The following is a 56306-nucleotide window of genomic DNA, read 5'->3' as shown; positions in this document are numbered from 1 at the left end:
TGCCGCAGTCCGGCTCCGATACCGCTTCGGCAACAGTCTGAGGAACGGCGTCGTGCCGGACGGCATGCCCGCCCATCCGCGCTCATGAAGCCCGAAAATTTTCTCTATCGCCTGACAATCCGTTTCAATTGGACTTCCACCGGCCGCAATCGTTTCACTCTCCCCGAGTGAAACGACAAGACAGCCGGAGTGCACACATGATCGAGAAAATCCGCATGGCCGAACTGACCTCGGAGGAGGCGCGGCAGGAACTGACCGGGGATGCGGTCGTGCTGCTGCCGATGGGCTCGCTCGAGGATCAGGGGATCCATGCGCCGATGGGGGATTACATGGCGGCCGACCTTATGGCGGTGGAAATCGCCAGGATGGCGCGGGCGGATGGCGTGGCCTGCTTTGTCGCGCCGGTCATTCCCTTCGGCGGCAAGGATTATTTCGAATCCAGCCATGGCGGTATCTCGATCAGTCATACAACGCTTGCGGCGCTGCTTGACGACATGTTCGGCTGCCTGAACCGGCATGGCATCCGCAAGCTGATGATCATCAACGGCCATGGCGGCAATGTGCCCGCGATTACCGAGGTGGCGTTGCGCTGGCGGCAGAAGGCCGGCCTGTTCGTGCCTTCGATGTATCTGTGGCAGGTGGCCTATGGCCAGCTTCCGGCGCTGATCGGGGCCGAGACGGCGCAAAAGACCTCGGGCCATGGCGGCGATCCGCTGACCTCGGTCGGGTTGCATTTCTACCCCGATCTCCTGCGCCCCGACCTGCGCCGCCCGGCACCCGCCGGCAGCGAGATCAAGGGAATGAAAATCTCGGGTTTTTCCAGCATTTCCTATGACGGCGCGAATATCCAGGTGCCCATCGAGGCGCTGGAGGCGACGGAAACCGGTGCTTACGGCTGCGACCCGAGCCTGTGTTCGGCCGAAACCGGCGCGGCCCTGGTCGCTCGGCTGGCCAGCATCGGCGCGGGGCTGGTGCGCGATCACGTCGCCCGCGGATTGCATGACTGACCAGTGACCGGAGGATCAGGGATAATCGTGAAAGGACGCATAGGCCGGATGTTCTGCACACCACGCCCGGGCGGCCTCCCGTGCAAGCCCGAGCACGAGCCTTGCCTGCTGGCGGCGGGCGCGGTTGCTGTAGGTGCAGATCACCTCCAGCGGCGCGATGTCTTCGGTGACGGGAATCCGGATCAGCCGCCCGGCGGAAATATCCTCTTCCAGCGGAATCAGTGCGAGGGCAGAGGCGCCATATCCCCGCCGGACCATCTCGCAGATCGTGGCCAGCGAGTTGCCGTAATGCCGTGGCGCGGGCTGCGAAAGCATCTCGTCGATATACTCGGCCACCGGATTGAACAGCGGCGAGGTCTTGGGATAAAGCACCAGCGGCAGGTTCCTCAGCGCGTCGGGCGTCATTGGCAGCGCGTGATCCCCGACGATATCGGGTCTTGCGACCCAGCCCACCTCGTATCGTGTCACGAAATCCGCTTCCGGCGCGGGATCGCCGCTGGCGGTAAACGCCATGTCGAGCGTTCTGGATGCGACGAATCCTTGCAGCTGCGCATCCGCGCCGGAATAGAAATCGACCATCAGTTCGGGATGCCGGTCCCGCAGCATGTCGCGCAGCAGCGGCCCCCAGGTGATCGTCACCATTCCCGCAAGGCCCAGGGACAGGCGCTGCTTCTGCCTGTCCAGAAGCCGCGCGTTCATGGTTTCGCGCAGATTGAGGAATTGCAGCGCGAATTCGGCAACCTCGATACCCTGGTCGGTCAGCCTGAAGCCCGGTGCGTCCCGGTCGATCAAAAGCTTGCCGAGATCGTTTTCGAGCGAATGGATTCGCGCCGAAACCGCAGGCTGGGTCAGGCCGAGCCGTTCCGCCGTCAGCCGGTAGTTCTGGATCTGGCTGAGCCAGTAGAACGCTTCGAGTTGCTTGAAATTCATCGTTTCTCCGATAGACCGGATGACAGGAAGGAGATCACATGACCGTTGCCGTTTACCTTCCCCACGAGGACAAGACCGCCTGGTGGGTCGAGATGCTGCAGGACCTGCTTCCCGGTTGGGACGTGGCTGCCCTGGACGCGATCCGGGATCCGGCCTCGGTGCGCTATGCCGTCGTCTGGCGCCCGCGTCCGGGTGATCTGGCGCGTTTCCCGAACCTCCGGGCGATCCTGTCCATCGGGGCCGGGATCGATCATGTGCTGGCAGACACAGCCCTGCCGCAGGGAGTACCGATCATCCGCACCGTGGGCGATGACCTGACGCAACGGATGCGCGAATATGTTGCACTGCATGTGCTGCGTCATCACCGCGACATGCCGCGCCAGTTGCAGGCGCAGGCCGAACATGACTGGCACGCCATCGTGGTGCCTGTCGCGCCCCGGCGGATCGTCGGGGTGATGGGGCTTGGCAACCTGGGTGCGGCGGCGGCGCGGACGCTTGCGGGGCTGGGATTCGCGACAAGGGGCTGGTCCGCATCCCCCAAGTCCATCGACGGCGTCGAGACCTTCGCCGGCAACGATCAGTTCGACAGCTTTCTCTCGGGCTGCGAGATCCTCGTGAACCTGTTGCCGCTGACGGACCGGACACGGGGGATACTGGATGCCGGGCTGTTCTCGAAACTGGCCAAGGGGGCCTGCGTGATCAACTGCGCGCGGGGACCGCATCTGGTCGAGGAGGATCTGCTGGCAGCGCTTGACGGCGGCAGGATCAAGCAGGCGACGCTGGATGTCTTTCATCAGGAGCCGCTGCCTCCGGATCACCCTTTCTGGGACCACCCGGCGGTTACGGTAACTCCGCATGTGGCGTCGCAGATCGATGCGGTCACCGGCGGGCGGCTGATCGCGGCCAATCTGAAAACCTTCGATGAAACCGGAACCTGCGCCGATCTCGCGGACGTGACACGCGGGTATTAAGGCATTCTCATCGGGGCAGGATACCGGGGTCCCACTCGGAAACGCGCAGGAACAAGGGCTTGCAGTGCGGCGGTGTCCTGATGAAACAGCGCGGCATGGTCGCGTCATCCTGCTTTCTTCGGGCATCATTTCCGATATTGTCCCAACCCACCCCGTCCGCCGCGTCAGATATGGAAAGAAACCCCCTCTTCGGCCAGCCCCCCGCCGAGTGCGGAAACCGTTCCGTCCGCACGCCAGCATGCCGCGCCGGTCATCTCTCCATCGGGGGCAAAGGCGATGGCGTTCATGCCGCCCCCGATATGCGGGACAACGCGGATGTCATGGCCCATCTTTTCGAGTGCTGCCGCATGATGCGCGTAATCGGGTTCGAGTTCGACATGCGCGCCCTCGGTCCAGATCCTCGGGGCTTCCACGGCTTGCTGGAGCGTCATTCCGTGATCGATCAGGTTGACGATGGCCTGCATCGCCGAGGGAAAGATACGCAATGCACCTGGCAGGCCGAGTGCAAAGCACGGCCTGCCGCCTTTTAGCACGATCATCGGTGCCATCGAGGTCGGAACACGCTTGCCGGGCGCGATGGAAAGCGCTTTGCCCGGATGCGGGTCGAAATTATACATGTAGTTGTTGGGGATGATCCCGGTGCCGGGAACCATGAATCGCGCGCCGAACAACCCGTTGATCGTATGCGTGGCCGAGACAATCAGGCCGTCGCGGTCGGCCACGGTGACATGCGTGGTGTTCTGGCTTTCACGGTTGGGGGCAAGTTGATGCGCAGTGCCGGTTTCGCGAATCCGCATACGGCAGTCTGTGGCATAATCCTTCGATATGAACTTCTCCACCGGAATATCGACAAAATCCGGATCTCCCGAGGCCGCGCGGCGATCCTCGAAACCGATGCGGATCACTTCGGCCAGCAGATGCAGCCTTTCGGCACTGTCGAACCCCATCCCGGCCAGATCGTAGCCTTCGAGGATGTTGAGCATCTGCGTGACATGCACTCCCGAAGATGCCGGTGGCGGCGGTCCTGCAATCTCGTGCCCACGATACCGGCCAATGATCGCTTCTCGTTCGCGCGGACGATAGTTTTCCAGATCGGCAAGCGTGACCGAACCGGCATCCTCATCACCTGTCGCCAGCCGCTCGGCCAATGCCTGTCCAAGTGCGCCGCCATGTAACGCGGCGGCGGCCTGATCGGCGATGAGCGCCAAGCTTTCCGCGTAATCGGCCTGCACGAGGTGATGCCCCGGCTGCGCGGGCGCTCCATCGGGGAGGAAGATACGCGATATCTCCGGATCCGATGCCATGTCCTCGGCGTGGCGTTGAATGGTTCCGGTCAGGTATTGCGTCACCCGGAATCCCCCCGCCGCAAGCCGGATTGCCGGAGAGATGACGTCGGAAAATGGCAGTTTGCCGTACTGCGCCTGCATGGCGCACCAGCCGGCCAGGTTGCCGGGTACAGCAACCGATCCGGGGCCGAGCAGATTGCGTCGGCCCTCGGTTTCCATGTAGTCGGGCAACTCGTCCGCGACTGGCCGAAACATGTCGGGGCGTGCCGAGGCCGCGGCCTGTGACAGGCAGTCGAATACCACATGTGACCCGTTCCGCAGACGCAAATGCGCCACACCTCCGCCGGCGATGCCAACCATCATCGGCTCGACAACTGTCAGGGCCAGCAACGAGGCGACCGCGGCATCGACCGCATTTCCCCCGGCCGCCAGCATCTCGTGCCCTGCAGAAGAACCGAGCGGATGGTTGGTCACCACCACGCCCCCGGCCCCCCGCGCGGGGGCTTTTCGGCAGAGAAAGGGGAGGGCGGGTCTTGCTTCGATCATGTCTTGTTCTCTCCTGGACGGGCCATCATCGGAGACGGCGCGGAACAGAGATGTTGAAATCCGTGCGCGGGCCGCACAGGGGCTGCCGGGCCTCAGGATGCGATCTTCAAGCTTCCGGCCGGGATTGCCAAGCGGTTTTCCGGAACCGGGCAGGATATCATCATGCAGCGCCGTTGAAACCGACTGGCCAGCCGTGCGACGTCGGAGGAACAGCCATATGACCGGCCCTGCCGAAATCCCGAAAAATCGGGTGACGCCTTCATTCCGGGAATGCTCAGCGGGCGGCGCTGACTACCACTTCGATCAGCACATCCTTGCCCAGCTCCGCGACGCCGATCGTGGCGCGGGTCGGCAGATGCTCGGCCGGAAGCCATTCCAGCCAGGCTTCGTTCATGCCGTCTTTTTGCGAGAAATCCGTGATGTAGATCATCGCCGTGATCAATTGCTCCTTCGAGGAGCCGACCTCTTCCAGAAGCTTGTCGATCTTCTGGCAGATCTGCGCTGTCTGGCCTTTCATACCCAGAGACAGGTCATCGGCGATCAGTCCGCCGAAATGCAGGATACCTGCGGCTTCAACGACGCGATGATTGATTTTGGTCTGTATGTAGCGCTTGATCATGCCTGTCTCCTTATTGGCATTGGTTGGAGTGGAAACGGTCTATCGAGAATTTCGAGAGATCGGTCTGGGTAGAACCGGTGGCTGCAAGCTCGGCCATCAACTCGCCGACAGCCGGACCCAGTTGAAAACCGTGGGCGGAATAGCCGAAGGAATAGAAGATCCCCTCGTGCTTCCTCGATGCGCCGATCACCGGTATCTCGTCGGGCATGCAACCCTCGATGCCGGACCATGCCCGGATGATCGTGGCGCCGGCCATGATCGGAAACAGGCTGATCGCGGTGTCGGCGGTCAATCGAAGTTGCGAGAACAGGATCTCGGAACGGTTGCTGGCCGGTTCGGCGATGCCGCGCCGGCCACCGCCGATGACCACCGTGCCATTGGGCATCTGCTTGAAGGAGAGCGGGCGCCCCGTCGCGCCCACTACCGCGTTGCAGAAGGCCGGGAGCCGCGACGTGACCAGCATCAGCGGCGCAATGGCTTGGACCGGCACCGGCTCGTCCAGTTGTGCGGCCAGAATTCCCGACCAGGCGCCGCAGGAGATCAGCACCTTCGGGGCCCGATAGCTGTCAGTCAAGGTCGTTACCACCCAGTTGCCTGCCTCGCGCAGCAGGCGTTCGGCCCGGGTCCCCTCGACAAAGACCGCACCCAGCTGCTCTGCCTTTCGCCGAAAAGCGGTCGTGGTCCAGAAGGGTTGTGCGAAACCATCGTCCAGGCAGGCCAGCCCGCCCACAACATGATCGGCGACCGCCGGCAACAGCTCGCGCACGCGATGTCGGTCCAGCACGACCTCGTGTTCGAAGCCCAGCATCGCCAGTTCTTCCGCACGCTTGCGCAGGCCGGCAAGTTCTTCCTCGTTCTCGGCAAGCTTGATCTGCGGCGCGATCTGGAAGCCGCAATCCTCGCCCAGCAGATCCGGGATGTCGTGCCATATCTGCATGGAGCGCACGGAGATCGGAACTTCCGCGAAATCCCGTCCGAGACGGCGCACCCCTCCTGCATTCACGCCCGAAGCATGGCGCGCGACGGAATCTTTTTCGATGACGGTGACGGACATGCCGCGCTTTGCCGCAAAAAGGGCAGCCGCGCAGCCGTGGATGCCGCCGCCGATGACGAGCAGGTCAGGTGTCGTGTGCGGGGCCGGAACGATGGTCATGCCGGGTCCCGCGAATCCGGCATATCGGCCGAGTAATCGGCGAGTTCGGCAAGTGGCAGTGGCTTCAGCGGAGGGCGGATTCGATAGTAATCGACATCATCCGGTGATTTCCCGCTGCTTTCGGAGATGACTGAGGTGACAACGAGTCCGCAGATACGGCCCTGACAAGGTCCCATGCCTGTTCGCAGAAAGGATTTGACCTGGTTCGGTCCGGGTGCGCCTTGCGCGACGGTCTCCCTGACCGAACCGGCGGTGACCTCCTCGCAACGACAGATGACGGTGGCGTCGTCCGGATGCAGGATTTGCCGCGACGGGGTATACAGCTTTTCCAGAAAGGGCCTGACGCGGGCCTCCCGCTTCAGCGCCAGACGGAGTTCCGTGATGCGCGGGCCGGTTCCGCGCCCCTCCTTTTCGGCGATCGCGAGCCCGACGAGCCGTCCCTGCATCTCTGCCGATTTCGCACCCTCGATCCCGCCGCCATCGCCTGCGACATAAACATGCGCGCAGCTGGTTTCGCGATCCTCGGACAGCTCCGGGCGAAAGCATTTCTGGTTGTCGTCCCAGAAATGCCGGCAGCCCAGCAGCCGGGTTACTTGCTGATTTGGGACAACCCCCTGATGCAGCGCTACCGTATCGGTGGCAATTCGATGCTCGGTCCCTTTCGATCTGAACCGGATTGCGCTGACCGCTCCGCTACCCTCGATGGCAATATCCTCGGCGCCAAGATGAATCCTGACGCCGGACCGTTTTACCTTGCGGATCATCGACATCCCCTTGAGAAGATATTCCCGCGCGCCCAAGGCGGCTATCAGTTCGGGAAGCGTTCTGAACAAGCGCTCCCTTGGCACCGTTTCGACGATCGCCTTCGGAGGCGAGCCGGCATCGACCATCTGCGCCGCCAGCAACCAGAGCAACGGGCCGCTTCCGGTGAGAACAGCGCCCTCATAGGTGATGCCGGAGGTCTTCAGAAGGATTTGCAGTGCGCCGGCGGTGGTAACGCCGGGCAATGTCCAGCCGGGCAAGGGGCAGGGCCGTTCGATGGCGCCGGTCGCCACGACCAGATGACCGGCCCGGATGGCCGAGGATTTTCCATCCCGCGAGAATTCCACGAGCCGGTCGGGGCCGATATTCCAGACGGTGCTGCCCGGGCGGTAATCTACACCGTTCGCCTGCCGAAATTCCGAGGCGAGTTCCCGGCCGCGGGCATAATCCTGACCTAGAACACGTAGCCGGTTCTCGGTTGCGGATTCGATCGCGCGGTAAATCTGCCCACCTGGTTGCGGGTTCTCGTCCAGCACAACGGTCGAAAGACCCTTGGACGCCGCCTCGACTGCACAAGCCATGCCAGCGGGACCCGCACCTATGATCACAACATCCTTGAGCTGGGTCATATCTTTACCTCCACGCCGCCGCGTTGCCTGCTTACGGCCAGATCCTGCGAGACCGGGGTCATGCAGGCCTGCCGGTTCGGCTGACCGTTCACCTCGACCAGGCAGTCGAAACAGGCACCCATCATGCAGAATATTCCCCGCGGCTCCCCCGAAACCGCGCTGTCTCGCAGATGCCGGATACCCGATGCCGCAAGCGCCGATGCGACCGTGTCGCCGGGCCGTGCCCTGATGATCTGCCCCTCGAATGTGAAGGTGACGGTTTCGGTATCGGGGTCGATACGCTTAGGCATGATCGAATCTCCTGGGAGAGAACGCGGTGATTTCAGGCTCGAATTCGCCCTCGGCGATCATCCGGGCCAGCGGGCCGGCATGCGCCGCGGCCAGGGTCACACCCGAATGGCAGTTGATCGTATAGGCTCCGGAAAAATCGGTGGACTGTTGATAGACCGGAAAGCCGTCCGTGCTGAGGATGCGGACAGCGCCCCATGACCTGACAACGCGCAGGTTCCTCAGGGCCGGAAAGCAGCGGATCGCATATTGCGCGATGCCGGACATGACCGGGATCACGGAATCGGTCGAATAGCCCGTGTTTTCGTGGCTGTCACCGATCATGATCGTGCCTTCGTTGGTTTGTCTCAGGACATGTGTCGGCATCGGCAGCAGGGGCGCGACCCTTTCGGTCACGAGAATTTCCCCCTTTTCCGGGTGGATCGGAACATCCAGTCCGAGCATCGGGCCAAGCACCTTGTTGCCATGCCCCGCCGCAAGCACGATCCTGCCGCCCAGATAGCTGCCATGACTGGTAGTGGCCCTGAAGCCGTCGCCGTCCCGTTCGAGCGTTTCCACCCGCCCATCGGGGATATAGCGGCCGCCGCGGAGCCCGAGGCCCTTGTGCAATGCGTGCAGCAGTAACAGCGGATTGGCGTGGCCGTCATGCTTGCAGTAGGAACCCGAAATCACCTCTGGTCCCAAACCGGGCACCAGCTTGTCGAGTTGCTGCCGGTCCAACATCTCGGCGCCGTAGCCGCGCTCTCCGTTGACATCATGCATTCGCTGGTGCTGGGCGCGGACCCGCCTGTCCTCTTCTTCGGAAAGGATGAAATGCAGGCCGCCGGGTTTCTCGTAGTTGGGGGAAATACCGGTTTCCTCGGCGAGATGCTCGGCGAAATCGGGCCAGAGATCGGCGGATCGGCGTGTCCAGCGGGCATATTCATGCATCTTGTCGCCCTTGGACTGGACCCAGACCAGCCCGAAATTCCCGCGCGACGCCCGCAGCGCGATATCGCCTTCGTCAAGAACGGTTACCGTCAGCCCCCGATCCAGCAGCCCCCATGCGATCGCCGCCCCGACCAGACCACCTCCTACCACGAGCACATCGGAGGTGATGGAATTGTTATTCATCGTTTTCCCTCTCCAATCAGCAGACGGTCCAGACCATAGAGGCGGTCGACAAACAGCATCAGGACGACCGTGAAGAGAATGGCGACGGTGGAAATCGACGCCACGAGCGGGTCCGTGGTCTGCGAGATATGGGAAAAGAGCCGGACGGGCAGGGTGGTTGTCGAGGGATCGACGATGAATACCGTGACGGTGAGTTCGTCAAAACTGGTGATGAAGGCCAGCACCCAACCGCCGATCACACCCGGTATGATTGCCGGCAAGGTGATGCGGCGAAACACCGTCCAGCCGGAGGCGCCCAGTGAGGTCGCCGCCATCTCGACAGACCGGTCGAGCCCGATGACCGCGGCCAGCACCAATCGCAGGATAAAGGGAGTGATGATGATCGCATGACACAGCATCAACCCGAAAAAGGTGCCGTTCAGCCCGACTAGTGTCAGGAAACGCAGGAAGGCGATCCCCAGAACGACCGTCGGCACCATCAGCGGAGACAAGAACAGCGATTGCAGCGCCTCGCGCCCCCGGAACCTGCCGCGGCCGATGGCAAGCGCCGCCGGCAGCGACAGCACGGTCGCGACGCAGGCCGAGGCAAAGCCCAGCTTGAGGCTGACCCAACCGGCTGCGATGAAATCCGGATGGTTCAGGATCTCGCGGAACCAGCGGAGGGAGATACCGCTGGGCGGAAACTCCAGATAGCCGGTAGGGGTGAAGGAAACTCCCACGACGACGATGATCGGGGCCAGCATGAACAGCGCGAACAGCACAGAGAACAGCTTGGCGAAGGAGCCATTCGGTTTCATGCGAACACCTCGCTGTAGCGGCGCTCTACCAGGCGGTTCCAACTGACCATGATAACCAGCACGGCAAGCAGCAGCAGCATTGCGATGGCGGCTCCCAAAGGCCAGTTCAGCGTATTCATGAACTCGTCATAGACCGTGGTCGAGACCACCTTGATCCGCCGTCCGCCAAGGATGGCCGGTGTCGCGAAGGCACTGGCGGATAGCGAGAAAACGATCAGCGAGCCCGACAATATCCCGGGGATCACCTGCGGAAACACGACCCGGCGAAAGATCACCACCGGTCCGGCGCCAAGCGATTCAGCCGCTGCCTCGGTCGCGGGATCCTGTCGTTGAAGCGAAGCCCATACCGCCAGCACCATGAACGGGATCATCACATGCACCAATGCCAGAACGATGCCGCCCGAGGTATACATCATCTTGACCGGACGCTCGATCAGGCCGAAATCCGTCAGCGCCGTGTTGATGACCCCCTTGTTGCCCAGGAGAATCGCCCAACCCAACGTCCGGACCACGACCGAGATCAGCAAGGGCCCCAGCGTGACCAGAACCATCACCGAACGCCAGAACGGGGTCATCCGGTTCAGGAAATATGCCTGTGGCACGCCGATGATGGCGCAGATGACGGTTGTCGCCAGGGCGATGGCGAAGGTGCGGGCGAAGATTTCGTAGAAATAGGAGTCGCCCAGAACTTCCTTGTAGTTCGCCAGCGATATGTCGTTGCTGATGCCTTCATAGAAGTCGAAGCTGTTAAAGCTTAGCACGAAGGTCATGATCAGGGGCACGACGAGGAGAACACCGAACAGCGCCAGTGCCGGGGCGCTCAGCGACCACGATCTTTGTCCTGTCATGTCCGGGATACCTTTTGCTCGACGGGCAGGATGCGCAAATGCCTGCGATCCCAGTTCAGGAACACCTGGTCCCCCGGCGCGGCTTCCCGATGTCCGGTATTGCGGCGGGTCACGAGCAGCTCGCCCAGCCCGGTCTCGACCTTCAGCAACCACTGGCTGCCCAGAAAGACCCGCTCGGTAACCCTGCCGGGAATATCCGTGGCAGAGGAGGCGATCTCGATGCGTTCGGGACGAATGGCAACCACCACCGGGCCTTGCGGCAACGAGACGGGATCGCTTTCGAGCCTGATTCCGTTGCACTCGACGATTGCGCCGTCCGGCGTTTGCGAGATTAATTCTGCCCGCATGTTATTGCTTTTACCTAGGAAATTCGACACGAAGGGCGATGTCGGGGTCTCGTAGACGTCGAAGGGCGTGGCCTCCTGTCGGATTTTACCGTTTTCCATCACGACGACTGAATCGCTTAAGGCCATCGCCTCTGACTGATCATGCGTCACCATGACGGTCGTGACCCCCGCCTCTTGCTGAATGCGCCGCAATTCAAGCTGCATCTCCTCGCGCAGCTTGGCGTCGAGATTCGACAGTGGTTCGTCGAGCAGCAGCAATTCGGGTTCGATGACAAGTGCCCGGGCAAGGGCGACGCGTTGCCGTTGCCCGCCCGACATGGCGACGGGATAGCGGTCGGCGAGATGAGCCAGATGCACCAGTTCCAGAGTGTCGGCGACACGCCGGTCGCGTTCGCTCCTGTCGATCTTGCGCATCTCCAGTCCGAAGGCGACATTCTCGGCCACGGTCATGTGCATGAACAGTGCATAGCTTTGGAAGACGATCCCGAGGCCCCGCTTTCTTGCCGGGATGTTGGACAGATCCTTGCCGTTCAGGAAAATGCTTCCCGAACTCGGCTCGGTGAAGCCCGCGATCATTTGCAGGGTCGTGGTCTTTCCGCAACCCGAAGGGCCCAGAAGCGATACGAAACTTCCCTTGTCGACCTTGAGATCGAAGTTCGAGACAGCAACAAAATGGTTATAGAGCTTGGTCAGTCCCTGGAGTTCGAGGAACGCCATGAAGATCCCCCATTTTTCAATTTTCGAGGTAAGCGGACTGTGGGCGGCCCGAAGAGGGGCCGTCCAGCCAGCCGACAGCGTATTACCGTTCGACCTCACGCGCCCAGCGGGCAGTCCATTCCTGCCGCAGCGGGTTGATCTTGTCCCAGTCCACCGCCACGAGGTCATTGATCTTCTCGCCATAGGGCAATGTCTCGGCAAGCTCAGGCGGCAGTTCGGAGGTGGTATTCACCGGCCCCGCACCCATCGCATCGCCGATTTTCACCTGGATTTCCGGGTCGAGAAGATATTGCACGAAAGCCTGGGCCTTGTCGGGCACATCACTGTCGACTACCGGGCAGGAGGCCAGCATTAATGCCACAGCGCCTTCCTCGGGATACGCGAACTTGGCAGGAAAGCCGGTATCGGCAAGGGATTTGGTGCGACCCGAGCCCCAGATCGAGAGGGCGATTTCCTCGGACTGGAACAATTCCGACATCTTGCCCGATGACGGCTCGAACACCAGCACATTGGGCGCGACTTCATCGGCCAGCACCTCGAAACCGGGGTCGATATTGTCCTCACCGCCGCCGCTGAGACGGGCCATCATGACCAGCGTATGCAGCCCATAGGTGTTGGAGATCGGGGGAATCGACAGCAATTGTTCGTATTTGGGATCCTTAAGGTCTTCCCAGCTCTTGGGCGGTTCCCAACCCTCGCGCTCGAACCATTCGGCGTTATAGGTAAAACCGGTTGCCACGAAGCCGATCCCGACCGAGTTGTCGCCGAGTTTCGCGATGTCATAGACGTCGTCATAAACCGGCGCCTGCTCCAGCGGGGCGCAAAAACCAAGTGCATCGGCCTGGTACATCGGCCCGTCATCGAGGATGACCACGTCCAGTTCCTGCGCGGATTTCTGCGCCTGCAACCGGGCAAGATTCTCGGTCGAGTTCCCCGGCACGAAGGTGATCGAAACGTCGTTTTCGGCTTCGAACCGGGGGATAATCAATTCTTTCATCAGCGTCTCGAACGAGCCGCCATATCCCCCGACGGTTAGCGTATCCTGGGCTAATACCGCTCCTGCGGAAGCGGTCGTCACGAGCGCGGCTAGCGTCATCTGGCGCGTATTCATGGTACTTCCCTGTTTTATTGTTTCGATGGTGGGAAGCTGGCCTCTTTTGACAGTGAATTTCAATTGAATTAAGTTAAGGAGTCCATTCCAAAAAGTTATGAACTATCAATGGCCCGAACCAATATCCGCCAGATCGAGGCGTTTAACGCGGTGATGAAGGGCGGTTCGATTACCAAAGCGGCGGAAACGCTGTATGTCAGCCAGCCGGCGGTCAGCAAACTGATCCACGCCTTCGAGGATTCCTGCGGTTTCAAGTTGTTCATACGTGCAGCAGGTCGAATTCGCCCGACCGCCGAGGCAAGGCGGCTGTTTCTGGAGACAGAGAAATTGCAGGCCGGGGTTGCCCGCGTCGAGAACACTGCCAAGGCGATCCGAGGGCTGGAACGCGGCGAGGTCTCGGTTGTCGCTTTCCCGGCGCTCAGTTTCCGCGTGGTGCCGAAATATGCCGCAATCTTCATGCGTGGCCGCAGGGAGGTTTCGCTGCAACTGCTGACCCGGAATTCACCCAGCGTCGCGGACACAATGCTCAACGGCGCGGCGGATTTCGGGATCTCGCTACTGCCGTCGCATCATCCGGGAATTGCCTGCAAACCCTTTGCCGATATCTCGATGGTTTGCGCACTACCGCCCTCGCATCGGCTTGCCGGGCGCGGCCATGTCGAACTCGGCGACCTTGCCGAGGACCGCCTGATCTCGCTCGGCCGGGCCGATACCTCGCATCAGCAGGTTATGGCTGCCTTTTCCGAGGTCGGGGTGAAGGTGCGGTTGGGCATCGAGGCGCAGATGGCGGATGCGGCCTGCACACTTGTCAGCGAGGGGCTGGGGGTGGCCCTGGTGCCGTCGCTGATCAGTGTCGGCTGGCCTCGGGAGAAGGTGGTCTTCAAGCCGATACGGCCGAAGGTCAGTATGAAGACGTGGCTGTATTCCTCGGCCTTCGAACCGGTGCAGCAATTGGCCCTGATGTTGATGGAAGAGATCCGCAAGGGCATAGAGGAAATCGAGAACGGCTACAGCTTGCCGTGAAGCCGGGCAAGCGCACCGGGATCGAGGCCGGGATGATCCAACCCCGGCGAGCGGAAATCGGCATTTCGTTCAGGCCGCCTACATGCATGCATCATAAAGGGCGCGGGTGTTTTTCTTCGTCATCTCGACCGGGTTTCCGCCGCAGGACGGATCTTCGAGCGCCATTTCCGTCAATTCGTCCAGCCGTTCCGGCTCCACCCCCAGCTCGGTCAGGTTTGAGGGAATGGCCAGTTCCGTGCGCAACTCCATCACGCGGGCGCGCAAGCCGTCAAATCCGCCAGAGATACCCAAGTAATCCGCCGCTCGGCCCAAGCGATCCTCGATGGCGGGGCGGTTGAAATCCAGCACCATCGGCATGACCACGGCGTTGGTCGTGCCGTGATGGGTACCATAGATTGCACCGACCGGATGGCTCAGCGAGTGAATCGCGCCCAGCCCCTTCTGGAAGGCGACCGCGCCCATGGCCGCGGCGCTCATCATCTGGGCGCGGGCCTCGATATCGTCGGGAGCGGCATAGGCGCGGGGCAGGTATTCATTGACCAGCCGCAGCCCCTCCAGCGCGATGCCCTGGCTCATCGGGTGGTAATGGGGCGAGCAGAATGCCTCAAGGCAATGCGCGAAAGCGTCCATGCCGGTGCCAGCGGTGATTGGTTTCGGCATGCCGACCGTCAGCTCCGGATCGCAGATGGTGACGGCGGGCAGCAGTTTCGGGTGGAAGATGATCTTCTTCTTGTGGGTTTCCGAATTGGTCAGCACGCCCGCGCGCCCGACCTCGGATCCGGTTCCCGCCGTGGTCGGCACGGCGATGATCGGCGCGATCCTCGAGGCATCGGCGCGGGTCCACCAGTCGCCGATATCCTCCAGGTCCCAGACCGGGATCGATTGCCCGATCATCAGCGCGACCATCTTGCCCAGATCCAGCGCCGAGCCGCCGCCGAAACAGATCACCCCGTCATGATCGCCCGCCTTGTAGGCCGCGATGCCCTCGGCCATGTTGCGCTCGTTCGGATTCGGATCGACCTCAGCGAAAACCGCCCGGCCCAATCCCGCCGCCTCAAGGATGTCCAGCGCCTGCGCGGTGATCGGCAGCCCGGCCAGCGCCCTGTCGGTGACCAGCAGCGGGCGGGCCATGCCCACGGATTTGCAATGATCGGCCAGTTCGCGGATGCGTCCGGCCCCGAATTTGATCGTGGTGGGATAGGACCAGTTCGCCTGCAACGTCATGTCGTCACCTTTTTCAAATGATAGGATTTCGGCCGGGTCACGGCCATGAACCCGAGCGAGGACAGCGCCGCGCCCCGGCCGGTATCCTTGCAACCCGTCCAGCACAGCGCCGGGTCCAGGTAGTCGCAGCGATTCATGAAGACGGTGCCGGTTTCCAGCCTCGCGCCGATCTTTTCCGCCGCCTGCGCGTCACCCGTCCAGATCGAGGCCGTCAGCCCGTAATCGCAATCATTCATCAGCGCCACGGCCTGATCGTCATCCGCGACCGGCATGATGCCGACCACCGGGCCAAAGCTTTCCTCGCGCATGATCCGCATGTCATGGGTCACGCCGGTCAGGATCTGCGGGGCCAGATAGGCGCCGCCGTCATCCTCGGGAAATGCGGCGGGATCGATCAGCGGCGTGGCGCCCCTGTCCACGGCCTCGGCGATCTGCTCGCGGATCAGCTCGGCAAAGCGGCGCTGCGCCATCGGACCCATGGTCGTGCCGGGATCGTGGGGATTGCCAAGCTTCTGCCGCAGCACCCATGCCGTGGCCCTCTCGACGAAAGCGTCATACAGGCTCTCATGGACATAGATCCGCTCGATCCCGCAGCAGCACTGGCCGGAATTGAACATCGCCCCGTCCATCAGCCCCTCGACCGCGGCATCCAGGTCTGCATCCTCGCGGACATAGCCCGGATCCTTGCCGCCCAGCTCCAGCCCGGTGGCGGTGAATGTCCCTGCCGCCGCCCGCTCGATCGCCTGACCGCCCCGGACCGAGCCGGTGAAATTCACGAAACCGAAACTGCGCGCCGCGATCAGCTCCTCGGTGGTCCGGTGGTCCAGCACGAGGTTCTGAAATATCCCGGCAGGCACGCCGCCCCGTTCCATCGCCTGCGCGATACGCTCGCCGACCAGCAGCGTCTGCGAGGCATGTTTCAGGATCACCGCGTTTCCGGCGATCAGGGCGGGCACGATGGTATTGATCGCGGTCATGAACGGATAGTTCCACGGCGCAATGACAAACACGGTGCCGACCGGTTCGCGGCGGATCTCGCGCAGGAAGCTTTCGCTCTCCTCGATCACCGTGGGGGCCAGGGCTTCGGGCGCGATCCGGGCCATGTACTCGGCGCGCTCGTTCATGCCGCCGAATTCGCCGCCATAGCGGGTGGGGCGGCCCATCTGGTCGGCGAGCTCCCCGACGACTTCCTCCTTCATCGCGTTCAGGGCGGCGATTCCGGCATCGACCCTCGCGATCCGCTCGGTCAGCGGCAACGCGGCCCATTCAGGCTGCGCCGCATGGGCGCGGGAGACGGCCTGCCGCGCCTCTGCCGCGCTCAGCACCGGGCGTTCGACAAGTATCGAACCGTCTACCGGTGAAATCAGTTTGATTGTCTTTGACATCCTGTCCTCTTCTGGCCGGTTTTGCAGCGTTTCAGGCCCGTTCGAAACCGCGCGCGACTTCCCAATCGGTGACGACGCGGTTCTGTTCTTCCAATTCCCAATGCGCGGCGCGGACGTAATGGTCGACGACATCATCGCCGAAGGCGGTGCGCAGCATATCGGACGCGTCCAGCGCCCTGGCCGCATCGGCAAGCGTGCCGGGGATCTGGCGGGCATTCCCGGCGGCATAGGCGTCGCCGGTGAATTCCGGCTCCAGCTCCATGCCCTTTTCCACACCGTCCAAACCTGCCGCCAGCAATGCCGCACAGGCAAGATAAGGGTTCAGATCCGCCCCGCCGATCCGGCATTCGACGCGCACGCCCCTGGTCCCGCCACCGCAGACCCGGAACCCCGCGGTGCGATTGTCCATCGACCAGATCGCCTTGGTGGGGGCGAACATGCCGGTGACGAAACGCTTGTAACTGTTGACATAGGGGGCAAGGAAAAAGGTCAGCCCCTCGGCATGGGCAAGCTGCCCGGCCATGTAGCTGCGCATCAGCCCGGACATGCCCTGCTGTGCCTGCGGATCGAAAAAGGCATTGGCGCCATCCCTGAACAGCGATTGATGCACATGGCTGGATGAGCCCGCCCGCTCATGCGAGTATTTCGCCATGAAACAGGCCGACTGGCCATGCGCCTGCGCGATCTCCTTGGTGGCGGACTTGACCAGCACATGCATGTCGGCCGTGTCCATGGCATCGGAATATTTCACGTTGATCTCGTGCTGCCCCGCCTCGGCCTCGCCCTTGGAGTTCTCGACCGGGATGCCGGCACCGAAAAGCCCGTTGCGCAGGTCGCGCATCACCGGCTCGTCGGCGAAAGTGCCGGTCAGCGCGTAATCGACATTGTAGCGCGCGGTCGGCAGCAGATCGCGATAGCCACTATCGAAAAGCGATTTGTAATCATTGGCGAACAGGAAGAATTCCAGCTCTGTCGCCATCATCGGCATAAAGCCCATCGCCTCGGCCCGCTGAACCTGACGGCGCAGGATATTGCGCGGGGCATGGGGGACCGGCTCATGCGTGTGGTGATCATGCAGATCCACCATGCAAAAGGCGGTGCCCGGCGCCCATGGCAGGCGGCGCAGCGTCGAAAGATCGGGCTTCATCACGTAATCGCCGTAACCCGCCGCCCAGCTTGACGCCTTGTAGCCCGGCACCGTGACCATCTCGGTATCGGTGGCGAGCAGGTAATTGCAGCAATGCGTCTCTTCCGGGTTCTCCAGGAAATGCGCTGCATGGAAACGCTTGCCCATCAAGCGCCCCTGCATATCCACCAAAGCTACCGCCACGGTATCGATCTCGCCGGCATCCACGGCGGCTTTCAACGCGTCAAAGCTCAGATTGGCAGGCATCGCGGCACTCCTGTTCGGGCCTACTCACTTCCGGGCGCGCAACCACAATGCCGCGCTCCTTCTTCTTTGTCCAAATACCTTGCCGGGGGTCCGGGGGTAGAGCCCCCGGCCATCGCGGGACGTAACAATCATCTCCCCGTCGCGGCATATTCCACCGGTCCCGATCACGAATAGCGATAGGGCGGGCCCGCCTTGCGCATGGCGTCGTTATATTCCCTGATCTTGGCGACGACCTTGGCCTTGATCTCGGATTCGGATGCGATCTCCTCCCAGAACTCCTTGGCGGCCTCTTCGACCTGGTCCCATTCCTCGGCGGGAATGGTGGTCAGCTTCATCTTGTCGCCGGTGACGCGCAGATTCGCCTCGCCCGACCAGTACCAGTGCTGGCGGTAGTAATGCGACTGGTCGAACACCGCCTTCATCAGCTCCTTCAGGTGTTCGGGCACCTCGTCCCACCGTTCCTGGTTGGCGAAGAAATGGCCGATCCATGCGCCCGAGATGCTGTTGGTCAGGAAATGCCCGGTCGCCTCGGCCCATCCGACGGTGTAATCCTCGGTGATCCCGCTCCATGCGACGCCGTCCAGCTCGCCCGTCTGCAGCGCCACCTCGATGTCCTCCCATGGCAGGGTGACCGGAACGACGCCGAACTTGGACAGGAACCGCCCTGCGGTGGGGAAGGTGAAGACGCGCTTGCCCTGCAGATCGGCAAGGCTGTTGATCGGCTCCTTGGTGGCGAAATTGCACGGGTCCCATGATCCGGCCGAGATATGCCGGATGCCCTGCTTGGCGTATTCCTCCTTCCAGATCTCGTCCAGCCCGTGATGGTTGAACAGCGCCGGCACATCCAGCGAATAGCGTAGCGCAAAGGGGAAATAGCCGCCGAACACCGTCACCTCGGTCGGCGAGGCCATGCTGTCATCGTCGGATTGCACGGCGTCGATGGTGCCGTTCTGCATGGCGCGGAACAGCTCGGGCGTGGGAACAAGCTGATCGGCATAGAACAGCTCGATCTCCATCTGGCCATTGGCGATCTTGTTGAAGGCGTCGATGGCGGGCTTGCAGACATGCTCGCCCAAGGCCGCACCCGCATAGGTCTGCATCCGCCATTTCAGCGGCGCGCCCTGCGCGACTGCGGGGGTTGCCAGCGCTCCGGCGCCCGCAACCGCCGCGCCGCTTGCGAGGAATTTCCGTCTTGTCGTCGTCATTGTCGTTCTCCCTGTTGGTTATTGTCCGTAGATCGAGTTCGGCAGCCACATGGCGATGCCCGGAAAGGCGATCACCAGCGCCAGGGTCATCGCCATCAGCAACACGAAGGGCAGCACCGAGCGATAGATCACCCCAAGGGTGAAATCCTTCGGCGCCATTGCCCGCATCAGGAACAGGTTATAGCCGAAGGGCGGGGTCAGGTAGGCGATCTGGCAGGTGATCGTATAGAGGATCCCATACCACACCAGATCGAAGCCGAGCGCACGCGCCATGGTCACATAGATCGGCGCGACGATGACCAGCATGGCGGTATCGTCGAGGAACATTCCCATGACCAGGAAGGACGCCTGCATCAGCAGCAGCACCTGCAACGGGCTCAGGCCCATTTCCTGCAGGAACAGGTTCTCGATCGCGCGGCCCGCGCCGAGGCCGTCGAACACCGCGCCAAAGCTCAGCGCCGCGGTGATGATGAGCATGAACATGCAGGTGATGGCCAGTGTTTGCCTTGTGGCGGTCTCGAAGACCTCGCGGGTGAAGCGCCGCTTGATGATGGCGGCGATCACGGCGGAGAGCGCCCCGATCACGCTGCTCTCGGTCAGCGAGGTCCAGCCCTTGACGAAGGGGACCATCATCGCCGCGAAGATCACCAGCGGCAGGATCCCGGCGCGCAGCAGGCGGATGCGCTCGCCCCATGTGATCCGGGCGCGTTCCTCGGGCGGCATCGGCGGGGCGAGCGAAGGATTCAGCCGGGTCCGGACCAGGATATAGACGACGAACAGTGCCGCCATCAGCAACCCGGGTCCGATCCCCGCCAGCCAAAGCTGGCTGACCGGCTGGCGCGCGATCAGCGAATACAGCACCAGCACCACCGAGGGCGGGATCAGGATGCCAAGGCTGGATCCGGCCTGGATCACGCCCGAGATCATCGGCTTGTCGTAATTGTGCCGGATCAGCTCGGGCAGGGCGATGGTCGCCCCGATGGCCATCCCCGCCACCGACAGCCCGTTCATGGCCGAGATCATCACCATCAGCAGGATGGTCCCGATGGCAAGCCCGCCCGGCATCGGGCCGAACCAGACATGGAACATGCGGTAAAGATCCTCGGCCAGTCGCGATTCCGACATCACGTAGCCCATGAAGACGAACATCGGCAGCGTCAGCAGCGCGTTCCAGCGCATCACCTTCATCACCGCCGAGAACCCCATATCGGTCCCGCCCGGTCCCCACAGGACCAGCGCTGCGACCACGGCGACGAAGCCGATCGCGCCGAAGACCCGCTGCCCGGTGATCATCATCAGCAGCATGGTCGAGAACATCAGGACGGCGATCCATTCATAGCTCATCTGTCGACGGCCCCCTTGAACGGATGCGGGATCTCGATGCCGCGCAGCGTGGCGATGTCACGGATCAGGTGAGCGATGGCCTGCAGGATCATCAGGGCGAAGGCCAGCGTGATGATCATCTTGATCGGCCACAGATAGGGCCGCCACGCGCTTGGCGCGCGTTCCCCGATCTGCAGGCTGTAGGCGGTCGAGTCGATCGCGCCCCACAGCATCACGCCGAGGTAGAACAGCAGGCAGAAGATGGTGAACAGGTCCCAGATCGCCTGCCTTCGCGCGGACATCCGGGCATAGAGCAGGTCCATCCGGACATTGGCGCCAAGCTGCATCGAATAGGGCGCGCCCAGCAGGTAATAGGCGACCAGCGTGAATTGCGCCACTTCCAGCGTCCACAGCGACGGCACCTTGAGGATCTTGGTGATCGAGGACCACAGCAGGACCGCCATGATCGCGAACAGCATATACATGGCAAAGCGGCCAAGGCGGTAATTCAGCGCCTCGATCCTGCGGACATATGCAATGGCCCAGTTCGGCATCATGCGACCTCCTGGATGGCGGCTCGCAGCACCGGGGCGAGGCGTTCGGCCATGCCGGCCTGCGATCCGGCAAGCAGGTCGTTGCGGATTTCCAGCATGACACTGGCCAGGCCCATCGGCGTGGCATGACGGGCAAGCGTATGCGTCACGCCATCCGCGGCGCTGTAGGGTTCGTTGAGCCGGGTTGTCAGCCCGGTGTCGCGGGCCAGGATAGCGCGGGCAAGCCGGTCATCGGCATCATGCAGGATGCCGAACTCGACCTCTCGCGCCTGGCCGAAATAGATCCGGGTGAAACTGTGGACGGTGACCAGGACCGGGCACTGACCGGCCGCCAGCCGCCGCGCCAGCAGCGCCGAGAGTGCCGCGTGAAAGGGAATGTAGATCGCTTCGGTCCGGCGCAGCCGCTCTTCGGTGGAAAGGTGCTGGTTGCCGGGGATGTCATGGGCTTCGCTGTGCTCGGGCATGGCCGCCGGGGAATGCGGCGGGCGGTTCAGGTCAAGGATCAGCCGCGACGCGGTGCCGTGGATCAGCGGTGCGCCAAGCCGCCTTGCCAGTTCCCGCGCCAGCCCCAGGGCACCGGGATCCCACGCGATATGCGCCTGCCTTTGCCCCTCGCTCAACCCCAGTCCGTCCCATGGGGGCGGGAAATCGTTCGAGGCATGTTCGCAGACCAGCACGGCGGGGCCGGGCGCATTCCCGCCTTCGATCGCGTAATGGGCTGCGTGTTCAGGCATCCATGGTCTCCTCTGCGGTCAGGCTGTGACAGGCGACCCGATTCTGTCAATATCTTTTCAGGTTGCTGAATCGCTGTTACGATCATTACGATGGCGGATGGAACAATCTGCCCAAGGGACGATCAGATGACCGAGAACAACCCACCGCCTGCAGAGTTGATCGAGGATCGCCTGGCCCGTCATTTCGAGACGCTCACCCCATCCGAGCGGATGCTGGCCAGCCATCTGACGCGCCATTACCCGGTCGCCGGGCTGGGCTCGATGCCGCAGCTTGCGAAAGAGGCGGGGGTATCGACTCCGACGGTGCTGCGGCTGGTGCAGAAGCTGGGCTTCCGCGGTTATCCCGAGTTCCAGGCCCAGTTGCGCGCCGAGGTCGAGGCGCGGCTGGAATCGCCGCTGGCAAAGCGGGCACGCTGGAGCGACGGGGTGCCGCAGACCCATATGCTGAACCGTTTCGCCGATGCGGTGCTGACCAATCTTTCGGTGACACTGGGGCGGATCGATCATGCCGAATTCGACGCCTGTGCCGCCATGCTGGCCGATCAGCAGCGCAATATCTTCGTGACCGGCGGGCGGATCACCCATGCGCTTGCCGACTATCTGGTGACCCAGCTTGGCATCGTGCGGCCCGGCGTGTCGCTCTTGCCGCCGCTGTCGAATGCCTGGCCGCCGGCGCTGCTGGATCTGCGCCCCGGCGACGTGATGGTCGTCTTCGATATCCGCCGCTACGAGAATTCCATCCTTGAACTGGCCGAGCTTGCCGCCGAAAGCGGGGCCGAGATCGTGCTGATGACCGATCCCTGGGTCAGCCCGGTCGCGGCCCATGCGAAGTTCCGCTTTTCTGCGCAGATCGAAGTTCCGTCAGCTTGGGACTCTTCGGTCGCAATGCTCTTGTTACTCGAAACCTTGCTGGCGGTGGTGCAGGAACAGACTTGGCCGGAAACTGAGGCGCGTATGAAACGCCTGGAAGAGCTGTATGAGAATACCCGGCTGTTTCGACGGGGGCGGTCAGGCGAGGGACGGGCAGGCCGTTCGGTCGCGCAACGGAACGCGGTAAGCTCGAAATAGGTCTGGGATCAGTCCTTATAAACTGCCTTTAAAGCCAGTGTATTGAGTGCTTCCCGCTTATCACGAGAGAAAGAGACAGGATCCGCGATCGATAGTCGCCCGGTTTCACTGACGTCGATCAGGCCCTCGCTGACCAAAATTCGGATAGCTACGCGTGCTGGAGTTCTTGAAACGCCGATATCTCTTGTTCAGTGACCGGGTATCCTGCAGGCAGAGTGCTGTGCAGTATCAGATTTCGAAGACTCTTAACTAACTGATCCGTAATAGTTATCCTGCTCAATCGTGTCAAATGTGAAAGAGGATTCGGCATAGTCACAGCCAGTTTATCTCTGAAAAGTCGCATGCTGAAAATTGACGCATAGTATACCATTTTATCGTTTGGCGATAACGAAATAGATCAAGCGAAAACGGGCGATTTCGACCGCGCTGACATGGGATGAGGGCATACTTATCCTGAAACTTGTGCCGAACACCGGGAAGATTCCTGGATCACAGGGCGCATTCTGGTCATCTGAAGCCAATTATGGACCGGCGCGACAATTGACCGCAGGTAACACCATTGTTGGCTGCCAGTCAGCTTCCCATTTCCATTTTACCCCCTGCACTGGCCCGCGTCGACTTCCTCCCTGTCCTGGCGCGGGCCGCCTTTCAAACCAATCTCTTTGCCGGAGACTCCAGTTCGTCGGTCGCAGTATCATAAGCCGTATCGGACTTCGGGAACCACTTTCGAGCATTTTTCTAGAACGCCAACCGCTCGAATGCGCGGCAGCAAGATTGCGGCCGCCCCTTTTACGTTGCGTCAAGGATGAACAGCCGATCTGCGAGAAACTTAATGAAGTCGCGGCATCATGCCCGGAAGCATGATGCCGCCGCGGCGGGAGTTACCGCCATCCCGACCGCACCGAGCCCGAAGACAGCAACCGTCGCACGCGGCTCGACTTTTGCGGTATTACGCACGGCGCCGATACCCGTGGGCATTTCGTTCCGCATGAGGCCGTCCGCCCGGTTGAGTCTCGCCTTCGGCGATGACCGCGCCATCCTTCACAATCACGCAGTCCACAGGCGGGTTGGGCCAGACATGGTCGCGCATCCGCCGGGCAAGCGCCAGCGCGCGACCCATCCAGAAGGCGTCAGAGTTGCGTAGGGTTGGGCATATCGCCATAGATCACGGCCGGATCAAAAAGCTTTTCGGACTCGGTGAAGGTGAGCCTTGGCACATCCGGCGCACCAATCGGCACCGCGCGATAGAAGCAGGAGCGATAGCCGACATGGCAGGTGGCGAGGCCGACGATCTCGACACGCAGCCAGATCGCGTCCTGATCGTCGCCGGTCCGCAACTCGACGGCCTTCTGGATCAATCCGCTGGTTGCGCCCTTGTGCCAGAGGCATTGTCGCGAACGGCTCCAGTAATGCGCCTCGCCGGTCTCAGCACTGCGCCTCAGCGCCTCGGTATTCATCACCCTCATCATCAGCACCTCACCGCTCTTCGCATCGGTGGTGACGACCGGGGTCAGTCCTGCGGCATCGAATTTTGGGGCAAGAGCTTGGCCTGCCTCGACCTGGTTCACGGTGCGACGGGGGAAAAAGACGGATATCGTGTTTTCCGTGATTGAATTACGATGAAGAGGGCATGCGCGAGGAATGGTGCCCGGTGATCAGCCAGCTTCCGTCGATTTCTTCGAAGGTGAACAGATAGCGGGCAGGGAACGCCTGTTCCGTGCCGTAACATTCGAATGTGAAGGTGTAGTGCCCGCCGACAACCACCGTGCCCAGCTTGTGGCTGATCCGCTTGCGCAGCGTGTCGATGCGGCATCGCAGATTGGGATTGGCCAGGAAGCTTTCGAAATAGGTCCGCCGCTCGTCGGCGTGACCGCCGATCTCATGCGCCATTGTGGGAACCAGAATGGCGTCGCTGGCGTAAAGCGCCAGAAGATCCTCCAGCCGGCCCAGGGACACGACCTCGGCCCATCGCAGCAGCGCCTTGCGCATCTCGGCCAGATAGGGCCTTGCGGCTGCCTCGAACAGGGCGTCCTCTCTGACGCGGCTGGTCGTTACATCTTCCGGCATGGCCTTGCTCTCCTTGCTATTCCTTGTCTTTGGCGCGGCGGACTGCGTTCGACGGCTCAGTCCGGATGTAAGCTCGATCGAAAACGGCATTGCAGGCTCCGCGGAGTCTGGTTATTTGTGCAATGTAATAACATTACATAAATGGGAATGCCATGCCCACCAGCCAGCAAACCGGCGACAAACGCCTGCCCGTCACCGTCCTGTCCGGATTCCTCGGGACTGGAAGGACGGCGCTTCGGAACCATATCCTGAACAATCGCGGGGGTCGCCGCGTCACGGTCGTCGTCAATGACATGTCCGAGGTGAAAATCGATGCCGGTCTGGTTCGCGACGGGGCAGAACTGAACCGGGTGGAGGAAAAGCTGGACGGGATGACGAATGGCTGCATCTGCTGCACGCTACACAATGACCTGCTGCAAGGGATGCACAAGCTTGCCGAGGAGGGCCGTGCCTCCATCAAGGAAGCCGCCCCCGAGGCGCCGAGGCTACACTGATGCGCCGGAATCTTGCCGCCTCTCTGCGTCGTCGCCGCAGACCTTGTTCGATCAAGCAATACGACCGTCTGCCTCCTGAACTGCGCAACTGGCTTGCGCAGGCAGCTTTACCCTGGAGTCCGGTTTCGGCTTTGCGCCTATGGTGGAGATTTCTGCGTGAAACGGCAGGCGATACTGTGGCCGCCAGTCGCCGCCTCGACATGGCCGAAGCCCGGATGCTGAGGAAGGATGCGCCACGGATATGGGGTTTTACGCCGCCCGCTGCGCGAATATACCCGACCGGCTCATTGCGCAGATGATTGGATGGTTCATATCTTCCACGGCAATAGGCGTTCCGTTTCGGGCGCTGCGCCGGGAAAGCTTAATATCAACATAATGAAATAGATTTCTGGAGATACCGGATGCGGCCTTGCCTGATTGCCCTTCTGACGAGTTCTGTGCTGGCGTTACCCGCAGTTGCGCAGACCTCCTATCCGCTTGAGCTTGAGAATTGCGGAAGCCGGCTGACCTTTGACGCCGCGCCCAAGAATGTGGTGACGGTGGGTCAGGCGGCAACGGAGATTCTCTATGAGCTGGGACTCGCCGACAAGGTGATCGGCACTTCGGTCTGGTTCACCGGGGTTCTGCCGGAATTCGCCGAGGTGAACGCCGGGATAGAGCGCTTGGCCGATAACGATCCCAGCTTCGAAAGCGTTGTCGCAAAACGTCCGGACCTGGTTGCTGTGCAATACGAGTGGCATATCGGCCCGCAGGGTATCGTCGCAACGCGGGACCAGTTCGCCGATCTGGGCATTCCGACCTATACGCTGCCCACCGATTGTATCGGCAAGGACAATACCGCCGGATCGGATGGCACGCGGCTTGAGATGTTCACGATGGACAGTCTCTGGCAGGGCGTACGGGATCTGGCGCGGATTTTCGATGTGCCCGAGCGCGGTGAGGCGCTGGTTGCGGAGCTGCGCGAGCGCGAAGCCGCTGCAATCGAGGCCGCTCGGACACTGGATTTGCGCGATGCCTCGGCGGTGTTCTGGTTCTCGTCGGCGGAAATGGATATGGACCCTTATGTCGCCGGGCGCAGGGGGCCACCTGCCTATATGATGGAGGCATTGGGTCTGCGCAATGTCGTCGAAAGCGATGAGGAATGGCCCGTGGTGTCATGGGAAAACATCGCTCGCACGAATCCGTCCGTAATTGTGATCGCCGAGATGGACCGCCGCCGGTTCGAGGCAGACGATGTCGAGCGGAAGCTCGAATTCCTGAAAAGCGATCCGGTGACAAGCCAGATGGAAGCCGTGCGGAACAACCGCATCGTGGTGATCAACGCCCATGCGATGGACCCTTCGATACGCAATATCGCCGCGCTCGAGGCACTGGCCGACGCCCTGCCGAAGCTTGCACTGCCATGAGTCTCGGCTCAGCCCCTACTCTGGTACGACCAATCCGGCCGGTGTTGTCGCGCGGGATGCTCGGCATATTGGTGCTGATGCTGGCTGTGCTGGCCGGGATCGTCATCGGTGAAACGCCCCTGTCGCTCGGCCAGGTGGGCAGGGTGCTGGCAAATAGTCTCTGGGGGGCAGGATACGCAGTTGATCCCGTCGACGCGGGGATTATCTGGTCTTACCGGCTGCCACGCACGCTGGTCGCAGCTGCTTGCGGCGCAGGTCTTGCGCTGGCGGGGGTGGTGCTGCAGGCGCTGGTGCGCAATGCGCTGGCCGATCCATATCTGCTCGGAGTTTCGGCCGGAGCCTCGACCGGTGCGGTGGCGGTGACGATCCTGGGGTTGGGTGGGGGCGCCATCGGCATTTCAAGCGGCGCCTTCATGGGGGCGGTGCTGGCCTTCGCGCTGGTCGCGCTGCTGGCCCGTGCGGCGGGCGGTAGTCCCGCGCATATGGTGTTGGCAGGTATCGCCGGTTCGCAATTGTTCAATGCGCTGACCTCATTCTTCATCGCGAAATCCGCCAATGCCGAACAGGCGCGTGGCATCATCTTCTGGCTGCTGGGTAATCTGTCCGGAGTGCGTTGGCCGGATGTCTGGCTGGCTGTGCCGGCCACGGCTCTGGGTCTCGTGATCTGCTTCCGCTATGCGCGCGCGCTGGATGCCTTCGCGTTCGGAACGGATGCGGCGCGCGCGCTCGGCGTGCCGGTGCGGTGGGTGCAATTCGTGCTGATCGGGATGGTCACGCTCATGACCGCAGTGATGGTCAGCATCGTGGGGGCAATCGGCTTTGTCGGGCTGGTCATCCCGCATGCGGCGCGGTTCATTGTGGGTGTGCGCCATCTGCGGCTGATCCCCACGGCCGCCCTGACCGGTGCGGTTTTCATGATCCTTGCCGATATCGCTTCACGCATGATTATCCCGGGACAGGTTGTTCCCATCGGCGTGGTCACCGCCCTTGTCGGGGCGCCGGGTTTCGCGTTGATCCTGATCCGAAACCGGAGAGAGTCATGAGGATCGAGACGTTCTCCCTCGGCTGGTCGAGTCGGGGCCGGCGAATCGTCGAGGATGTCGAGCTGCGGATAAGGCCGGGCGAAACCTTTGGTTTGATCGGTCCCAACGGGTCGGGCAAATCGACGCTTTTGCGGCTGATGGCCGGTCTCTTGCCACGCGCTCAGGGTCGGGTCGAACTTGACGGAAGACCACTGGCCACGTTGCCCCGGGGCGAGATCGCGCGTCGTATCGCGCTGGTCGCCCAAGCTGCCGACACCGCCGAACGCCTGAACGCCCGGGAGGCGGTCGAGCTTGGCCGGACGCCTTGGCTCTCGCCTTTCGCCCCTTTCTCGGCTATGGACGAGGCCATCGTCTCCGACGCGCTTGAAGCTGTCGACATGACACATATGGCCGAGCGGTCCTGGTCCACGCTTTCGGGTGGTGAACGCCAACGCATACACATCGCCCGAGCACTTGCACAACGTCCGCGCCTTCTGATGCTGGACGAGCCGACGAACCATCTGGACATCCAGCACCAGCTTGCATTGTTGCGGTTGATCGCCGGGCTGGACGTTACGGTGGTGATCGCGTTGCACGATCTCAATCAGGCGATGCGCTGCGATCGAATCGGGATAATGGACGGCGGAAGGCTGATCTCCTGCGGTCCGCCAGCCGAGGTGTTGACGCCCGAACGGCTGAGCGCAATCTTCCGTGTCGGCGCTCGTGCCCTGACCGACCCGGTTGACGGTACGCAGCAACTTCGCTTCCACTGCCTTGAGGATCACCTATGAAATCCCTCCTGACCGGTGTCGTCATGCTGATGGCTGCACCGGCCATTGCCGAAATCCACGAGGTCGAAATGTATAGCCGCAGTGAGAACGGCTCGATGATTTTTGAACCGCAGTATCTGAAGATCGAACCGGGCGACTCCGTGCGCTTCCTTCCGATCCAGCCCGGCCATAACGTCCAGACCATCGGCAGCATGACACCCGAGGGTGCCGAGAAATTCCGTTCGAAGATCAACGAGGATTACACGGTTACCTTCGACGTTTCCGGCCATTACGGCATCAAGTGCACCCCTCATTACGCCATGGGCATGGTCATGCTCATCGAGGTCAGCGATGCCGAGGAAATCGTCCTGCCCGACGATCTTCCCGGAAAGGCACGCGAAAGGTTCGAAGCCATTCTCGGCGGCTTGCCGCAATGAGAAACCATGATCTGCGCGAGGATATTCGTGACTACTGGTCGGGTCGTGCCGGGACCTTCGATCTCGCCTTCGGCCATCGGATTGCGCCGGGACCTGCGGCCGATGCCTGGGCCCGGCCGATGCGCGACTACCTGGGGCCGGCGCCCGCGCATGTCCTGGAACTCGCCTGCGGGACCGGGGAGGTGACGCGGCTGATTCATGATCTCGGTCACGAAGTCACGGCGCTCGATTTCTCTGAAGAGATGCTGGCACAGGCGCGGGCAAAGCATGCAGGCAAACCTCGGCTGCGCTTCCTGCTGGCCGATGCCGGCAATACCATGGAGCCGGATGCGAGCTATGACGCAATCCTCTGCCGGCATCTTGTCTGGACGCTGACCGAACCAGAGATCGCTTTTGCCGACTGGCTCCGTATCCTGCGGCCGGGCGGGCGACTTCTGGTCTATGACGGCGACTGGACAAAGCCGCGCCTGTCCGGCCGGTTGCCAGCCTGGATCCTCGCGTATTGGGAAAAGATCAGCCCCGATCCATTTCACGACAGTGCGATGAGCGAAAAGCATGCCGGGATCATGCAGCGTCTGCCATTTTCGGATGGGCTGACTTTCGATCGGCTCGCGTTGATGCTGCAGGCCGCCGGTTTTACCGGTATACGGAAGCTCTCTCATGCGCCGATTGCCCGCGCGCAGCGCCAGGAGCAGGGTCTGCGCAACCGGCTGCGCACGCTCGTTTATCGCCGCTTCATTCTGATCGCCGAGAAACTGGGCTGAAGGGAAGGCGGGCCGTGCCCTGTCATGCGGCGTCGCGATGCTCAGTTAGCCGGTCCCATCATCGTGCGGATCGCCTCGGCTGCATCGTCGGGAAACTCCTCGTAAAAGGACAGCTTGCCGCGGGGCAGGACCATCGTGGTAACGTTTTCCAGCCTGGCAAGCGCGGCCATCTCCGCCTTGGATTTACGCGGAGTCGCGTGGCCATGAACAAGCCGGATATGGCCCCGGATGCGGCGCGCGGTATTCAGGAAGGTTTCGCGAGAGGTAAAGAGATCCAGCTCGCCGGCGACGAAACGGAAAGAGGCATGGCGCGCTCCGGGCACCTTGGTCACGGACTGTTTCGCGGCCATCCGGTCCTCGGTCAGCCAATCCGGATCTGCATAGACATGGCCCCGCGCCATCATGCCGATGACAGGGCGATTGACGTTGAGCCGGTAGAGTGCCGTTCCCGCCAAGGGAAGATCGACCGCCTTTGCGAGGCGTCGAAACAACGTCATGCGCTTGCCGGTCATGGTCGGCAGGGGACCGCGCCAAGTTGGCGAGAGCAGGCACAGGCGGCCGGTGCTGTCCGGATAGTCCGATGCATGGGCGAGGGCATAGGACGCGGCGTGGCCGGCTGCGATCGTGATATCGGGCGTGACAATCTCTGTAAGCACGAAACGCAGAAAATCCTGGTAAAGTTCGGGCCGCCAATCGATCCGGGCGCGCGGCAGATCCCCGAAGCCCGGCCAGTCAGTCGTAACTGTCGAAAAGCTGTCGCCAAGTCTTTCCTGCAAAGGGCGCAACTCTGCCCGGGTCGAGATGGAACTGAGCGCGGGCAGCATCAATAGCTTCGGTCCCGCCCCGAACCGCGTCAGCCCGAGTTGGACCGGCTTGCCGTCTGCCGTCCATTCGATCCTGTCCTCGGTCCAGTCCATGGCTTCACCCGTGCGACGATTTTATATATAGTCCCCTATACTATATGATTCCAAGGATCGCCATCATCATGTCCCACACCACCGCCGGCAAGGATAAGCTGATTGCCCGTGTCCGCCGTATCAAAGGGCAGATCGAAGGGCTGGAACGGGCGCTGCAGGCCGAAAGGCCCTGCGCCGAGATCCTGCGGCAGCTGGCCTCTGTCCGCGGCGCGATGAACGGGCTGACGGCGGAGGTGATGGAGGATCACCTGCGAGGCCATGTCCTCGATGCCGAAACACCTGCCGCGCGTCGGCAGGGCGGTGAGGAAATGATCGACATCATCCGGACTTATCTGAAATAGAAAGCAACGCGGGAGCGTCATATGACCGCGCAGGACATCTCATCATATACGCATCGGCATGATTTTCTTGGACGGAATCATCGGCGCAACGAGGGCCGGGTCTGGCTGGTCATTGCGCTGACCGCCGCGATGATGATCGCAGAGATCACCGCCGGCAGCATTTACGGGTCGATGGCACTGGTGGCGGATGGCTGGCATATGGCCACTCATGCCGGGGCATTGTCGATCACCGCGCTCGCTTATCTCTATGCGCGCAAGCACAGGAATGATTCCCGCTTCAGCTTTGGGACCGGTAAACTCGGGGATCTCGGCGGGTTTGCCAGTGCGATCATTCTGGCATTTGTCGCCCTGTTGATCGGTTGGGAAAGCCTGCTGCGTCTTGCCAATCCGGTTGCGATCAGTTTCGGGCAAGCGATTGCAGTGGCGGCGATCGGGCTGGCGGTTAACCTGATCTGTGCGTGGCTGTTGAGAGACGACCACGGACATCATCACCATCATCATGGTCACGGCGATCATCATGGCGGCGCCCGCGACAATAATCTGCGCGCGGCCTATTTGCATGTGCTTGCCGATGCGCTGACATCGATTCTGGCCATCGTGGCGCTGTTGCTGGGTCGCAGCTATGGCTGGTCATGGGCCGATCCGGTCATGGGAGTTGTCGGTGCGATGGTGATCATGCGCTGGTCATGGAGCCTGATCCGCGATTCAGCCGCAGTGCTGATGGACCGGACACCGCAGGACGGCCGTCTGCCAGCCGAGATCCGCAAGACAATTGAAACTGCCGGTGACAGAGTTGCCGATTTGCATGTCTGGCAGGTCGGGCCGGGCCATCATGCCGTCATTGTTTCGCTGGTATCGCAGGATCCCAAGGAGCCATCGCATTACAAGGCGCAGCTTTCCCGGATACACGGATTGTCCCATGTCACCGTCGAAATTCACTCAGTGCCTTCGGCCTAAGAGGAAGGGTCTGAACGGGGCAATCGGTCCCGTATCGCTTCTTCCGGACGGGAATGATGCCAGGGTTGCCAATGGATAAATACCGCTTCATTATGTTATGTAATCACGTATCTAATTCCGTCGCCAGCCCGTGCCCGCAAGACATCTCGCCAACCACGGACCCGCCCGGGATTCTCCGGGAACAATCTGATCCTTCAATCCGAAGAAACGGAGCAAGACCATGACCGCGCAGATCCCCGTTACCGTCCTCACCGGCTTTCTCGGTGCCGGCAAGACCACGCTTCTCAACCGTATTCTCACTGAACAGCACGGCCGCAAATACGCGGTCATTGTCAACGAGTTCGGCGAGACCGGCATTGACAATGAGTTGGTCGTCGATGCCGACGAGGAAATCTTCGAGATGAACAATGGCTGCATCTGTTGCACGGTGCGCGGCGATCTGATCCGTATCCTTTCCGGCCTGATGAAGCGCAGGGATTTCGACGGTATCCTGATCGAGACCACGGGGATGGCCGACCCCGCGCCCGTGGCCCAGACCTTCTATGTCGATCAGGAGGTGGCCGATAGAACCCGGCTGGATGCCATCGTTACCGTGGTGGACGCGGTGAACCTTCCCACCCATCTCGACGAGGCGCATGAAGCGGCGGAGCAGATCGCCTTCGCTGATGTGATCCTGCTGAACAAGGTGGATCTGGTCGATGCCGCCGGGCTGACAAACGTGGAAGACCGGATTCGCGCGATCAATCCCTATGCCGGGATCCTGCGGTCGGAAAAATGCGGTGTCGCGCTGGACAAGGTTCTCGGCCTCGATGCATTCAGCCTGGAGCGCGTTCTGGAAATCGAGCCCGATTTTCTGGATGGCGATCATGACCACGAACATGATGAGGATATCACCTCGATTTCGTTGCATTCCGAGACACCTCTTGATCCGGATCTCTTCAATCTCTGGTTCGGTCGTCTGTTGCGGGAAAAGGGGCAGGACATTCTGCGATCCAAGGGCATTCTCAATTTCGCGGGCTCCGACGAGCGCTATGTCATTCAAGGGGTGCATATGCTGATGGACGGCAGCTATCTGGGGCCATGGCCCAAAGATGGTCTGCGGCAATCAAAATTGGTCTTCATCGGACGGAATCTTGACAGCATGGCGCTGAAAGAGGGCTACGAGGCGTGTCGGGCAGCATGATGAATATCGAAACGGAAAATCCGCTGACTGCTGTCGAATCCAGCGGCCAGCGCCTGACCATGGAAGCGGTTCCTGTCGCAGCACTGGTTGCTGGTGAGGCCGTTATCACGGCCTGGGGAGACGGGCGACTGCGGATTTTTCGCGCGGACTCGGCGCTCCAAACCATAGATTTGCATCGGGGTGCGATCCTTTCGATGGCACTTGCTGCGGATCTTTCGGTGCTGACTGGTGGTGATGATGGCCGATTTGTCAGGACCACGCCGGAGGGAGAGACCGAAACGCTTGCGGAGCTTCCGCGCAAATGGGTGGATCATGTGGCCACCGGCTCGAACGGCAATATCGCATGCTCGGTCGGGCGCGAGGTGCATGTCCGGGAGCCGGCAGGGTTCCGGCAGGTGCTGGAACATCCCTCGACCGTGGGCGGAATTGCCTTTGATCGCAAGAGTAAACGATTAGCTGTCGCGCATTACGGGGGGGTGACGATCTGGTCGCGCGAAGCCCGCCGCTGGAAATCGTCGGCCCTCAAATGGGCGGGCAGCCATACCCGGGTATCATGGTCACCCGATGATCGCTTCCTGATGACGGCCATGCAGGAGAACGCGCTTCATGGCTGGCGGATGCGTGACAAGGCTGATTTGACCATGTCCGGTTATCCCGCCAAGGTGTCCGGGCTGGTCTGGACAGGGGCCTTACCCTGGCTTGCGACGACGGGGGCAGATAGCGCGATCCTCTGGCCCTTCGATGGCGCGCGGGGTCCGATGGGGCGCGAACCCCTGCAACTCTGCTCTGTCGGCGGGGGTCTTGTAACCGCCATCTGCACGGCGCCTGGGCGCGAAGTCATCTTGGCCGGCTTCTCGGATGGCAGCGTTGTTTTTTCGGAAATCGGTGCCGACGCTGAGTCATTTGTGGTGCGGCGCGGGCAGGGCGCTGCTGTGTCGGCAGTCGCGGTGACTGCATCCGGCATGTTGTTTGTTGCGGACGAAGCCGGCCGGGTTCTGTGGGTTTCTCTTGCGGGTAGAACCAATCAGCCATGAGGTTCTTATCGTTTCAGTCTCCCGTTTCCAAGAGCCACTGGAGAACCTCCTGCCTCGTTGTTCGATATCGCTTGTCATAGTTTTCACATTCATCTTTTGATGAGGAATGATGCGAGCTATCTGTCTTGGCCGATCGTCATGATTTCGCCTTATTCACGGATTCTACCCCAGTTGTTGAATTCTGTGGATTAGGCGATCACTCTTGTTTCTGGCAGCGCTTACGGCACTATTATTCTTGCCGGCTTGATCAGCTGGAGTGCCGACGAAAATCCTCTTCACGTTCTGTCAGACGAAAAAAATTGGTGTCGATTGGAGCGGAAGGAAAATTTTATTTATATTATACAATAAGTTGCAGAAGATCTAAGGATCAGTGGTCGCGAGCCCTACAGCCAAATATATAAAAATATTATTATAAATCAATTGTTTAAGATAGGGCCGCCAAACGGCGCGCTTCTTGCATTTGCTCGAGAAATGCCTGAACTGGAACTGCTTATCACGTAATATCAATCTATTAACTAATCAGAGGTTCAAATCGAGGGTAGGAGAGCCCGCAATCAACACAATCGTCAACTGGATGGGCGCGGCATTTCGGCGGGTAACGAAGCGCAGATCCTCGAGTGGTTCTTCACTACCAGCCGCGTCTCGGGCGGCACCGGTATGGGCCCCGCGGTGGTGCGCAACCTGCCTGCCGCCCCATCGCGTGTGCATCACGCTGCAGTCGGACTGACCTGCTTGGTTTCACGTCATCTTCGGCCCGACGTGGTTGGCTGAGCCCCGTTTTGCAGGGCACATTCGAGTATGGGCAAGGTTGGCCCAGATCAGATTTCCAGTGCTACACTGAAATGCTGCCCGTCATTGCTGACTTTCGCCGCAATCGAAAAAGCAAAATGATATCGAACTGGTGCTGTCGGGACATTCCCGAGATTTGCCGTCAAGGTGCCCAATATTTCCGTCGCCTCTGAAGGGACGAAAGCGTGACCGTCACCAACCAGGAAGAACTTGATGGGTTGAAGGAGATCGGCCGGATCGTCATCAACACTATGCAGTCCATGGCCAGCGCCATGGAGCCCGGGGGAGCCGTCTCTGCACCGCAAGCCATGGTGGAAACGCACTCATCGTTGCAGATCGATGCTAGATCAATGCATGGTCTCGCAAAACCACGAAAAGAGCTTGGAAGAAGCCGGCGACAGCCCAACCAATTGTAATCACCCCAAAAGAAGCGTTTCGACACCATCTGAATAAGTCGATGTTGTATTAAAGTAGGCGCAATTGTGGCCAGATTGGCTTGTCCCTCAGATTGATGGGGGGCATCCATCAGGAATTCCGATTTGTGCTAGGCATGTCTGTAGTGTTTGATCTGCGCATGTCAGGGCATCTGGGAGGCACCTAGATGGATGAATCAAGGCTTGCACAGATTCTGGATCGACGAGAAGGCACGGAGCTTCCTTCTGGGCTTTTCTTGCAGAATATTTCTTCTCGGGATTTTTCTTGGGTTCGGCGCGTGCATACCCTTGGCCCCCAGGGAACGAATTGTGAGCGGGCGGCACGATCTTGGAGCAGCCGTCGTTCTCTAGATGTACCCGTCGCACTGCATCGAAGCATGGAGCAGGCTGCCGACGAAGTTGCTCGGCGTGATTGCGAGGTGATGCTATCTGTGGTCGCTTATCCCGACCTTCACTCCATCATCTATACGCATGTCCGAACCATGCGCCTGCTTGACATATTCATCATGGATACCGACGAGATGGTGATGGCCGTTCCTCCGGGCAGAGACGCCGAACCACAGGTTTGCGCAACCCATCCGGCGCCGCAGGCATTGCTGCCTGACCGGATCGAGCGGCGCTTTGTTGCCAGCACGGCATTGGCTGCGCAGGAATGCGCAAGTGGCAAGGCCGAGGGATGCATCACCACGCTTGCGGCGGCGGATCGGCATGGGCTGCGCGTCCTGCATCGCTATGGCCCCGTTCCGATGGGGTTCACCGTTCACGGCCCGGCTGCCCGCGACACCCTGTCCCCCGCCGCCACATGCTGCCGCGCATATTTATGACCCGTCAGAAAGCAGAGGACGAGATGGACGAAAAACCATACGTGACCGAGATCGAAATCCGTTATCGCGACACCGATTCCATGGGCCATGTCAGTAGTCCGATCTATTATGACTATCTGCAATCCGCCTATCTGGAATATATGCACGACCTGTTGCGCTTGCCCAAGGATCGCAAACTCCCGCATATCATGGTCCGCACCTCCTGCGAATATGTCTCGCAGGCGGTTTATGGAGACAGGATCAATGTCCTGAGCCGGGTAACCAGATTCGGAACCAAGAGCTTCGAAATGGAGCATGTGATGCGGCTGGCTGACGACAGCGCACGCGAGGTGGCGCGGGCGGCTTCGGTTCATGTGATGTTCGATTACGAGGCGCAGAAGACCTATCCGGTCCCCGACGAATTCAAATCCGCCGTCGCGACCTATCAGGGAAGCGCCTGATTTCCCGATTCGGCTTGCCGGAGGTAGCAGTTATGCAAATGCACTGGAACGAGGCGCAGACCATGATCCGCGCGAAATATGCCCGGATCGGTCAGGCGGGGCGGGACGACCCGGCACCGGCGGAGTTCGACAGGCGCCGATGGGATGACCTCGTTCGGGCCGGAATGTGGCATATGGTCGTGCCTTCGGCCTATGGCGGTCTGGGGGTCGACTGGTGGAATTTCACTGCCGCACTGGAGGGGCTGGCCTCGACCATCCGTCATCCCGGGCTGGTTCTTTCGGTGATCGGTCAGGCGGGCATGGTGCGGGCGCTCGAACTCTACGGCACCGAGGCGCAAAGGGCACGTTTCCTGCCGCGCATCCTCGCCGGGGAACTGAGTGCGACGGCAATCGCCGATCCCGGATCCGGCACCGATGTCCGCGCGACGAGTTCGATTCTAACGCCCGGCCCGAACGAGACCTTCGTGCTGAATGGCGCGAAGCATAATATCGCTCATGCACCGATTTCGACCATGGTGCTGATCGTCTGCAAGCTGGCCGGGCAGGAGCGGCAGGGGATCTCGCTGGTTTTGGTCGATACCGATCGGACGGGACTGACGGCAGGCGCGGTGGATCGCAAGCTCGGCAATGCCGACCTGCCGACGGGACGGCTGGATTTCGATGACATGCGGCTTGATTACGGGGATCTGCTGGGCGAGCCGGGCAGGGGGCTTGGGCATCTTGTCAATATCGTCTCGCTGGGGCGGCTTTATTATGGGCTGGTGGGCGGCTGGATTCTTGAGCCGGCTCTAAATGAGGCACTGGACTATGCGCAGCAGCGGCAGACCTTCGGCGTTCCGATCCTCGATCACCAATATGTCCAGAAGAAACTCACCGATATCCGCATAGGTATCGAGACCTCGCGCTGGACCGCCTATGGCGCGCTGCATCAGCTTCTGACCGGTGATCCGGCCGCTGCGATGAGCTGTTCGATCGCCAAGATCGCTGGGGCCGACACGATGATCGATGCGGCGGTCGATCTGGTTCGGTTGCATGGCAGTGACGGTTATCATGCCGGACCGGTCTCGGACCTGCTGCGCGATGCGATGGCCTTTGCCTCGGTCGGCGGTACCGACGAGATGCACCGCCGCAATATCATGGGGCAGATGACGCGCCTGCGCCGGAATGCGCAACAGGTGGAAGCGATGGGGGTGGCGGTCTGATGGAAACCGGTACGCTTTGGGTGTTCGGATATGGTTCTCTTATCTGGGCCCCGGGGTTCAGGCCTTCCCGGCAACTTCCTGCAAGGCTCGAGGGCTGGCAGCGGCGCTTCTGCATCCAGTCGCAGCATTACCGTGGCACTATCGATCAGCCCGGGCTGGTATTGGCGCTGGATGAAGCGCCGGGGCAATATTGCGAAGGGCTGGCTTTGGCCGTGCCTGCCGGTCAGGAAGAGGCGGCGCTGGCGTCGCTTCGGGCACGTGAGCTTGCCCGCCCTGCCTATCGGGAAATCCGGGTTACGCTGTCGCTGCGGCAGGGCGGGCAGGTCGATGCGGTGACTTATGTCGTGAACGGCGACCATGATTCCTATTGCCTTATGCCCGTGCAGGAACAGGCCCGGATCATCGCGCGCGCCACGGGCGAGAAGGGGGCGAACTGCGATTATCTGTGGAATACCGCCGAGCGGCTGCGCCATCTGCAGATCTCGGATCCCGAGATCGAGCATCTGTCGGATGAGGTGCGGCGGTTGCGTGGGGCGGCCTGATCAGTCGTTGGGCCAGCCCGGGTGCAGCCGCCCGTCCTTCAGATAACCGATGCGGTCGGCCACGGCCTGCGCTGCCAGCCGGTCATGGGTCATCAGGACCAGTGCCAGATCGCACTCGCGTTTCAGGCGGTTGAACAGGCCAAGCAACTGGTCGCGGTTTGCCGGATCCAGTGCCGATGTGGGTTCATCGGCAACAAGGATGTCGGAGTGCAATGCGATAGCGCGTGCGATGACCAGTCGCTGCGCCTCGCCTCCTGACAGATCCGCCGTGCGGCGGGCGCGGAATTCCGGCGTGTCCGGCAAGCCGATATCGCGCAGCAAGGGGCCGATGCGCGCAGCTTCGGGCCTGTCTCCGGCAAGGCGCAAGGCTTCGGCCAAAACCTCGCTGACCGGGAAATGCGCAGCCATCGCACGATGCGGGTGCTGCGAGATCAACGCGACTCTGGGAGGACGGGAACCGTCCTGCCAGCGAATTCTACCTTTCGGTTGCGTAATATACCCCGCGAGGATTTGCGCCAGCGTGGATTTCCCGCTGCCGCTTGGGCCTAGCACGGCAAGACATTCCCCCGCAGGGAGCTGCAGCGAAATGTTTCGAAGCAGGGGCTGTCCACCGATCATATGACAAATCCCCGATGTGACGAGCCCGCCGGTCTCGGCTTGTCGCGGCGTGGCGGATGGAAGCGAAAATGCAGGTTTTGTGGCGGGGGCCATAAATTTGTGGATGCATTGGTGCTGGGGCGCGTCCAGCACATGCGCCGGGCCGATCCCGGCCAGTTCGCCCGCACGCATGACGGCGATACGATCGGCTAGTTGCCGTACAAGCTCCAGGTCATGCGAGATCAGAAGCTGCGCCCTTTCCCCGGCCCCTTCGGCAAAGCGCTGTCGTGCCCAATCACGATTGGCGGGATCCAGCGCGGCAGAGGGTTCGTCCAGAAGCAGCAGACGCGGCGATTTCGCCAGCGCCAGTGCGGTCAGAACACGCTGGATCTCTCCGCCGCTCAGATCGCGGGGCAGACGGGGCAGCAAGCTCACGGGAATGTTGAAATTCAGGCAAACCCGATGCGGATCCTGCCCGGTTTCGTGCAGATGCTGGCCCACGGTGAGATGCGGGTTTAGCGAATCCGCAAGGGCCTGCACGATCATTCCGGCGTCATGCTTGCGAAAACTGCGCAGTCGTCGCGCCGGTGCGCGCAGGACATCGAAACCGTCCACGACGATCTGACCAGACCATCGGGCCATGCGCGGAACAATGCCCAGCATCATCCGTGCCAGACTTGTCTTGCCGCCTCCCGACGGGCCGATCAGCCCAAGCGTCTCACCACATGCGATCTCCAGCGAGATATTCCGCAGGATCGCCTGGTCGCCCTGCCACAAAGACAGGTTGCGGATGCGGATCATGCCCGTGCTCCGGCAGGGTCGTTTTCGATCAGCAGCAGAATGATCAGCAGGAACGCCGTTAGTGCGAGAGCAGGCGGCAGCAGCAACCAGAGCCACGCTGGCGTGTACAGGTGCTCCATCGCATCCTGCATCATGCCGCCCCAGGTCAGCAGGCGGGGATCGGTCAGGCCCAGAAAGGCCAGTCCTGCGGCGCGCAAGGTGACCTGACGGATATTCTGGAGATACAGCGCCGCCAGCGCCGGCCGGATCGCGGGCAATACATGCCGGCGCAGGCAATAGGTCCGGCTTGCACCCATATGCCGCGCGAAACGGACATTCTCACGTTGCAATTCGCGGCGCAGCATCGCTAGCGCGACCCGCACATCCTCATGCCAGCTTGTCAGCCCCAGAAGCAGCGCCAGCCCGGCAAGACCCGGCTGCATCAATGTTCCGATGAAAAGCAGCACCAGTATCGAAGGCATCACCTGTAACGCATCCACCAGCCGCAGGATCATGTTTCGGGTCGTGGCGCCCGCCGCGGCCGCGGCCCCCGCTACGATCAGTGCAGTTGCGGTGGCCACCGTGGCGGCGGCCAGTGCCATCAGCACGGTATTGGGCGTCGCATATAACAGCCCTGTGAGCACATCCTGCCCGATATCGTTTGTACCCAGCAGATGCTCTCGCCCCGGAGCGGTAAGCACGTCACGGCTGCTGCGATAGGCGGGCATCAGCGGTTGTGCCACGAGAAGCAGCAACAGACCGGCGGCAAGACCGAACAGCACTCGCACGGCTCACCCCCGTCCGGCCAGGGCTGTGCCCGCTGCATCGATCAACCAGTTGAGTGCCAGTAGACCCGCTGCCACGGCAATGGTGGCGCCCTGAAGCAATGTGTAATCCCGGTCCAGAATCGCGCCATAAATCAGACCGCCGATGCCCGGATAAGAAAATACGATCTCGATGATCACCACCGCACTGACCAGTCCTGAGACCGAATCGCTGAGTCGGGCGACGAAGGTGGGCAATATGTTGCGGCCGTAATATTCCGCCAGCAGGCGACAGGGCGGCAAGCCGCGCGCGACTGCGTTCAGAACAAAGGGGCGATGCGTCAATACAGCCGCTTCCCCACGGGCGAGATAGTAGAAACGGGCGAATTCATGCAATGCCAGCGCTGTGACGGGCAGGATTGCGTGAAGGGCGATCTGGCCCGTTCGGATCACCAGTTGATCGGAGGGAAGCATCGGCAATGCGCCGCTGGCGGGAAAGACGGGCCAGAGGATCGCAAGGCCCAGCATCAACAGGACCGCCGTGACGAATGGCGGAATGCTTGCCAATATGGTTACGAAGCCGGTCAGGCCGCGATCGAACCTGCCGCCCGCCGCCCGGCCTGCGCCGATTCCGGCCAGTGCCGCAAGGACAAGATAGACCGGCATTGCACCAAGGATAAGAAGCAGGGTCCAGGGCAGGCATTCGGCGAGAAGCGTGGCCACCGGCCGGGCATGTGTCGCGGAATAACCCAGATTCCCCCGAAGCAGATCACCTAGCCATGCGCCGAATTGCTCGGCCCCGCTGCCGGCGATTCCCATGCGCGCGCCCAACTCGGCCAGTTCGGATTCCGACAGGTTCTGCGTGTAATCCGAGGACAGCATGATGCCCAGCGGATCGCCGGGCAGCAGGCGGGGCAGGATAAAGACCGCCAGAACGACCAGCATTAGCACGGCAAACCGCGCAGCCAGTCCCCAAAGCAGCGCCGCGGCCCATGTCCTGCCCGATATCCGAATTGCCCCGGCCGTCATTCCGTGACGAAGGCCGATTTGTCTATGGCCGTCGGGATGCCGATCAATGCGCCATCCGGCATGAAACTCAGTTCCACCCGGTCATTATGCGCGGTCGCCATGACCGGATCCAGCAGCATCAGCGAAGGCAGTTCCTTGGCATAGAGCCGCTGAAATTCGTGCAGATGCGTCAGGCGCTCATCCGGCGTTGCGGATTGTCCCGCCTCCTGCAGGATCGTGTCCAGTCTTCCATCGCCATGATAGCGGTCGGCGTTCCACGACTGCCCCTTGACCCGGCTTGCGATATCGCTTGGATCTCCGGTTGTGCTGGTCGATGAAATCAGCAGATCGTAATCGCCTCCGGCCGGAACCGCCTGCAATGCGGCCTGTTCCATCAGCCTCAGGTCAACCGTGAAACCGAAAGCCTCAAGCTGATCGGTGACGACCTGTGCGATCCGCGCCTGTGCGCCATCGGCAAGAAGCCTCAGCGTGACCGGCACCCCGTCGCGCTGCCATTTTTCGGATGCGCCACGGGTCAGTCCCTGTTTTTCCAGCAGATCGGTGGCGTGCCCGGGATCATGGGTATAGGCTGGATCCGCCACGTTTCCCCGCCAGGGCGAACCCGACTGGAAATAGCCCGTATCCGCCAGCGCGGCTTCCCCGCCGGTCGATGTGATATCCAGTATCGCCTGCCGGTCCAGCGCATAGGCCAAGGCCCGGCGCATTTCCGCATCGCCAAACAATCCTTCGTGGTTGAAACCGATTTTGACGATATGGCCGCTGCGTGCCGCGACCACCTGCCATCCCGCCGCCTCGGCATCACCCGCCCGCTCCGGCGGGAGATAGGAAATCACGTCCACCTCGCCATTGTTCAACGCTTGAAGGGCAGCATCAGTGGACATCGTGACGATCATCAACGTGTCGAATAGGGGCTGGCCGCGATAGTAGTCGGGGTTGGCTTCCAGGGTATATCGCCCATGCGCCTTGTCATACTCGACAAGCCGATAAGGTCCGCTGCCGGTCGCGGCTGCCGGAGAAGCGAAATGCCCGGGATCCGTCTGCGAGGAATAGATATGCCGGGGCAGAATCGGCAAGGCCAGCAACAGGCCCGAGAACAGCCCGGCGTCCCGCTTTTTCAGTGTCAGCCGCAGATGGCGATCGGATATGGCCTCGGCTTGCCCGATATTCCCGAGGGACGCGAAAGGATAGGGGTTCTGCGCCATATAGGAAAAGGTGAATGCCGCGTCTTGCGCGGTGACGGGTTGGCCGTCATGCCAGCGTGCCTTGGGGTTCAGCCCAAGATCGGCGGTCAGCCCGTCTTCGGACAGGGTCCAGCTTTCCGCAAGGCCCGGAACCAGTTCGCCCTTCGCGTCCTGGGCGATCAGGCTGTCGAAGACATAGCTGGTGTAAAGATAGGCGATGCCGTTACGTGCATGGACATAGGGTGCCAGCATCCCGCGATCTCCACGGGTATCCGTGATCACCAGCGGCTTGTCGCCTTGCGGCAGCGCCGGAGAGGCAAGCACGGTTGCAAGCACCAGAAGGACGGTTCGGAGAATTTGCATGTTATCTTCTTTGCAGATTGTCGCTGCCGAACCTGGCCGGGCCCCTTATTCCGGGGGCCATTGCTTGGAGACAAGGGTAAGAAGTTCGTATTCGGCGATCAACTTGTCATCGCCATCCACAACGCGGCAGTCCCAGCGGACTTCGCCAAGATTGCCGCTGGGGCGCGGAGTGATCTGCTTGCAGGTCATCTCGACATGAATGGACGTGCCGAAATAGACCGGCATGTGAAAACGCAGCGCGTTGCAGCCCAGATTGGCCAGAACCGGGCCGGGATCGGGATCCACCAGCAAGCCGTTCGCGATGGAAACGATCAACTGCCCATGCGCCACGCGATCCTCGAAGAAAGGGTGCATTTTTGCATGTTCGGCATTCATATGGGCGTAAAAATGATCTCCCGTCAGATGGGCGAAACGCTCTACATCCTCGCAGGTGATCTTGTGCTCCGGGGTGATCAGGCGATCGCCGGGGGCCAGTTGCTCCAGCGATTTGCGGAACGGGTGCCCGTTCTGGCTGACCGAGGCTCCGCGATGCCAGATCCCGGTCAGCCGGGTGATCTGATCGGCGGATGCACTGAGCGTCGTGCGGACCATGAAACGCAGCGGGTCGCGCTCGCCCGAGCAAGTCTTGCCGTTCAGGATGATCTGTGTGCAATAAGGGGCCAATGTGTTAAGGATCGTGGAAAGGAACACCCCGTCCCGCGACGTCAAATGCAGATAAACCGGTCCCGCATGTGAAGCGGCTGCGGTGACCTCTTCGGGTTGATCATAGGGCGTCAGGCGCAGATCCAGACCATCGACCGCAGGCAGCAGTGCGCGCGGCAGATGAACATCTGGCCTAGGTCTTGATCTGTGTGCCGTCATCCGATGCACGAAGTCCCGGAATTCCGGGGAACTTGGCGTCAGATCCGGACCAAGAACGGCAAGATGGGATTCGCTGGAAACATGTTCAAGCGAGACCTTGCCCGCGAAGACAAGGGGATGGGACGACAACGAGGCCGAGCAAGGTCGGGGATCAAGCAGGCAGACCACATCTCCGGCCGTCAGATGCGGGGCGATATCGGCTGGACCGAGGGGAATGTGTTGCAATGCGCCATCCGGCAGCAGCGCCTGATCGGTGATGGCGCAAACGATGTCCGTCGCGGAGCCCTGCTGCGAACTGCAAAGCAGACAGGGCAAGCCCGACAGGATGGCGGGACCGACGGCCTCCAACACCGCTTCACCGCTTGTCCCGCAAAGGAACGCAATCCCTTTCCGAGGCACCATGATCCATTGCGTAAGCGAATCGCCATCCGCGAATGCAGCCGAACAGGGGACGAATTTTCCGTCCGGGTAGTCGCAAAAACATGATTCCGCCATGCCAGACAGGCGCTTCAGCGGTGCTTCGTAATCCGATCCCGTCAGATGTGGCAGTTTCTTGGTCAGGTTGCGGATGAGCTGCGCACGTTGATGCAATCCCATCATGCGCAGCGCCTTGGCGCCGCTCTGTCGTGCCTGCCGAAGACAGTGTTGGGTCGCTTGATCGCTCGTTGGAATTTCGAGTTCCCAGGAAGGCCGAGGTTCCATGACGTGCCATATGTTGGTTCTCGCCGCAAATCCACCATAGTCCAGCCTGCGCCGCCAATCATTTCTTCCGAATGAAGACCTCAGATTTTCTGATGGCGTTGGCAAGGCATAATCGAAGGTAATATCTGACCTCAGTATAACTGAATTGACCAAGTGATTTTATCGGACAATGTTTGCGCAGACTCGATACGCCGAACAATTCAATTTCCCTGTCTCAAATGGAGGAACAGGTGGAAAATATCACTTTGTCCCGGAAAGAAGGCCTTCATAGTCAGTTTGGAGAAACCGAGGAAATCGGAGGCGACCATTATAGATCCTTTGTCGGTCCGCCGAACTATTACGACCTTGTGGGTGTCACACAGTTCAATCTCCTGACACTTTTCGGAATGCGCGAAACCTCTAGCCTGCTTGATATCGGCTGCGGCTCTCTGCGCGGTGGACGCTTTGCCATCATGTATCTGCGTCCCGGCAGGTATTTCGGGATCGATCGTGAGGAATGGCTGATCCAGGACGGCCTGCAAAGCCATTTCGGTGAGGAGCAGGTGAAACGCCGCCAGCCGACCTTTATCATTGACGAGGATTTCACCTTTACGAAATTCGACCGGAAGTTCGATTTTCTGATGGCGAATTCCATTTTTACCCACGCGCCGCAATGGCAGGTTTCAAAATGCGTGACCGAGGCGCAAAAGGTCATGGTTCCGGAAACCGTTTTTCTCGCGACATTCTTCGAATCGCTGGATGGCACGGATTACGAAGGGGAGGAATGGCTTTATCCGGATATCGTGCGATATCGCAAGGAAACCATTTCGAATATCGTGAATGACGCCGGTCTTGATTGCCATCATTTCGAATGGCCGCACCCGTTCAATCAGAAATGGATCGCAGCGACTTTGCCCGGCGTCGGGCTCGACGTCGAAAAGGCCCTGTCCGGCCATGTTTACTCATACGAGGCCGCGCTTGAGCGCCGGCGGACCGAGACGACCTGGCCGGGTTCGGCCACCAACTGATTCCGATATCAAGGAGACTTCGATGCCGAATGCCGAAAGCAGCCGGAAACCCAGCATTCTGATCGGTGTGACCGGATCCGTGGATGCCATGCTGGTGCCCGCTTATATTCGCGCGATCCGCGCGGGGCTGGAATGTTCGATCTCGGTTATTTTGACGCCGGACGCGATGAATTTCGTCAATGTCGATAGTCTTTCCCTGATCGTCGAGCGGGTGATCTGCGGCGAAAGCCCGAAGGATTGGAGCACCGACCGGCCCGGCCTGATAGCAGCCGCGCATGATCTGATGATCGTCTTGCCCACTACAGCGAACACACTAGCTGCTGCTGCGGCTGGAACCTCCATGAACCGGCTGACGATGATGTTCCTGGTGGGCAATTTCCCGATCGTCTTCTTTCCGGTCATGGGGCCCGCAATGTGGGATCGCCCGGTCGTGCAACGCAATGTCGTTACGATCCGCGACGATGGGCATGAGGTCATCGAACCTGCATGGAAGGACCAGTACGAGCCGCATTATCAGCGCATGTACGGCCATTACACCCTGCCCGAGCCCGAAGATGTGCTTGCCGTGATCCGGCGCAAGCTTGACGCAGAAGCGGTACGGATCGAGGCTGCTCAGTGAAGGTGCGGAATTTGCAAAAACGATGTCGCACGCGACTTTTGCCGTGGCCCCGGCCATTGGCCTTGGTGCGTGGTGATACTGCGGTGGGCATTTCAGTCCGATGCCTTCGGGCAAGGTGAAACCGGCCTTGAGTTTTTGCGATTTGTGCCTGTCGCCTTCTGATATGTGCCGACATGTGTCCCCCAGCCAATGCGCAGTTGCGAGCGTTCAGCCTCGGCGGTGGTGTATGGCCGTTACCTGTTACATGAGAGAATGCTTGATGACGTATAGTAGCGAATTCCGGGGAACTGTGGTGCTTGCTGCATTGTTGGCGGGGCCGGTGATGGCGCAGGATGGTACCGTTTTCCTTCCTCCCATCACGCTTATTGCGCTCGCCGGGGATGGCACCGATTCAGAGGTGGTTACTTCGGACGATATCGAGAAGCGTCACCCCGATACTCTGAATGACCTCTTTTCGGACAGCCCCGAGGTGGCCGTCAGCGGCGCGAACCGGATGGCGGCGCAGAAAGTCTATGTCCGGGGTATAGAAGAGACGATGCTGGGAGTCACCGTCGACGGCGCCCGGCAGGGGGGGAACATGTATGCGCATTCCGGCAATTTCAGTATCGATCCCTATCTGCTGAAACGGGTAGAGGTCGATGCGGGGGCGGGTTCCGCCCTTGCCGGGCCCGGCGCGCTTGGCGGTTCCCTGCGCTATCAGACCAAGGATCCCGAGGATCTGCTGCTTCCGGGACGCAATCAGGGCGTCATGCTCAAATTCTCGGCCCAGACCAGTGGTAGCCGGATCGCGCCGGCGATGGCCTTTTACGGCGCGCCGGATGATCGTTTCGCCTATCTGGTCTATGGCACGAAATCATGGGCGCGGAATTACGAGGACGGCGATGGCAACAAGGTCGCCGACACGGATAACGAACCGATGGACGGGTTGGTCAAGCTGCGTTTCCGCCCGGCAGATGGACAGGAACTGACATTCAGCACCACCTATCGCCGGGACGAGGGACGCCGCGCATACCGGTCGAATTTCGGGATTCCGGATTATCTGCCGGCCGCCATTCCCGAGGATCAGCAACTGAGCTGGCGTTCCACTTCACTGAACTATCGCTATGATCCGGCCGGTAATCCGATGGTCGATATGACCCTTTCGGCATATGATACGCACAGCCGGTTATATCGTGACATCGAGGTGGATCAGACTGCGGACTGGTATACGCGCGGGATCGATCTGCGCAACCGCTCGGAATTCGGCCGCATCGCCGTGACCTATGGCTATGATTATACATGGACGAAATCGCGGGGACGCGATGGCGAGGGGCGCGACAACTCGGAAACGGGCGGGAACCACGGCCTTTATGCACAGGTCGACTATACGCCGACCGACCGATGGTTGCTTTCCGCGGGGCTGCGCTATGATCGCGCGGTGCTGGAAGATATGAATGGCAATGATTACAAGGGCGTGCATTTCAGTCCGAATCTGCGCCTCCGCTATGAGCCGAACGAGAACCTGACGCTGTTCGCGTCCTGGGGAGAGGCGTTTCGCGGTGTGCAGCCCTATGAGGGCTTGACCCTGATCTGGCCTTTGGGACTGGGCGACGAAACCGACACCTCACTGACCGGGGAACTGGCCCGCACCGCCGAACTGGGCTTTGACTATGATGGCGGCGGCTGGCGAATGGGTATGACAGCCTTTACATCGAAGGTCGAGGACAAGATCCGCTCCTGGCAGGGCCGGAGAAGCCCGTGGTTCCGGCAGAATGACGGCGATATCGAATCCAAGGGGGGTACCATCAATCTGGGGCGCGACTGGGGCAATTTATCCGCCGATCTTCAATATAGCCATATCGACGTCAAGTATAACGGCAAACCGGTCAGCCCGGGGGATTGGCTGAACGGAGTCACGCCCGGCGGCGATAAGGTCATTCTCGCGCTTGGCTACGACATGCCGTCGCAGCGGATTCGGATCGACTGGACCAGCACCTTCGTGCTGAAACAGACCGACCTGCCTGCGGATTTCGAGCTGGACAATCTGCCCTCCTATGACGTCCACGACCTGTCAGTCACCTGGAGGCCGAAGGAAAACCAAAGCTACAGCCTTGCCCTGACCAATATCTTCGACAAGCAATATCTGGATCATTCCACCGCTTATTACGGTGTGGATGGATGGTCCAATCTGTATGAAATGGGCCGCAGTCTTCGGGTTTCGGGAACAATTCGCTTCTGAACTGCCGGCTGGCGACATCTGTTCCCGGCCATACCAGGCCGGGAAGGACCATCAAGGACGGAGAAGACGAGATGGAACGCAAACCGGACCTTTCGGACAACGCAGGACAGAGGCAGGGCTTGACTGCGCCGGGCTGGGCGCTTGCCGCTCTGGCGATCTCGATGTTGCTGTCCTCGCTGGGGATCAGCATTCCCAATGTTGCGCTGCCGTTTCTGGCGCGGGGCTTCGATGCCGGTTTTTCGCAGGTGCAATGGGTGGTGCTGTCCTATCTTCTGGCGATCACCGTGCTGACCGTAAGTGCCGGACGGCTGGGCGATCTGGCGGGGCATCGCCGGGTTCTGACATGGGGCATCGGCGTCTTTACGCTGGCATCCGCGCTATGCGCTATTGCTCCTACGCTGCCGCTACTGATCGCCGCACGGGTCTTGCAGGGCGCAGCGGGCTCGATCCTGATGGGACTGACCGTCGCATTGGTTCGCAGCAGCGTCCCGAAAAAGCGGACGGGCAGCGCGATGGGGCTGTTGGGAACCATGTCGGCCATTGGTACGGCATTGGGTCCGTCATTGGGCGGTATCCTGATCGCGGGTTTTGGATGGCGGGCGATTTTTGCCGTGATGGTGCCGATGGGGCTTGCGGCGCTGGCGCTTGCACGACGATATCTGCCGCCGGATGTGCAGGGAGGAGGGGGCGATCATCGCGCTTTCGACAAGCCCGGAATGCTGGTTCTGGGGCTGGCCCTGGCGGCCTATGCCCTTGCGGTGACGGCTGACAGCGGCGCTTTGCACCGGCAGAACCTGATCCTGCTGATCATGTCCGCATTGGGGGTGGCCGCTTTCGTCATGATCGAGCGCCGCGCCGCTGCGCCCCTGATTCATTTGTCGGTGTTCCGCGACAAGCGCCTGAATGCCAGCCTGATAATGAGTGCGCTGGTGTCCACGATCATGATGGCGACGCTTGTGGTGGGGCCGTTCTATCTGACGCGCGCATTGGGGCATCCGCCCGCGATCGTCGGATTGATTATGTCGGTCGGCCCGGCGATCTCGGCGCTTAGCGGTGTACCTGCGGGACGTCTGGTTGATCGTCTGGGAGCCGGCACCGTGGTGATCTGGGGGCTGGCGCAGATGGCGCTTGGCGCATTCGCTCTGGCCAGCCTACCGAACCTGATCGGAACTCCGGGCTATGTGGTCGCACTTGCGATCCTGACCCCCGGCTATCAGCTGTTTCAGGCTGCGAATAATACATTTGTCATGATGGATATATCGCAGGAACGGCGGGGCGTGATTTCCGGCGTGCTCGGCCTGTCGCGCAATCTGGGGTTGATCACCGGGGCCTCGGCGATGGGCGCGGCATTCGCCATTGCGACCGGCAACGCCGATCTGTCGGCAGCCGGGGCGCAGGCGATATCCCGCGGCATGGGCGTGACCTTCGCATTGGCAGGTGGTCTTGCGATCTTGTCGCTTGTCATTGCTTTGTCATCGGGGATGCGTACTCAACAGGCAGATCACGCGATCGCGCCCCAGCGACAGGGCGGTAACTCTTGACCAGCCGAGCAACTTTGCTATGTTGTCAATGTTTCCAACCCAGCACCTGTTGCAAGGCAGACGCGGAGCCTGGCGGTTCTTTGAGGTCCCCTGCATTTTCCGAGGTTCTGGCATGGATATCAATCAATTGCGAACATTCGTCACGGTCGTCCGCGAGGGCAGTATCACCCGTGCATCCGAGATTCTTTGTCGAAGCCAGCCAGCCATCAGTGCGCATATCAAATCGATGGAGGACAGTCTCGAGGTAAAGCTTTTCGAGCGTAATTCCCGTGGCATGTCGGTGACGCGAAGCGGTTCGCGCCTGCTGGTGGTGGCCGAGAAACTTCTTGAGCAGCATCAGCGTTTTCTGGAAGAGGCAAGCCGGGTGCGCGGTTCCCTGACCGGCGAGTTGCGCATCGGCGCCGCTCGCTGTTCGTGCCGGGACACTGTGCGCAGGTTGCTGACCGAGCTTTATTCGCGGTTCCCGGAGCTCGAGGTCAAGCTTGATCGCGGCCCTTCCGCCAGTGTGCTCAGCGGTATCCGGAACGGTTATCTCGATGCGGGCTTCTATGTCGAGCCCGAAGAGGAGCAATCCGATCTGACTGCAATCGAGATCACGCGCTTCAGCGTCTATCTGGCAGGCGCGCCGCAATATGCCGAACGGCTGCGCGGCGGTGATCTGAATGTCTTGCAGGACGTGCCCTGCATCTGCCCGCCGGATCAGTCCTGCTACGGCCGGATTACCGACAGATTCTTTGCCGAGCATGATTTCCACCCGCGCCGCATCATTCATGTCGACGACGAGGCGGTCACAAGGAAACTGATTGCGGACGGGATCGGGATCGGCGTGGTCCATGCCGCAGCGCAGCCGGAGAACGGCATCAGCGTGCTGTCCGAGGTGCGCCAATCCGTCCGCATCCTGTGTGGCTATCTGGTGGAACGGGCCAATGATCCCGTCGTCGGTGTGATCCGCTCGATTCTGAATGGCGGTGACGACGCTCCGGCGCCTGTTCGTCCGAAACCGAAATTCGGCAAGCTTTCGACGCTTGTCGGCGGAGTTCGCTGATGGCGGGAATGGCGGTTTACAGTCTTTGCGCGGCGGATGGTTTGCGGCATTATTCGCCTCATGTCTGGAAGGTGATCCTTGCGTTAAAACACAAGGGGCTGGATTTCGATCTGCGCCCGGTCTCCTTCGCAGATATTCGGCAGATCGCCGGTGGAGGTTTCAGCAGTGTTCCGGTGCTGGACGATCATGGCCGGCTCGAAGGCGACAGTTTCGGCATCGCCCTGTATCTTGAGCAGGCTTACAGCGGCAATAGCCTTTTCCCTCACGATGGGCAGAATGCGTTGGCTCGCATGGTCGAGTATTTTTGCGATACGGTCCTGAACCCTTCGCTTTCGGTGATCGTCGTGCGACAGATGCATGACATGATGCCCCCTGCCGATCAGAAACATTTTCGAGCGGTGCGGCGAAAACGCTTCGATGCGGAGATCGAAGAGATCGCGGAGTGTTCTACGGGTGAAGCAAAGCGCTTCCCCAAAAAACTTGACCCGATCCGGAAGATTTTGCGAGATCAGAAATGGATGGCGGGCAATGCGCCTGCATTTGCCGACCATATCCTGTTCGGAAGCTTGCAATGGCATCGTATTTGCACGGGCGCATCCCTTCTTCCTATCGAAGATCCGGTCGAGCAATGGTTTCAGCGTTGTATCAAGTATTACGGCATTGCCTTAACGGTCGACCGGATTGACGCTTCTTGATGCACTTTATCGCCGGGAAGTTGACCGGCAAGCTCTGTACCTTTGGCAGAGACCTAATCTCATTTTGGTGTTTGATTTGATGTCTGCTTATAGCATTATTCCGTTGAAAAGCTCGCGCTTGATCGAGGGGCGTCACGCTGATTCAATTCCGGCAATGGGCGGGAGGATCGGCGATGATGGGACTGAGGCAGGAGGCGCAGCCGGCGCTGTTCTACGAGTTCTCGCTGGAAGACCTAATCCCTCAGGATCACTTTCTTCGGTCCCTTGATCGGTTTGTCGACCCGACCGACATCCGCGCTGACCTGGCGGATTTCTACAGCCACACGGGCCGCCCTTCCGTTGATCCGGAACTGCTGGTCCGGATGCTGTTGGTTGGATACTGCTTCGGCATCCGGCCCGAACTTCGCCTGTGCGAAGAGGTGCATCCGAACCTGGCGTATCGCTGGTTCTGCCGCCTCGATCTCTCGGACAGGGGCCCTGATCACTCCACCTTCTCCAGGAACCGCCACGGCCGGTTCCGCAACAGCGGGTTGCTGCGGAATTTGTTCGAGATGACGGTGGGCGCTGTATCGAGGAAGGCCTGGCCAGCAGCGAGCGCATGGCGGTTGACGCCAGCCTGATCGAGGCGGATGCGAACAAGCAGAACTCGACGCCGAAGAAAGACTGGGACGTGGCACGGCTCGACCCGACCGATGCCTCCCGAGCCGTTCGGGAATATCCCGATACCCCGAATGAGGCCGCTTTCGGCGCCGCCAGCGAGGTTGAGCCAAAGTTTATCTCGCATGCTGACCCGGCAAGCCAGTGGACCGCAGCACGCAAGGGGCCGGCATTCTTCAGCTATTCCGACAACTACCTGATCGACACGGACCACGGTGTGATCGTCGATGTCGAGACCACGCGATCGATCCGACAGGCCGAGGTCAGATCAACCAAGACTATGCTGGACCGGGTGAAGGCCAGTTTCGACCTGCATCCCGAACGGCTGATCGCGGACACCGCCTACGGCACAGGGCCGATGCTGGGCTCGCTGGTCGACCGCAAGATCGCGCCGCACATCCCGGTTTTCGACAAATCCGGCCGCAGCGACGGCACTTGGACCCGGGCCGGCTTCGAATGGGACGCGGAGAACAATCAATATATCTGCCCTGAATGTCAGACACTGAGGCAGTTTCGTCGAGATTATTCCGACCCGAACCGGGCGCCGATCGGCAGGGGCACCGCCAAATACGGAGGCATGAAGCTCACCTGCCGAGCCTGGCCTCGAAACCGCGCTGCTGCCCGAACATGGACTTCCGGTCCATCACCCGCGAGGAACATGGAGATGGCCGAGGCGGATCGACTGCAGATGGCCAATGCGCTGGCGACCACGTTTATCTTCTTTCGGATCAACATGTCGATGCCTGCGGAGCACCTCTCGAAGTTCGGCCCAGGAGGTGAGTAACAAGCCGAATACCCAGCTGAATCTAAACATAATAATGAACCAGCCCCGGCGACAGAGCTTCAGGGCTTCAACTTGAGAACGGCAACTGATCTCAACTTGCCGAAACTCGGCCCGATATCGGCCGCAGCAGTACGGCAAGAACGATGAGTGCGCCGACCGTGATCGCGCCCCAATGCGTCGAGATCAGGAAAAGCCCGCCCAATGTCAGGAGGATCTTTTCGAGCAGCACGAGATCCCGGCGGAACCAGCCGATATAGGCCGCCGACAGCGCCACTATGCCCAGCAGGCCAGACAATAGCGCGGTGATGAATTCGAGCGGGGTGAAGTCGACGAACAGCAGGCTGGGGGCATAGACGAACATGAAGGGCACCAGCGCCTTGCCCATCGACAGTCGAAACGCCGTCGTGCCGGTTGTCATCGGCTCACTTCTTGCGAGGCCGGCCGCCGCATAGGCGGCAAGCGCGACCGGAGGCGTCACATCGGCCAGCACTCCGAAGTAGAACACGAAGAAATGCGTGGCTATGAGCGGCACGTCGAATTCGGTCAGTGCCGGGGCCGCGATCGAGGCAAGGATGATATAGGTCGGTGTGGTGGGAATCCCCGCGCCCATGATGATGCAGGCAATGGCCACGAAGATCAGGCCGAAGAACAGCGCCATTCCGTTTTCGGAAAGCAGGCCGGTGAAGTCGAGTCCGATCACGAAGCCCGCGACGTCATGTGCCAGTTGCACCACCGCCGCGGAGAATTTGAAACCCAGCCCGGTCAGCGTGGTCATGCCCAGCAGGAAGCCCACGCAGGCACAGGCCGCACCGATCGCCAGCGCGAATTTCGCCCCGTCCTCGAAGCCCCGTATCAGCCGTGGCGGTGTCAGCACGGTGGAGGTGTCCATCGTCCGGTTGCCAAGCGCATGCATCAGCATTGGCACGTAAGAAAAGGCGATGGTCAGGATGATGCCCCAGAACGCGGCCAGGAAGGGTGTATACTGCATCAGCAGCATTACCACCATCACCCCGAGAGGAACGAAAAGATGCCATGATTTGGCCAGAACCGCGCCGAATTGCGGGATCTTGTCAGCGGACAGCCCTTGCAGCCCCAGCCGTTTGGCTTCGAGATGCACCATCAGCAGGACGGCGATGTAGTGGAAGGCGGCGGGAACGATGGCGATGAGGATCAACTCGTTATAGGGCACGCCCAGCATTTCCGTCATGACGAAGGCCGAGGCTCCCATGATCGGTGGCGTCACCTGCCCGCCGCAAGAGGCTGAGGCTTCCACCGCACCGGCAAAACGGCCCGAAAACCCGGATTTCTTCATCAGCGGGATGGTGAAGGCGCCGGTTGTCACGGTGTTGGCGATGGGCGAGCCCGAGATCATCCCGAAGAAGCCCGACGACACCACCGATACCTTGGCCGAACCGCCCGAGGCGCGGCCCGCGATGATCGTGGCCAGGTCGATGAACAACTGCCCCAGCCCGCTCATCTGTGCAAGAATGCCGAACAGCACGAAGTGGAACACATAGGTTGCCACCACGCCCACTGCGACGCCGTAGATTCCTTCGGTGCCGACGAAGAGATGATTAATAATGCGGGTGATGCCATAGCCGCGATGCGCCAGGATTCCCGGGAGATAAGGCCCCAGCAGTGCATAGAGCAGGCAGCCGATGCCAATATAGGCCAGCATTGGTCCCATCGTCCGGCGAGTGGCTTCGAGCGTCATGACGATCGCGACGAGGCCCATCATGTAGACCGGTTCTGGCGGGTTGCCGACATTGTCGATGAAGATATGCTTGAAGAATATCGTCAGATAGGCAGAGAATCCCGCACCGAACGCGGCAAAGACCCAGTCGCGTAATGCGACCTTGCCCGGATCGGCCTCGCGCCGATTGAGCGGCAGGGTCAGTGTGATCAGCGCCAGCATGATGCCGGAGAACACCAGCTTAAGCGGGCTCGCAGGCAATGTCTGGGTCAGGCTGTACAGCAGATAGAGATAGAATCCCGCAAAGATCAGCGACTCCACCCAGAGCCGCCCGGTCGGATGTGCCCGCTTGCGCGGAAATACCAGGAAGATGAGCCCCATCACGAAAGTCAGGTGGATGGTCCGGTGCATCACCTCGTTCAGCAGCCCGAAACCCGCCGTATAGACATGAAACAGCGACAGGGCCACCGAGGCCAGCGTGACGATCATTGCCGTGGGACCGATCAGGTTCCGGAAATTCGACTCGGAGTCGTATTCCCGGACAAGTGCCTCCACCTCGTCGGCAGTGAGTTCGCGATCGGCCTCCATTGGTGCGTCACCGCGTGTTTCGGTCGGGGATTTCTCGTTGGTCAATGCGGTCTCTCCTCGTCGCAGCGGGCAAGGGTCAGTGCCGAATAGCCCAAATCGGCCAGTGGCAGATCGGTTCCGGCAACATGAAGCGTGTTCTCGAACTGCGCCTGGATGCGCAGTGGAATGGGGCCGGTGGGGCGGGTCATCTCGATGATGAACCTGCCGTTTTCATGGCGCCAGCCGGTCGCACCGACATCATCGGCGATCGAAGGCAGACCGGCACCATGTGCCTCGAAAATTTCGGCGATCTGCTCGATTTTGCCATCCTCGACGCGATAAATGTCAGTGACCGGGGTATCCGATACCGAGTGAATGAAGCTCAGTGAAAAGATGCCGTCCGGTTTCAATGGAAGCCGCGCGACTTCGGGCCCGTTTCCACGGGTTTCGGACAGGCACAGCCATTCGCCCCCGTCCGCAAGACCCGGTTGGATTGCAAGGGGCGTACACGAGATGGCGGCCAGTGCCGCCATCCCGCGAATTCGCA

The 56306-nt window shown here is 61.0% G+C and carries 54 protein-coding genes and 2 pseudogenes (2 of these 56 cut by a window edge); 28 read left to right on the top strand and 28 right to left on the bottom strand.

The features are described 5' to 3' along the window. On the top strand, positions 1-41 hold the 3' portion of the coding sequence (locus tag C9E81_RS00555; protein ID WP_122110380.1) for an NAD(P)/FAD-dependent oxidoreductase. Its footprint begins 1300 nt before the window's first position; 41 of the gene's 1341 nt are visible here — the last part of the coding sequence; its start codon lies off the left edge, out of view; it ends in the stop codon at positions 39-41. A 156-nt stretch (positions 42-197) separates the two neighbouring features. Next, positions 198-1007 carry a creatininase family protein gene (locus C9E81_RS00550; protein WP_122110379.1) on the top strand — a complete coding sequence of 270 codons (810 nt, stop codon included), beginning with the start codon at positions 198-200 and terminating at the stop codon, positions 1005-1007. A gap of 15 nt (positions 1008-1022) precedes the next feature. Here the strand turns inward: C9E81_RS00550 and C9E81_RS00545 are convergent, their stop codons facing one another. Next, on the bottom strand, positions 1023-1937 hold the full coding sequence (locus C9E81_RS00545) for a LysR family transcriptional regulator (protein ID WP_122110378.1): 915 nt from the start codon (positions 1935-1937) through the stop codon (positions 1023-1025). 38 nt (positions 1938-1975) lie between these two features. Here C9E81_RS00545 and C9E81_RS00540 point away from each other — a divergent pair, with 38 nt between their 5' ends. Next, entirely contained in the window at positions 1976-2908 is a 933-nt protein-coding gene (locus tag C9E81_RS00540) for a 2-hydroxyacid dehydrogenase (RefSeq protein WP_122110377.1), read from the top strand. A gap of 164 nt (positions 2909-3072) precedes the next feature. On the opposite strand, the gene ggt is transcribed toward C9E81_RS00540, so the two are convergent. The 10 genes from ggt to C9E81_RS00490 all read right to left on the bottom strand — a co-directional run bounded on the left by ggt (position 3073) and on the right by C9E81_RS00490 (position 13124). Then, a complete protein-coding gene (gene ggt / locus C9E81_RS00535) occupies positions 3073-4740 on the bottom strand; it encodes a gamma-glutamyltransferase (protein WP_122110376.1) in 1668 nt (555 codons plus the stop codon). Positions 4741-5014: 274 nt separating this feature from the next. Further along, entirely contained in the window at positions 5015-5359 is a 345-nt protein-coding gene (locus C9E81_RS00530) for a RidA family protein (protein WP_122110375.1), read from the bottom strand. A 10-nt stretch (positions 5360-5369) separates the two neighbouring features. Continuing rightward, positions 5370-6512: an NAD(P)/FAD-dependent oxidoreductase gene (locus tag C9E81_RS00525; protein WP_122110374.1), complete on the bottom strand. Its 1143-nt coding sequence runs from the start codon at positions 6510-6512 to the stop codon at positions 5370-5372. Then, entirely contained in the window at positions 6509-7903 is a 1395-nt protein-coding gene (locus C9E81_RS00520; RefSeq protein ID WP_122110373.1) for an FAD/NAD(P)-dependent oxidoreductase, read from the bottom strand. Before C9E81_RS00520 ends, C9E81_RS00525 begins: the two co-directional genes overlap by 4 nt. Beyond that, positions 7900-8193 (bottom strand): (2Fe-2S)-binding protein, encoded by a 294-nt coding sequence (locus C9E81_RS00515; RefSeq protein ID WP_122110372.1) that lies wholly within the window; start codon positions 8191-8193, stop codon positions 7900-7902. The genes C9E81_RS00520 and C9E81_RS00515 overlap by 4 nt, the downstream gene beginning before the upstream one ends. Continuing rightward, positions 8186-9304, bottom strand: coding sequence for an NAD(P)/FAD-dependent oxidoreductase (locus C9E81_RS00510; RefSeq protein WP_122110371.1), 1119 nt, complete (start codon positions 9302-9304; stop codon positions 8186-8188). The genes C9E81_RS00515 and C9E81_RS00510 overlap by 8 nt, the downstream gene beginning before the upstream one ends. After that, positions 9301-10101, bottom strand: a complete 801-nt coding sequence (locus tag C9E81_RS00505; protein ID WP_122110370.1) for an ABC transporter permease — start codon at positions 10099-10101, stop codon at positions 9301-9303. The genes C9E81_RS00510 and C9E81_RS00505 overlap by 4 nt, the downstream gene beginning before the upstream one ends. Beyond that, complete coding sequence (locus C9E81_RS00500; protein ID WP_122110369.1) at positions 10098-10949, bottom strand: ABC transporter permease; 852 nt, start codon at positions 10947-10949, stop codon at positions 10098-10100. Before C9E81_RS00500 ends, C9E81_RS00505 begins: the two co-directional genes overlap by 4 nt. After that, on the bottom strand, positions 10946-12013 hold the full coding sequence (locus C9E81_RS00495; RefSeq protein WP_122110368.1) for an ABC transporter ATP-binding protein: 1068 nt from the start codon (positions 12011-12013) through the stop codon (positions 10946-10948). The genes C9E81_RS00500 and C9E81_RS00495 overlap by 4 nt, the downstream gene beginning before the upstream one ends. Before the next feature lie 82 nt (positions 12014-12095). Beyond that, positions 12096-13124, bottom strand: a complete 1029-nt coding sequence (locus tag C9E81_RS00490; RefSeq protein ID WP_122110367.1) for an ABC transporter substrate-binding protein — start codon at positions 13122-13124, stop codon at positions 12096-12098. Between the two features lie 108 nt (positions 13125-13232). Here C9E81_RS00490 and C9E81_RS00485 point away from each other — a divergent pair, with 108 nt between their 5' ends. After that, positions 13233-14147 (top strand): LysR substrate-binding domain-containing protein, encoded by a 915-nt coding sequence (locus tag C9E81_RS00485; RefSeq protein WP_122110366.1) that lies wholly within the window; start codon positions 13233-13235, stop codon positions 14145-14147. 78 nt (positions 14148-14225) lie between these two features. Here the strand turns inward: C9E81_RS00485 and C9E81_RS00480 are convergent, their stop codons facing one another. The 7 genes from C9E81_RS00480 to C9E81_RS00450 all read right to left on the bottom strand — a co-directional run bounded on the left by C9E81_RS00480 (position 14226) and on the right by C9E81_RS00450 (position 21965). Then, positions 14226-15371 carry an iron-containing alcohol dehydrogenase gene (locus tag C9E81_RS00480; RefSeq protein WP_122110365.1) on the bottom strand — a complete coding sequence of 382 codons (1146 nt, stop codon included), beginning with the start codon at positions 15369-15371 and terminating at the stop codon, positions 14226-14228. Further along, a complete protein-coding gene (locus C9E81_RS00475; RefSeq protein WP_122110364.1) occupies positions 15368-16756 on the bottom strand; it encodes an aldehyde dehydrogenase family protein in 1389 nt (462 codons plus the stop codon). Before C9E81_RS00475 ends, C9E81_RS00480 begins: the two co-directional genes overlap by 4 nt. 31 nt (positions 16757-16787) lie before the next feature. Next, a complete protein-coding gene (locus C9E81_RS00470) occupies positions 16788-18149 on the bottom strand; it encodes a glutamine synthetase family protein (protein ID WP_122110363.1) in 1362 nt (453 codons plus the stop codon). A gap of 164 nt (positions 18150-18313) precedes the next feature. After that, the gene (locus C9E81_RS00465; RefSeq protein ID WP_122110362.1) at positions 18314-19354 is read right to left on the bottom strand and encodes a TRAP transporter substrate-binding protein; all 1041 of its coding nucleotides are present in this window, start codon (positions 19352-19354) and stop codon (positions 18314-18316) included. Positions 19355-19372: 18 nt separating this feature from the next. Further along, positions 19373-20698, bottom strand: coding sequence for a TRAP transporter large permease (locus C9E81_RS00460; RefSeq protein WP_122110361.1), 1326 nt, complete (start codon positions 20696-20698; stop codon positions 19373-19375). Further along, entirely contained in the window at positions 20695-21231 is a 537-nt protein-coding gene (locus tag C9E81_RS00455; protein ID WP_122111099.1) for a TRAP transporter small permease subunit, read from the bottom strand. The genes C9E81_RS00460 and C9E81_RS00455 overlap by 4 nt, the downstream gene beginning before the upstream one ends. Beyond that, a complete protein-coding gene (locus C9E81_RS00450) occupies positions 21231-21965 on the bottom strand; it encodes an N-formylglutamate amidohydrolase (protein ID WP_122110360.1) in 735 nt (244 codons plus the stop codon). Before C9E81_RS00450 ends, C9E81_RS00455 begins: the two co-directional genes overlap by 1 nt. A gap of 126 nt (positions 21966-22091) precedes the next feature. Here C9E81_RS00450 and C9E81_RS00445 point away from each other — a divergent pair, with 126 nt between their 5' ends. Beyond that, entirely contained in the window at positions 22092-23033 is a 942-nt protein-coding gene (locus C9E81_RS00445) for a MurR/RpiR family transcriptional regulator (protein ID WP_122110359.1), read from the top strand. A 1130-nt stretch (positions 23034-24163) separates the two neighbouring features. On the opposite strand, the gene hisI is transcribed toward C9E81_RS00445, so the two are convergent. After that, positions 24164-24601 (bottom strand): phosphoribosyl-AMP cyclohydrolase, encoded by a 438-nt coding sequence (gene hisI, locus C9E81_RS00435; protein ID WP_243698445.1) that lies wholly within the window; start codon positions 24599-24601, stop codon positions 24164-24166. 46 nt (positions 24602-24647) lie between these two features. Further along, positions 24648-25100 (bottom strand): nuclear transport factor 2 family protein, encoded by a 453-nt coding sequence (locus C9E81_RS00430; RefSeq protein ID WP_122110356.1) that lies wholly within the window; start codon positions 25098-25100, stop codon positions 24648-24650. Between the two features lie 152 nt (positions 25101-25252). On the opposite strand from C9E81_RS00430, the pseudogene C9E81_RS00425 reads away from it, so the two are divergent. The 7 genes and pseudogenes from C9E81_RS00425 to C9E81_RS00395 all read left to right on the top strand — a co-directional run. After that, positions 25253-25549: pseudogene (locus C9E81_RS00425) on the top strand (GTP-binding protein); the annotation flags it as partial. 44 nt (positions 25550-25593) lie between these two features. After that, entirely contained in the window at positions 25594-25893 is a 300-nt protein-coding gene (locus tag C9E81_RS23200) for a DUF6525 family protein (RefSeq protein ID WP_122110354.1), read from the top strand. Between the two features lie 102 nt (positions 25894-25995). Next, complete coding sequence (locus tag C9E81_RS23075; protein WP_122110353.1) at positions 25996-27000, top strand: ABC transporter substrate-binding protein; 1005 nt, start codon at positions 25996-25998, stop codon at positions 26998-27000. Positions 27001-27056: 56 nt separating this feature from the next. After that, complete coding sequence (locus tag C9E81_RS00410; protein ID WP_243698498.1) at positions 27057-28043, top strand: FecCD family ABC transporter permease; 987 nt, start codon at positions 27057-27059, stop codon at positions 28041-28043. Then, a complete protein-coding gene (locus tag C9E81_RS00405; RefSeq protein ID WP_122110351.1) occupies positions 28040-28813 on the top strand; it encodes an ABC transporter ATP-binding protein in 774 nt (257 codons plus the stop codon). Before C9E81_RS00410 ends, C9E81_RS00405 begins: the two co-directional genes overlap by 4 nt. Then, on the top strand, positions 28810-29229 hold the full coding sequence (locus C9E81_RS00400; protein WP_122110350.1) for a pseudoazurin: 420 nt from the start codon (positions 28810-28812) through the stop codon (positions 29227-29229). Before C9E81_RS00405 ends, C9E81_RS00400 begins: the two co-directional genes overlap by 4 nt. Then, the gene (locus C9E81_RS00395) at positions 29226-29993 is read left to right on the top strand and encodes a class I SAM-dependent methyltransferase (protein WP_122110349.1); all 768 of its coding nucleotides are present in this window, start codon (positions 29226-29228) and stop codon (positions 29991-29993) included. The genes C9E81_RS00400 and C9E81_RS00395 overlap by 4 nt, the downstream gene beginning before the upstream one ends. Positions 29994-30034: 41 nt before the next feature. On the opposite strand, the gene C9E81_RS00390 is transcribed toward C9E81_RS00395, so the two are convergent. Continuing rightward, positions 30035-30910: an alpha/beta fold hydrolase gene (locus tag C9E81_RS00390; RefSeq protein ID WP_122110348.1), complete on the bottom strand. Its 876-nt coding sequence runs from the start codon at positions 30908-30910 to the stop codon at positions 30035-30037. A gap of 68 nt (positions 30911-30978) precedes the next feature. On the opposite strand from C9E81_RS00390, the gene C9E81_RS00385 reads away from it, so the two are divergent. The 9 genes from C9E81_RS00385 (at position 30979) to C9E81_RS00345 (ending at position 38656) form a co-directional block, all read left to right on the top strand. Continuing rightward, positions 30979-31251 carry a metal/formaldehyde-sensitive transcriptional repressor gene (locus C9E81_RS00385; RefSeq protein WP_122110347.1) on the top strand — a complete coding sequence of 91 codons (273 nt, stop codon included), beginning with the start codon at positions 30979-30981 and terminating at the stop codon, positions 31249-31251. 21 nt (positions 31252-31272) lie between these two features. After that, positions 31273-32208 (top strand): CDF family Co(II)/Ni(II) efflux transporter DmeF, encoded by a 936-nt coding sequence (gene dmeF / locus C9E81_RS00380; RefSeq protein WP_122110346.1) that lies wholly within the window; start codon positions 31273-31275, stop codon positions 32206-32208. 220 nt (positions 32209-32428) lie between these two features. Continuing rightward, entirely contained in the window at positions 32429-33391 is a 963-nt protein-coding gene (locus tag C9E81_RS00375) for a CobW family GTP-binding protein (RefSeq protein ID WP_122110345.1), read from the top strand. Next, a complete protein-coding gene (locus C9E81_RS00370) occupies positions 33388-34425 on the top strand; it encodes a WD40 repeat domain-containing protein (protein WP_122110344.1) in 1038 nt (345 codons plus the stop codon). The genes C9E81_RS00375 and C9E81_RS00370 overlap by 4 nt, the downstream gene beginning before the upstream one ends. Before the next feature lie 974 nt (positions 34426-35399). Then, positions 35400-35630 carry a hypothetical protein gene (locus C9E81_RS23570; protein WP_341802623.1) on the top strand — a complete coding sequence of 77 codons (231 nt, stop codon included), beginning with the start codon at positions 35400-35402 and terminating at the stop codon, positions 35628-35630. Positions 35631-36025: 395 nt separating this feature from the next. Beyond that, a complete protein-coding gene (locus tag C9E81_RS00360; RefSeq protein ID WP_243698444.1) occupies positions 36026-36472 on the top strand; it encodes a hypothetical protein in 447 nt (148 codons plus the stop codon). A gap of 23 nt (positions 36473-36495) precedes the next feature. Continuing rightward, positions 36496-36912, top strand: a complete 417-nt coding sequence (locus C9E81_RS00355; RefSeq protein ID WP_122111097.1) for an acyl-CoA thioesterase — start codon at positions 36496-36498, stop codon at positions 36910-36912. 32 nt (positions 36913-36944) lie between these two features. Beyond that, positions 36945-38114, top strand: a complete 1170-nt coding sequence (locus C9E81_RS00350; RefSeq protein WP_122110343.1) for an acyl-CoA dehydrogenase family protein — start codon at positions 36945-36947, stop codon at positions 38112-38114. Then, a complete protein-coding gene (locus C9E81_RS00345; RefSeq protein WP_122110342.1) occupies positions 38114-38656 on the top strand; it encodes a gamma-glutamylcyclotransferase in 543 nt (180 codons plus the stop codon). Before C9E81_RS00350 ends, C9E81_RS00345 begins: the two co-directional genes overlap by 1 nt. On the opposite strand, the gene C9E81_RS00340 is transcribed toward C9E81_RS00345, so the two are convergent. The 5 genes from C9E81_RS00340 to C9E81_RS00320 are packed head-to-tail and all read right to left on the bottom strand — an operon-like array spanning position 38657 to position 44831. Beyond that, positions 38657-40054: an ABC transporter ATP-binding protein gene (locus C9E81_RS00340; protein ID WP_122110341.1), complete on the bottom strand. Its 1398-nt coding sequence runs from the start codon at positions 40052-40054 to the stop codon at positions 38657-38659. Continuing rightward, positions 40051-40821: an ABC transporter permease subunit gene (locus C9E81_RS00335; RefSeq protein WP_243698443.1), complete on the bottom strand. Its 771-nt coding sequence runs from the start codon at positions 40819-40821 to the stop codon at positions 40051-40053. The genes C9E81_RS00340 and C9E81_RS00335 overlap by 4 nt, the downstream gene beginning before the upstream one ends. A 3-nt stretch (positions 40822-40824) precedes the next feature. Next, positions 40825-41826, bottom strand: a complete 1002-nt coding sequence (locus C9E81_RS00330) for an ABC transporter permease (RefSeq protein ID WP_208021063.1) — start codon at positions 41824-41826, stop codon at positions 40825-40827. Beyond that, positions 41823-43370: an ABC transporter substrate-binding protein gene (locus tag C9E81_RS00325; RefSeq protein ID WP_122110340.1), complete on the bottom strand. Its 1548-nt coding sequence runs from the start codon at positions 43368-43370 to the stop codon at positions 41823-41825. The genes C9E81_RS00330 and C9E81_RS00325 overlap by 4 nt, the downstream gene beginning before the upstream one ends. 45 nt (positions 43371-43415) lie before the next feature. Continuing rightward, positions 43416-44831 carry a MaoC/PaaZ C-terminal domain-containing protein gene (locus tag C9E81_RS00320; protein ID WP_166461775.1) on the bottom strand — a complete coding sequence of 472 codons (1416 nt, stop codon included), beginning with the start codon at positions 44829-44831 and terminating at the stop codon, positions 43416-43418. Between the two features lie 488 nt (positions 44832-45319). Between C9E81_RS00320 and C9E81_RS00315 the strand changes: the two genes are divergently transcribed. The 7 genes and pseudogenes from C9E81_RS00315 to C9E81_RS00285 form a co-directional block, all read left to right on the top strand. Next, on the top strand, positions 45320-45940 hold the full coding sequence (locus tag C9E81_RS00315; RefSeq protein ID WP_166461774.1) for a class I SAM-dependent methyltransferase: 621 nt from the start codon (positions 45320-45322) through the stop codon (positions 45938-45940). Between the two features lie 22 nt (positions 45941-45962). Further along, positions 45963-46559 carry a flavoprotein gene (locus C9E81_RS00310; protein WP_122110337.1) on the top strand — a complete coding sequence of 199 codons (597 nt, stop codon included), beginning with the start codon at positions 45963-45965 and terminating at the stop codon, positions 46557-46559. 259 nt (positions 46560-46818) lie between these two features. Continuing rightward, the gene (locus C9E81_RS00305) at positions 46819-48777 is read left to right on the top strand and encodes a TonB-dependent receptor domain-containing protein (protein WP_166461773.1); all 1959 of its coding nucleotides are present in this window, start codon (positions 46819-46821) and stop codon (positions 48775-48777) included. Between the two features lie 71 nt (positions 48778-48848). Then, complete coding sequence (locus C9E81_RS00300; protein WP_122110335.1) at positions 48849-50318, top strand: MFS transporter; 1470 nt, start codon at positions 48849-48851, stop codon at positions 50316-50318. 112 nt (positions 50319-50430) lie between these two features. Continuing rightward, entirely contained in the window at positions 50431-51363 is a 933-nt protein-coding gene (locus C9E81_RS00295) for a LysR family transcriptional regulator (RefSeq protein WP_122110334.1), read from the top strand. Further along, entirely contained in the window at positions 51363-52058 is a 696-nt protein-coding gene (locus C9E81_RS00290) for a glutathione S-transferase N-terminal domain-containing protein (RefSeq protein WP_122110333.1), read from the top strand. Before C9E81_RS00295 ends, C9E81_RS00290 begins: the two co-directional genes overlap by 1 nt. 173 nt (positions 52059-52231) lie before the next feature. Then, positions 52232-53387 (top strand): annotated as a pseudogene (locus C9E81_RS00285) (IS1182 family transposase); the annotation flags it as partial. A gap of 203 nt (positions 53388-53590) precedes the next feature. Here C9E81_RS00285 and C9E81_RS00280 read toward each other — a convergent pair. Both C9E81_RS00280 and C9E81_RS00275 read right to left on the bottom strand, forming a co-directional pair. Further along, positions 53591-55825, bottom strand: a complete 2235-nt coding sequence (locus tag C9E81_RS00280; RefSeq protein WP_243698442.1) for a TRAP transporter permease — start codon at positions 55823-55825, stop codon at positions 53591-53593. Further along, positions 55822-56306 carry the 3' portion of a DUF1850 domain-containing protein gene (locus tag C9E81_RS00275; RefSeq protein ID WP_122110332.1) on the bottom strand. The gene runs 19 nt beyond the window's last position, so only the last 485 of its 504 coding nucleotides appear in the window; the start codon falls outside the window, past its right edge; it ends in the stop codon at positions 55822-55824. The genes C9E81_RS00280 and C9E81_RS00275 overlap by 4 nt, the downstream gene beginning before the upstream one ends.

Origin of the sequence: Paracoccus alkanivorans (assembly GCF_003697785.1) — a bacterium.
Lineage (GTDB): Bacteria > Pseudomonadota > Alphaproteobacteria > Rhodobacterales > Rhodobacteraceae > Paracoccus > Paracoccus alkanivorans.
Note: the sequence above shows the minus strand (reverse complement) of the source record. Positions and strands in the feature narration are given on the sequence as shown.

What these genes read in the sequence shown, in the direction of transcription:
- C9E81_RS00550 (WP_122110379.1), top strand. Translation starts at nt 198, where the DNA reads ATGATCGAGAAAATCCGCATGGCCGAACTGACCTCGGAGGAGGCGCGG.
- C9E81_RS00545 (WP_122110378.1), bottom strand. Translation starts at nt 1,937, where the DNA reads ATGAATTTCAAGCAACTCGAAGCGTTCTACTGGCTCAGCCAGATCCAG.
- C9E81_RS00540 (WP_122110377.1), top strand. Translation starts at nt 1,976, where the DNA reads ATGACCGTTGCCGTTTACCTTCCCCACGAGGACAAGACCGCCTGGTGG.
- ggt (WP_122110376.1), bottom strand. Translation starts at nt 4,740, where the DNA reads ATGATCGAAGCAAGACCCGCCCTCCCCTTTCTCTGCCGAAAAGCCCCC.
- C9E81_RS00530 (WP_122110375.1), bottom strand. Translation starts at nt 5,359, where the DNA reads ATGATCAAGCGCTACATACAGACCAAAATCAATCATCGCGTCGTTGAA.
- C9E81_RS00525 (WP_122110374.1), bottom strand. Translation starts at nt 6,512, where the DNA reads ATGACCATCGTTCCGGCCCCGCACACGACACCTGACCTGCTCGTCATC.
- C9E81_RS00520 (WP_122110373.1), bottom strand. Translation starts at nt 7,903, where the DNA reads ATGACCCAGCTCAAGGATGTTGTGATCATAGGTGCGGGTCCCGCTGGC.
- C9E81_RS00515 (WP_122110372.1), bottom strand. Translation starts at nt 8,193, where the DNA reads ATGCCTAAGCGTATCGACCCCGATACCGAAACCGTCACCTTCACATTC.
- C9E81_RS00510 (WP_122110371.1), bottom strand. Translation starts at nt 9,304, where the DNA reads ATGAATAACAATTCCATCACCTCCGATGTGCTCGTGGTAGGAGGTGGT.
- C9E81_RS00505 (WP_122110370.1), bottom strand. Translation starts at nt 10,101, where the DNA reads ATGAAACCGAATGGCTCCTTCGCCAAGCTGTTCTCTGTGCTGTTCGCG.
- C9E81_RS00500 (WP_122110369.1), bottom strand. Translation starts at nt 10,949, where the DNA reads ATGACAGGACAAAGATCGTGGTCGCTGAGCGCCCCGGCACTGGCGCTG.
- C9E81_RS00495 (WP_122110368.1), bottom strand. Translation starts at nt 12,013, where the DNA reads ATGGCGTTCCTCGAACTCCAGGGACTGACCAAGCTCTATAACCATTTT.
- C9E81_RS00490 (WP_122110367.1), bottom strand. Translation starts at nt 13,124, where the DNA reads ATGAATACGCGCCAGATGACGCTAGCCGCGCTCGTGACGACCGCTTCC.
- C9E81_RS00485 (WP_122110366.1), top strand. Translation starts at nt 13,233, where the DNA reads ATGGCCCGAACCAATATCCGCCAGATCGAGGCGTTTAACGCGGTGATG.
- C9E81_RS00480 (WP_122110365.1), bottom strand. Translation starts at nt 15,371, where the DNA reads ATGACGTTGCAGGCGAACTGGTCCTATCCCACCACGATCAAATTCGGG.
- C9E81_RS00475 (WP_122110364.1), bottom strand. Translation starts at nt 16,756, where the DNA reads ATGTCAAAGACAATCAAACTGATTTCACCGGTAGACGGTTCGATACTT.
- C9E81_RS00470 (WP_122110363.1), bottom strand. Translation starts at nt 18,149, where the DNA reads ATGCCTGCCAATCTGAGCTTTGACGCGTTGAAAGCCGCCGTGGATGCC.
- C9E81_RS00465 (WP_122110362.1), bottom strand. Translation starts at nt 19,354, where the DNA reads ATGACGACGACAAGACGGAAATTCCTCGCAAGCGGCGCGGCGGTTGCG.
- C9E81_RS00460 (WP_122110361.1), bottom strand. Translation starts at nt 20,698, where the DNA reads ATGAGCTATGAATGGATCGCCGTCCTGATGTTCTCGACCATGCTGCTG.
- C9E81_RS00455 (WP_122111099.1), bottom strand. Translation starts at nt 21,231, where the DNA reads ATGCCGAACTGGGCCATTGCATATGTCCGCAGGATCGAGGCGCTGAAT.
- C9E81_RS00450 (WP_122110360.1), bottom strand. Translation starts at nt 21,965, where the DNA reads ATGCCTGAACACGCAGCCCATTACGCGATCGAAGGCGGGAATGCGCCC.
- C9E81_RS00445 (WP_122110359.1), top strand. Translation starts at nt 22,092, where the DNA reads ATGACCGAGAACAACCCACCGCCTGCAGAGTTGATCGAGGATCGCCTG.
- C9E81_RS00430 (WP_122110356.1), bottom strand. Translation starts at nt 25,100, where the DNA reads ATGCCGGAAGATGTAACGACCAGCCGCGTCAGAGAGGACGCCCTGTTC.
- C9E81_RS23200 (WP_122110354.1), top strand. Translation starts at nt 25,594, where the DNA reads ATGCGCCGGAATCTTGCCGCCTCTCTGCGTCGTCGCCGCAGACCTTGT.
- C9E81_RS23075 (WP_122110353.1), top strand. Translation starts at nt 25,996, where the DNA reads ATGCGGCCTTGCCTGATTGCCCTTCTGACGAGTTCTGTGCTGGCGTTA.
- C9E81_RS00410 (WP_243698498.1), top strand. Translation starts at nt 27,057, where the DNA reads ATGCTCGGCATATTGGTGCTGATGCTGGCTGTGCTGGCCGGGATCGTC.
- C9E81_RS00405 (WP_122110351.1), top strand. Translation starts at nt 28,040, where the DNA reads ATGAGGATCGAGACGTTCTCCCTCGGCTGGTCGAGTCGGGGCCGGCGA.
- C9E81_RS00400 (WP_122110350.1), top strand. Translation starts at nt 28,810, where the DNA reads ATGAAATCCCTCCTGACCGGTGTCGTCATGCTGATGGCTGCACCGGCC.
- C9E81_RS00395 (WP_122110349.1), top strand. Translation starts at nt 29,226, where the DNA reads ATGAGAAACCATGATCTGCGCGAGGATATTCGTGACTACTGGTCGGGT.
- C9E81_RS00390 (WP_122110348.1), bottom strand. Translation starts at nt 30,910, where the DNA reads ATGGACTGGACCGAGGACAGGATCGAATGGACGGCAGACGGCAAGCCG.
- C9E81_RS00385 (WP_122110347.1), top strand. Translation starts at nt 30,979, where the DNA reads ATGTCCCACACCACCGCCGGCAAGGATAAGCTGATTGCCCGTGTCCGC.
- dmeF (WP_122110346.1), top strand. Translation starts at nt 31,273, where the DNA reads ATGACCGCGCAGGACATCTCATCATATACGCATCGGCATGATTTTCTT.
- C9E81_RS00375 (WP_122110345.1), top strand. Translation starts at nt 32,429, where the DNA reads ATGACCGCGCAGATCCCCGTTACCGTCCTCACCGGCTTTCTCGGTGCC.
- C9E81_RS00370 (WP_122110344.1), top strand. Translation starts at nt 33,388, where the DNA reads ATGATGAATATCGAAACGGAAAATCCGCTGACTGCTGTCGAATCCAGC.
- C9E81_RS00360 (WP_243698444.1), top strand. Translation starts at nt 36,026, where the DNA reads ATGGAGCAGGCTGCCGACGAAGTTGCTCGGCGTGATTGCGAGGTGATG.
- C9E81_RS00355 (WP_122111097.1), top strand. Translation starts at nt 36,496, where the DNA reads ATGGACGAAAAACCATACGTGACCGAGATCGAAATCCGTTATCGCGAC.
- C9E81_RS00350 (WP_122110343.1), top strand. Translation starts at nt 36,945, where the DNA reads ATGCAAATGCACTGGAACGAGGCGCAGACCATGATCCGCGCGAAATAT.
- C9E81_RS00345 (WP_122110342.1), top strand. Translation starts at nt 38,114, where the DNA reads ATGGAAACCGGTACGCTTTGGGTGTTCGGATATGGTTCTCTTATCTGG.
- C9E81_RS00340 (WP_122110341.1), bottom strand. Translation starts at nt 40,054, where the DNA reads ATGATCCGCATCCGCAACCTGTCTTTGTGGCAGGGCGACCAGGCGATC.
- C9E81_RS00330 (WP_208021063.1), bottom strand. Translation starts at nt 41,826, where the DNA reads ATGACGGCCGGGGCAATTCGGATATCGGGCAGGACATGGGCCGCGGCG.
- C9E81_RS00325 (WP_122110340.1), bottom strand. Translation starts at nt 43,370, where the DNA reads ATGCAAATTCTCCGAACCGTCCTTCTGGTGCTTGCAACCGTGCTTGCC.
- C9E81_RS00320 (WP_166461775.1), bottom strand. Translation starts at nt 44,831, where the DNA reads ATGATGGGATTGCATCAACGTGCGCAGCTCATCCGCAACCTGACCAAG.
- C9E81_RS00315 (WP_166461774.1), top strand. Translation starts at nt 45,320, where the DNA reads ATGCGCGAAACCTCTAGCCTGCTTGATATCGGCTGCGGCTCTCTGCGC.
- C9E81_RS00310 (WP_122110337.1), top strand. Translation starts at nt 45,963, where the DNA reads ATGCCGAATGCCGAAAGCAGCCGGAAACCCAGCATTCTGATCGGTGTG.
- C9E81_RS00305 (WP_166461773.1), top strand. Translation starts at nt 46,819, where the DNA reads ATGACGTATAGTAGCGAATTCCGGGGAACTGTGGTGCTTGCTGCATTG.
- C9E81_RS00300 (WP_122110335.1), top strand. Translation starts at nt 48,849, where the DNA reads ATGGAACGCAAACCGGACCTTTCGGACAACGCAGGACAGAGGCAGGGC.
- C9E81_RS00295 (WP_122110334.1), top strand. Translation starts at nt 50,431, where the DNA reads ATGGATATCAATCAATTGCGAACATTCGTCACGGTCGTCCGCGAGGGC.
- C9E81_RS00290 (WP_122110333.1), top strand. Translation starts at nt 51,363, where the DNA reads ATGGCGGGAATGGCGGTTTACAGTCTTTGCGCGGCGGATGGTTTGCGG.